Consider the following 53,702-nt stretch of genomic DNA (forward strand, 5'->3'; position numbering starts at 1 on the left):
GCCAAGAGCCTTCGCCAGACACGAATGTCAGCGGTGCGCGGTTGTAGGTCGGCAAGACGGACGGGATCATCGGGTCATCCTTAATTTTGAAGCCCGAGACCTGCCGGAGCAGTGGGCCCAAGTCAACATTTTGATGGACAGAAACAGTAAAAAGCCCGATCGGGCGGAGCTTTAACGTCGGCGTTTGAAGGTGCGCATCTGCTTCACGTAGGCATGCTTAGATCAAAGCAGACGACCTGTGAACCCCCGACCTGCAGCGACGGTTCTTACGCAAACTTTCCGAATTTGCGCCCTAATGCCGACGCAATAGAGAATTAGCTGAAAGATCGTGGAAAACGTTTACGAATACCGGATGGGCATTGGCCACCGCTTAACTTGGTTGGCGGCAATCGCAGTTGCAGCTTTGTTGGCCTTCGCCATGGACAATCAGGATCCGCTGATCCTAGGCACTGTTTGGGGCCTTTGCGCTGCGATAATCATCTGGTTTTTGTCGCGTAGTCTCGTTGCGGGCATTCGAGTTGATGACCGGTACTTCACGTTGACTGCTTGGCGTGATCCAAAGCCCGTGCCACTGGAGGACATTGACTATCTCTGTATGACGCATTGGACCGAAAACAGCGATGTCATGCTTGTCTATGCCGATGGCACGGAAGAGCATATTCCAGCAGGCGATTTGCCAGACATTCAGCTTTCGAGCGAAGTGATGGCCTAGCACGGGATCGAAGTAAAAGACCCGCTGCCCTCAGCCTAGGCTTTTAGCCGGTAGCCGGATTTTAGCCAGCACCAGCAAATTGTCAGCACAACCACACAGCAGACTGAGACAACAGCGAGCCCTGTCCAAGGGGAGCTGTCGCTGGTGCCAATCATGCCGTATCGCACCCCATCGATGATGTAGAAAAATGGGTTGGCGTGACTGATCGTTTGCAGCAAGGGCGGCAGGGCAGTGATCGAATAGAATGTGCCGGACAAGAAGGCAAGCGGCGTAATCAGGAAGTTCTGGATCGCCGATAATTGGTCAAACTTCTGTGCAAAAACCCCGCCGATGATGCCAAGACCGCTCATAAAGAACGTCCCAAGCAGGATGAAGATCGCCATCCAAAGCGGGTTCACGATGGTTACGCCCAGAAACAGCCATCCACCCAACGCAATCACAACCGCGCAAATGACGCCGCGCGTCACTGCACCCAGAAGGTATCCCACCAAGAGCTCTAACGCATTGAGCGGGGGCATCAGTGTGTCGACGATGTTTCCGCCCAATTTGGCAGATGTGATCGAGGACGAGGTATTGGCAAAAGCGTTCTGGATCACGGTCATCGTCAGAATGCCTGGCACCAGAAAGGTCATGAAGGGCACGCCCATCACATCGCCGCGTGTCGGGCCAATCGCGATTGTGAAAACCAAGACAAGCAAGCCCGCGTTGATCAACGGCGCCATGACGGTTTGCGCCCAGACATTCAGAAATCGTTTGATTTCCCGCTCCACTAGTGTGGCGACGCCAATCCAGTTCACGCGACCAAAGCGGCGGCTGCCCATTAATTGTTGTGACATTACGATACCTACTTAGAATGCTTGCAGAGTGGTTGTATCCGCTCTTGCAATGCTTAGAATAGGTGTTCGATGAATTAAGCAAGGCCCGATGTGATGACATCCCGCCTTTCGAAATGAAGGAATCCGAATGTCCTGGACAGATGACCGCGTTGAGACGCTAAAGCGGATGTGGGGCGAAGGCCAATCGGCAAGCCAAATCGCGAAAGAATTGGGTGGCGTCACACGGAATGCTGTGATCGGTAAAGTTCACCGCTTGGGTCTTTCCAACCGTGCTGGCTCTGGCGGCAATGCTGGCAAGGCGGCCGCGAAGGAAAAAGCGCCATCAAAACCCGCCACACCAAAAGCACCTCCAAAAGCCAAGGCCGAACCAGCGTCTAAGCCCAAGAAGGAGGAGCCTGAGCTGGACGAGAATGGTATCCCAATCTCTGCCGCACGCCGTGCGATCATTCCGGCAGGCCAACCCCTGCCCCCGCAGCCCTCTGCGAATGAGATCAGCCCAGAAGCGTTGGCCAAGGTGTCAGAGGTGGAGAAATCCGCCAAGCGCATTTCCCTCATGGAATTGACGGAGAAGACCTGCAAATGGCCAGTTGGTGACCCCGCGACAGATGACTTCTGGTTCTGTGGTCTGCCTGTGCAGCAAGGCAAACCCTACTGCGGAGCCCATGTCGGCGTCGCGTTCCAGCCGATGAGCACCCGCCGCGACCGTCGGCGGTAAGACCTCTTAGAACTACAAATTGACCCGCTTCGGCGGGCTTTTTTGTGCGCGCAACGCAAAAGGGCTCCCACTTGGGAGCCCTTCGTCTTGGATGTCTATATGATCAGGAACTGCGACGCCCCGCGATGCCCAATCCGCCTACGCCGGCCAGCAGCAAGAGCGCAGATGCTGGAAGCGGTACAGCAGACACCTCAAACTCGCCCAAAGCGCCCGGTGGCGAATTGGGGCAAAAACAGGTCCAAATCGCCCAATTTGTTCAAATCTTGCGACCCAAATAGGCAATCTGTGAAGGATGACATTTTGTCCACTGGCTTCGTTCGATGCAGCACCTACATGAAGCACATGACCAAAACATCACTACAAAACCCGCAGACCACCGTTCTTTACAACGCAGAGTGTCCCGTGTGTAATTTCGAGATTTCGCATTATGCAAAATACTCTGAAGCAAGGAACCTGCCGATCCGGTTTGATGATTTGAACGGCTCGAGTCTGGCGCAATGGGGACTGGATGAGGATGTGGCCGCGCGGCGGCTTTACGTGACGCATGAGGGCAAGCTCTATTCCGGCATCCCTGCGTTCCTTGTGCTCTGGCAAGAAATGCCCCGGTATCGCTGGTTGGCGAAACTCGTTGCGCTACCGGGGATCAAGCAACTGGCGAGCGCGGCTTATGACTATGTTCTGGCGCCTGCAATTTATCAGTGGCACCTGATCCGCAAGCGTCGCCGCGCGCGGGCGCTTTAGCGGCTGTCGAGGTAGACGCGCACCGCGTCTTGCACACGACGAAATCGGTCGCCACCCAGTTTCGTGCCTCCAAACCAGCGGGTCACGACCACAATTTCCCCTTTGATGCCCTCTCGCTCGAGCATCCGTAGGATCACCATGCCTGCGCCGGTTTCACCGTCGTCATTCTTGAGCGGTGTTCCATCGGGCAAGATCACGGCCCAAGTGTTGTGGGTCGCTTTCGCAAACTTCTTATTACCGCAGAGGTCTTTGAGCAACGCTTTCGCATCGTCAGCGGTACTGACGGGCCCACCAGACACCGCGTATTTCGACCCACGGTCTTTCAGGGCGTTTTCGATGATCTTCATTGCGTCAAATCAGACCAGAAATCCGATGATCACGCAGACCCAGCCGATGCCAACGCCAATACCAGATACCGCAACCGCCGCTGACCCGCAGTCTTTAGCTTGTTGCGCCAGCTCACGCTTTTCGGTCGAGATGTCATCGACCACACGCTCAACCGCTGTGTTCATACACTCCATCGCCAACACGATGATCCCACCCATCAGAAGAAAACCGCGCTCTCCCGCACTCAAGGGCAAGACAAACGCCAGAATTGCAAAAATGGCATTCAAGACAAGCCATTGAGACAGTGAACCCTCTGTGCGATAGACGTGGACAAAACCTATCCATGACCAGACCGCACGCTTCACGACCCGGCTTGCTTGTTCTTTGATAAATCCGGTCATGATCTTCCCTTCCCTTAACACCGCGTATGTTCATATCTGATCACGAGCGGGTCAAGCTGACCCAAAGTCAACCTTTGTGACTCTGCACCTCCACGCTAGCTTTGCGTCATGAGACACGGAAAAGGGCCGTATGCAAACATGGTGCGGTCGGAACGGATCGCGGATGGAGTGATGCATGGGCTGGGCGTATTAAGTGCTTTTGTCGGCGCTACTGCCAGCATCGCTTGGGCCGCTGGTCACGCGGATGCAGGGCAGATATGGGCCTTGAGCATTTACGGCGCGGCTCTGCTCGCCACTTTCAGCGCCTCGGCCTTCTACCATCTGCCACCGTGGAAAGGCATCTAGCCGAAACTGCGTCAGATCGATCATGCGGCTACCTATCTGAAGATCACAGGCACCTACACGCACCTGGTCGTGATAATCGGGTCGGCGTTCTCTTATGTCATTCTAGGCATCGTCTGTGCGCTAGCGATTTTAGGGACCACGCTGAAAATTTTCTTCTGGCGTCGGCCGGGCTGGTTCAGCACTGGGCTCTATCACGTCATGGGGTGGCTCAGCCTAGCCCTCGTTTGGGGCATGATCCCTGTCGTGCCCGGCGTAACGTTGGGCCTGATTGCGATTGGCGGCGCGCTCTATACCTCTGAAGTGATCTTCTATCAAACCGACAAACAGAAGTTCTAAACGGCGATCTGGCACGGATTCGTCGTAGCAGTGTCGGCCTGTTTTTTCGCAGCCATCTTCATTGGCGTCGCCGCTCAAGCCTGACATCAGGTCAGAAAATCCCGACCTTTCTTGACGCTGGGTAAGGTAAATCTGACCCTTGTTGATGTCCGAGGTCAGGTTTCCATGACCTGCCAATCCCAACCATCCCTTTAAGTTCAATCCCAACAGCGAGTACGGCATGAAACGCCTCGTTCATTGGGAGGAACGGCAATGACAAGCATGGTTGAAATGAACATCTACGAAGCGATCGGTGTCGCGGCTTTTGCGCTCTACGTGATGAATTACTTGTTGTTGACGATCGAAGAGGTCAGCTCGGAACAAGCGTCGTATTTTGTTCTGAACTGGTTGGCGGCGACCTTTGTGTCAATTGGTTTGATGCAATCGTTTAACTTGGCGTCTGCTCTGATCCAGATCTTCTGGATTGGCATCTCAAGTTGGGGGATCTACGTCCGGTTTTCGCGTCAGGGTCGCTCCGCCGATAGCCCGCTTGGACTAAGCGCCTAAAGCCCCGCTGCGACGCGCTGCACCGTCGCAAGGCGGTCAGCGTTCGCAGGGTGGGATCCCAAAAACCTGTTGCCAGGGTCAGGAATACGCGCAAAGAATTGCGCCCCTCGCACCGGATCAAAGCCAGCCCACTTGGCAATCACGGTGCCCAGCGCATCGGCCTCAAGCTCAAAGTTTTTCGAATAGGTCCGCGCGCCGATGGCCGCGCCCAGTTGCCCCGCCGCCTCTGCCGCGCGAGTGTCACCCCCAAAAAGCGTCGATGCGATCACCGCGCCCAAGGTCGCGTTTTGCCGCGTTTGGCTTAGATGGCCACGGATGTGATGCGCAGCCTCATGCGCCATGATGAAGGCAAGTTCATCCCTGTTTCGCGCCCCGGCAACGAGTGAAGTGGTAAACGCAATGATAGGGCGCCCCGCCTCATCCACGGTCTGAAACGCATTTGGGGGCGCATTCACCCGACGATCCACGACAATCTGAAAGTCGCAGTTCTGGCCCGGGCTGCGCTCTCCGCAAACTTGCTCTGCCACAGGTTCTACGGTCTCCACCACATTGATGAAGTTTCGCAACGCGGTTTCCGGCTCCAACACGCTGTCAAAGAGCAGGGCAGCCGGCACGGGAAGTTTGCCCAGACCCGTGTTGGGGGTTTGTTCCACCTGCACAGGGGCGCAGGCGGTGAGTGCTGCACTGAATAGAACCGCGAGAAGGACGCGCATGGGAAACTGCCTCGGATTGCTTTTCGGTGAGTGTAGCGACCTATGCCCCCGTTTCCAGTGACCCAACCCCCACAATTTCGTCAGTGGCGAGACTTCTCTTGCATGGGAGAGTGATCCCGATAGTCTGAGATCATGTTTACGATAGAACACGAATTCGACTCCACCGTCGTGACCTTGGTGGATGAAGCCGATGCACCCCTGAAAGAAGACGTCATCATCCACGCTTTTGAGGATTGCGTCACCATCACACAATACGATCTTCGCCTGAGAGAAGACAGCGTGATCACGCTGTCGATGTCCCAAATTCGCGATTTGGGCGCGGCGCTGGACCTGCCCGAAGGCGTCTACCGCTTGGTGCCGAATGAGGCAGCGTCATGAGCACAGGATTTTTCTATGATGAGCGGTGCTTTTGGCATGGCAGCGGCAATTATGCGGGACTTTTGCCCGTGGGCGGATTGGTGCAACCGTCAGAAACTGCCGGCCTGCCCGAAAGCCCGGAGACGAAGCGCCGTTTGGTGAACTTGCTGCGTGTCACAGGGCTGGCGCATGATTTGGCGATGCAAGGGGCTGAGGTGGCGACCCGCGCCGATCTGGACCGGGTGCATCCCGCGGCATATTTGGACGAATTTCAGCGTTTGTCAGACGACAAAGGCGGTGAACTGGGTCGCCGCACGCCGTTTGGCCCCGGTGGGTTTGAGATTGCGGCTCTGTCGGCAGGGTTGTCGAAGGCGGCTTTGGCGTCGGTTCTGAAGGGCGATCACAAGAACGCTTACGCGCTCGCGCGCCCGCCCGGGCATCATTGCTTGCCGGATTATCCGAACGGGTTTTGCCTGCTCAACAACATCGCCATCGCGATTGAAGCGGCGAAAGCGGCGGGGTTGGCGCAGCGCTTTGCGGTGCTCGATTGGGACGTGCATCACGGCAACGGGACAGAAGCGATTTTCTACGACCGCGACGACGTGCTGACCGTGTCGATCCATCAAGACCGGAATTATCCAATGGACACGGGTGCATTCGCGGACCGTGGTGAAGGCGCGGGGCTTGGGGGCAACCTCAACATCCCTCTGCCGCCCGGTGCGGGGCACAAGGGATATCTTGAAGCGATGGAGAAGCTCGCCCTGCCCGAGATCCGCGCGTTTCAGCCCGATGTACTCATCATCGCGTGTGGTTTTGATGCGGGGGCGAATGATCCTTTGGGGCGGATGCTCGCCACGCAAGAGACCTTCGCCGCGATGAGCGATCAGGTGATGGCTCTGGCGGATGAAGTGTGCGGCGGACGGCTGATGATGTCGCATGAGGGCGGATATTCTGAAAACTACGTGCCGTTCTGTGGGCACGCAGTTTTGCAGCGCATGTCAGGCAGCGCGATCCATGTGGCAGATCCATTCGACGGTGTGTTCGAGTTGCGCCAACCCGATACGGCCTTTGATGCCTACCTAACCACCGTGCTCGACGGATATGCCGCGGCTTTGGAAAGTGAAGACAGATGACCGACAGACATGAAGCCTCCATGATGGAGAACCTCTATTGGTGGGGCATCCCAACGATGTTCCGCTGCCCCAATGAGGGGCCGGAAGGCGCGGATATTGCTTTGGTGGGCGTGCCGCATTCAGCGGGCAACGGCACGACGGAGCGGGATCAGCATTTGGGGCCACGCGCGTTGCGCAACGTCTCAAGCGTATCGCGGCGGATGCACAGCGGGTTTGAGATTGATCCTTGGACTGCGGCGAAGATTATCGACGTGGGCGACGTCCCCTTCCCCCGTGCCAACGACAATGAAGCCTGCATCGCGGACATCACGCGCTTCTACACAGACATCGACGCGGCAGGCGCGCGGCCTGTGTCCATTGGTGGGGATCATTCGATCACCGGCGGGATCGTTCAAGCGCTGGGACGCGGCAAGATTGCAGGTGGGGAGCCTGTGTGTTTCCTCCACCTCGACGCGCATACGGACGTCTTCACCAAGGTGGATCATTTCCTTGGCGCCAAGAAATCGGCGGCGCATTGGGGCGCCTATCTGGCTGATCAAGGCCAAGTCGATCCGACCCATTCGATGCAGATCGGGCTGCGCGGCCACGCCCGCACGCTGGATTGGCTGCAACCGTCCTATGATTATGGCTACAACGTCGTTACGATGAAGGATTTCCGCGCTCGGGGTTTGGCCAACGTCGTCGCCCAAGCGCGGGAGGTGTTGAATGGAAAACCCGTCTACATCACCTTTGATCTCGATTGCCTCGACCCCACCATCGCGCCCGGTGTGTCGAACATCGAACCGGGGGAGAAGGGACTTGACATTGATGAGGCGGTGGGGCTGCTCCACGCCGTGCGCGGGCTCAACATCGTCGGGGGCGACGTGGTTTGTATGATGCCCACGAAAGACAGCCCCAACCAGATCACAGCGTTGACCGCGACGGCGATCATGTTTGAGATGATTTCGATGATGGCCGAGAACGTAAAGGGCTAAGACTTGCCCAAACGTTTGTGGACCTGTTCGGCCGTTTCCACCCGTTCAGAATAGCGATCCACAAGCTCTTCCTTGCGGGCGCGGGTCATCCAAGTGAAGCGGGCCATTTCCTCCATCACATCGACAATACGGTTGTATAGGGGGCCTGGCTTCATCCGGCCTTTCTCGAACTCAAGCCACGCTTTCGGGACGGATGACTGGTTCGGGATCGTCAGAAGACGCATCCACCGGCCCAAAATACGCAGCTCATTGACCGTGTTGAAGGATTGCGAGCCGCCGTTGACCTGCATCACAGCAAGAGTTTTGCCCTGCGTCGGGCGGATGCCGCCGATGGGTGCGAGCGGGATCCAGTCGATTTGCGCTTTCATCACGGCGGTCATGGTGCCATGGCGCTCAGGACTGGACCAAACCATGCCTTCGCACCACATGACTAGGTCGCGTAGTTCGGCAACCTTCGGATGCTTTTCGTCTGCGTCGCCCGGCAATGGCAGGCCGCTGGGATCAAAGAACTTTGTCTCACACCCAAGCGCACGCAGTACCCGCGCGCCTTCCTCCGCCGCAGCGCGGGAATAGCTTTCTTCTCGCAGCGAACCATAGAGGAGCAAAATGCGCGGCGGGTGAGCCGGATCATTGGCAGGTGCCAAAGCGAGTCCGTTGAGCGGCACAAGCTGTCCCTCTACGATGTTTGGCATGTCAGAGGTGTCTAGCGGATCAGTCGGTTGTTTCATGCTCAAGGTGCGGCTTCATTTCAATCAGCACCTGTTGTAACGCAGTTGTTTCGCGCAGCAACCGCTTCGCTTCATTGACTGAAATCACGCCGTCCTCAATGGACTGGTTGTATTTACCCATCAAAACCGCAAAACGCTGGCTCAAGGCCACAACGTCTGAGTTAATGCCAACCGTCTGGTTTGGCGTGTCCTTATCATAAGACAGCGTAATTCCATTGAGTTCTGCCAGAGCGGACGTCAAATGCGGTTAGCTTGACGCGGTTTCCAGCGCCGCGATCGCGTCCACCGGCATGAAACGGTCGCTACGTTACGGATTGTCCGAATAGTATCGTCCCAGTGTCGCTTTGGATTTACCCGTGAGTTCACAGGCCGCCTCGATCCCGACATCCTTCACAAAGGCTACAGGATGTTTTTTGAGGTATTTCCCCTGACTCGTCATACGTGTCCCTCCGCGTGCCTGCTGATTTGCCCTAGAGATACTCGATAGAGACGTCTTGTGGGATTTAGTGGTAGACTTTCCATTAAATGAGACCGGACGTTTCGTCACATGCACATTTTCGATTTCGTGAAGAAATTGTTCTTATACTCGAAGCCAAATGACGGGCTTCGAGGCCTCCACCCGGTTAAAGATCCCGTGTCAGGCGCATGTTTCACGTCATTAAGTTCGTCAAATCGCTGCATCGTCAAAGTTTCAGCACCAACCGTTTGCAGTTCCACGCGACGCCGCCTATCACCGCTATATGGCCAAGCTTTACTTCAATTATTCCACGATGAACGCCGGCAAATCGACGGTGCTCCTGCAAGCGGCGCATAACTATGCCGAACGCGGGATGAGCACGTATCTGTTGACTGCGAAGTTTGACAATCGTGCAGGCCATGCGCGGATTGCAAGCCGGATCGGCATTGGTCAAGACGCCGATACGTTTGAAGCGGGCGAAGATCTCTTCACCAAGTTGGAAGCAAGGCTGGCGAAAGGGCCATGCGCCTGTGTCTTCATCGATGAAGCACAGTTCTTGGAACCTGATCAAGTCTGGCAGCTGGCCCGCGCGGTCGATGACCTTGGCGTGCCAGTGATGTGCTACGGGCTGCGCGTGGACTTTCTCGGCAACCTCTTCCCCGGTTCTGCGACCTTACTCGCCCTCTCAGATGAAATGCGCGAGGTGCGCACGATTTGTCACTGCGGCAAGAAGGCGACAATGGTCATTCGGAAAGATGCCGACGGAAACGTCGTCACGAGCGGCGACCAAATCCAAGTTGGCGGGAATGAGACCTATGTCTCCCTCTGTCGGCGTCACTGGCGCAAGGCCGTGGGCGATTAAACCGCCTGTGGCGGGGTCTCCCCTTTGCTCCACGCGATAATATTGTCGAGCGCCATCTGCCCCATCTGTTCGCGCACTTCCATGGCGGAAGTACCAAGGTGCGGCAGCAGAACCGCGTTTTCCAAGGCACGCATACGCTCTGGCACGAACGGCTCTTTCTCGAACACATCAAGGCCCGCGCCCGCGATTTGACGGGTCTCAAGCGCATCGATCAACGCCGCTTCGTCCACCACATCGCCACGGGCAACGTTGACGAAAATACCGGTTGGTTTCATCGCGGCCAAAGCATCTTTGTCGATCAACTGTGTGTTGGCACCACCGCCCGGCACGGTGACAACGATGATGTCCGCCTCTGCCATCACATCTGCCAGCGTTTCGCGCTGAACGGCAGGGAAATCCATGGGTTTGACAGAACGATTGAAGTAGATAACAGGCATCTCAAAGCCGAAATGCGCGCGCCGCGCGACCGCTTGACCGATGCGGCCCATGCCAATGATGCCGATGGTTTTGCCCGTTACATGCGTGCCCAGCATAAAGGACGGCGTCCAACCGTCCCAGCCGCCCGTACGTACCAAACGCTCCCCTTCACCCGCACGGCGACAAGCCGCTAGGATCAGCGTCATCGCAATGTCAGCAGTGGCATCGGTGACCACATCAGGCGTGTTGGACACTGTGACCCCTGCTTTCTGAGCAGCATCCACATCAATATGGTTATAGCCGACGCCAAAATTGCCAATCATCTTGCAGCGGACGTCTCCCTCAAACGCCGCAGCGGAAAACTGATCCCCCAGGGTCGCGAGGATCGCATCATAATCGCGCAACACGGCGGCGCATTCGTCGGGCGACATGCCCTCCTCGCTCTCGCGGATCGTAGTGTCAAACGCGGCGGACGCCTGATCGGGGATGGAGCCCGGAAAGCGGCGAGTCAGTAGTATTTTTGTCAATGTAGGCGTCCTCCCTTGGGTACATTTTGATCAGGACGGCAAAGAATAACCTCCCCCTCTACATCCTGAAACCCAAGAACTAACACTTCTGACATAAATTTCCCAATTTGACGGGGTGGAAAGTTTACCACCGCCATCAACTGCTGCCCGATGAGCCCCTCCGGCGTATAATGCGCGGTGATCTGGGCGGAGCTTTTCTTTTCCCCGATCTCACCGCCAAAATCGATCCAGAGCTTGATCGCGGGCTTGCGGGCTTCGGGATAGGGTTCGGCTTTGACTACCTCCCCCACGCGAATTTCGACCTTTAGAAAATCGTCAAACGTGATCTCATCCGCCATTGGCCAATTCCTTTGATCTGTTGGTCGCCGCTGCAACGGCTTCGGGCAGGAGCATTGGGAAACCGCGCGCCTCATCCATCAAAACCTCGAGCGCGGCCTGCGTTGTGCCGTTGGGTGATGTGACGTTGACGCGCAATTGAGCTGGGTCTTCTTCGGCCTGCTCCGCCAAAGCTCCCGCGCCCGCGACTGTGGCTTTGGCGAATTGCATGGCAAGCCCTTCAGGCAAGCCTTGCGCAACACCGCCCGCAGCCAATGTCTCGATCAAATGGAAGACATAGGCGGGGCCGGAGCCGGAGACGCCAGTGACCGCGTCCATCTGGCCCTCATCATCCAGCCGCACAGTCTGTCCGACCGCTTGCAAAAGCTCTTCCGCCACTTGCATCAAATCCTCGCCCACCGCCGCATTGCCGATCAGCGCCGTAATCCCGCGACCGACCGCAGCGGGTGTGTTGGGCATGGCACGGATGATGGGCGTGCTGGCTCCAAAGGCAGTTTCAAACGCCGACAAAGGGGTGCCAGCGGCGACAGAAATAATGAGTGTGTCCCCCGCGCCCAAACCTTGAAGGGAAGGCAACGCCTCCCCCATCATTTGCGGTTTCACGGCGACGAGCACGACTTTAGGCGCATCAGGCAACGCAGCATTGATGTGAACGCCCGTGGTTTTCAACCAATCGGAAGGGTTCGGATCAAGGACATAAACGGACGTAGGCGGCACACCGCGATCCAACCAGCCTGCCAGCATCGCCGAGCCCATTTTGCCACACCCAAGCAGTACCAATCCTTTGCGGGATACTTCGTCCATCGCGCCCTCCTGCACCGTCGCGGGGACGCTATGCGATCATTTTGAGACCTGCAACCAATCGCGCGCGATCAGGCGCGGCCGTATGCCTCTGCAATAGCAACATCCAGCGCCTCTGCTGGGGAGCGATCGGACCAATTTACCAATTGCAGCGCGGGGTAGTACCGCTCACAACTCATCACCGCTACATTGATCATCGTGTCGATCTGATCGGGACCAGCGGTTTGGTCGCCTGCCAGCACAAGCCCATAGCGGTAGACCATCAGGTTCTGCTCCGGCCACCAAGTGAAGGCTCCTGCCCAGCACTGGTCGTTGATGCCGTTCAGTAATTCATAGAGCGCAGGCATCTTTTCTGCAGGTGGCTCCATCTCGAACGTGCAGATCAATCGGAGCGTTTCATCGTAGCCAGACCATGCAAGCGTGACAGAGTAGGTCTTCCACTGCCCCTCAACCGCCATCGTGATCTGATCGTCGTGGATGCGGTCGAACTCCCACGCATGGTGTTCGGCAACATGTTCCACCAGATCAATCGGGTGAAGGTCTTCCACGTCCAGAAACTGCTCGGATAATGCCATTGGGTCACCTCGCCTGTCTTGCGGTGAGGACATGGCAGTGCCCCATCGCTATGTGACTGCTCAAGGGGCAGTGTTTTTTATTCCTGCTCCCTACGACATATGGTGGGCGCAGAGGGGGTGATCTGTAAAGCTATTTCTTGGGGATAAGTGAGTTTTCCGAAATTAATATGGGGATAAGCCTGAGATTTGATCACATTTGTCTGGTTGCGCTTGGAGCGGGGCAGTCTAATGATAAGCTGATCATTTTCAGGAGCCTTCCATGAACATCGACCTGCTCAAAACCCTTTGTGAAACCCCCGGCGTGCCCGGACATGAAGAGCGCGTGCGTGAGGTTGTGATGGGGGAGATTGGTGGCCTTTTCGACGAAGTGCGCACCGATGCCATGGGATCACTGCACGCCGTGCGGCACGCCAAGACAATGGGCGCCCCGAAGATCATGATGCTCTGCCACTTGGATGAGATCGGCTTCCTGGTCAGTCACATCGACAAGAAGGGCTTTATCTATGTGCAGCCTGTCGGCGGCTTTGACCCACGCAACCTTTTTTCCCGTCGAGTGCTGGTCTGCACTGACAAGGGTGATTTCAGAGGGGTGATGAACCCCGGCGGCAAGCCGGTGCACATCTCCACCCCAGAAGAACGGAAGAAAATCCCAACAGTTGGGGAGTTTGTGATCGATCTCGGCATGGGGGACGGCACGAAGGACCACGTGAGCATCGGCGATTACGTTGTGATGGACGAGCCTTTCCTCGACCTTGGCAACAAGGTCGTGTCGAAGGCGCTGGACAACCGCATCGCCTGCTGGCTGGGGGTCGAAGTGATCCGCAAACTGGGTAAGAAGGGCAAAGGCGCGGAAATCCACGTCGTCTTCACCACGCAGGAGGAGGTTGGCCTGCGCGGGGCGCGGACGTCGGCCTTTGCGGTGAAGCCTGACATCGGGATCGGGATTGATGTGACGCTGGCCTGCGACACCCCCGGCGTGCCGGAGAAGGACACAACCACCGTGCAAGGCGATGGCGTCGGCATCCATGTGCGCGACAGCAGCTTCATCGCAGACAAGGGACTTGTCCGCGACTTCATAAGGGTCGCCGAAAAGAACGACATCCAGTATCAGCGGACTATTCTGGGTGCAGGTGGTCAGGACGGTGCCGCTGCCCAACAAGCCGCCGCTGGCGCCCGGGCGATCGGGATCGTTGTGGGCACTCGCTACATTCATACCGTCACGGAAATGATTGAAAAGTCTGACCTTGAAGCCGCCCGCGACCTGCTTGTCGCCTATCTCGCTGGCTTCAAGTAGCGGCGTCTGACGCGGAAAGAGTATACCCATGACAGCCGCGCGCCGCGTTCAGATTTACTTCTTCCTGCAATTCATGAGCATTGGCATGGTCAATGCCTATGCGGGCATCTGGTTTGACGCGCGGGGGCTCTCCTCCGTCCAGATCGGTGCGATCAGCGCGGTGCCCAACATCATCGTTCTGTTGATCGTCGTCTGGGTCGGACGCATCGCAGACCGCGCCAGCGATTGGCGGCAGGTGATCATCTTCTGCGCGGTTGTTTCGGCCCTTGCTCCTTTCGGACTGATCTTTGTGAACAGCTTTCTGAGCATCCTCCTATTTTGGAGCACAGGGAGTGTCGCCCAGCGCACCGGCCTCCCCATCTCTGACGCCGCTGCGATACGCATGGCGCGACGGGAAGGGTTAAACTTTGGGATGTTTCGCGGGTTGTCGACGCTCGGCTACCTCCTCGTCATCATCTTCGCGGGCTACGTATTGCGCGATGAGGGCGTGGAGCTGTTCCTGCCGCTCTTCATCGGATTAGGATTGCTCCGCGGACTGTCGTCCCTCTTCCTCCCCAAGTTCCGCGCTCAAACACCGGAAACTGCCCCGCAAGGATTACCGAACCTCGGATCAGTGATGAAAGCGTGGTTCCTGCTGCCGCTCCTTGGCTACGCTTTACTCGATACGCCGCACATCATTTTGAACTCATTCCAAGGATTGCTCTGGGCGCGACAAGGCATCTCGACAGAGGTGATCGGCCTGCTCATCGCGCTTGGCGCGGGGGCGGAGACGCTCATGTTCTTTGGCTTTGCAGCCGTCGCAAAACGGTTCCGCCCGCTGACGCTGATCCTGATCGGGGTGGCCGCCTCTGTCATTCGTTGGCTCGCAATGGCAACGTCGCCGGCGGTGCCGACGTTGGTGCTGCTCCAAACCCTACACGCCGTAACTTACGCTTCTTCTTTCCTCGCCATCACGAATTACATCGCGGATACAGTGCTCGAGGGTAACGCCGCACAGGCGCAAAGCCTACTGGTGAATATGGAGCTGTTGGTGTCATCCCTCGGCCTTATCGCCTTTGGCTGGCTGGTCGGGATGTACGGGGCGCAGGCGTATGTCGCCTCTGCCGGTTTGGCCGTGCTGGCGGGCCTGTGCGTTTTGGGCGCGCGCGCGCTGCGCCCTAAACGCCCTACTTTTTCTTCATAGCTTCCAAGGCTTCGATCCGCGCCATCAGCGCCTCATTCTCTTCGCGCGCCTTTTGCGCCATCGCGCGCACCGCGTCGAACTCCTCGCGGGTGACGAAGTCATGGTCGGCAAGCCAGCGGTCCATCATGGATTTCATCGCTGTGTTGGCCTCATCCTTCGCGCCTTGGGCCACGCCCATCGCGTTCGTCATCAATTGGCTGAGATCGTCAAAAATTTTTCCGCGCTGTTGCATGTGCCCTGCTCCAGATTTCTAAAGTCCTCACTTATATGGGGCGGGAACCGCGCAGGTGCAACGGCTGGTGTTGACTTCATCAGACAACGCCATGAGGAATAAGGACAATGTTAGCAGCCCTTTCCTTCCCCAACATCAGCCCCGAGATCTTCGCGATAGAGGTCTTTGGCTTCAATTTGGCACTGCGCTGGTACGCTTTGACCTACATTGCGGGCATCGCGCTGGGCTGGATGGTGATTGCCGCGATGATCCGCCGGCCGCACCTGTGGCCAAACGACACCCCCCCGCTGAAGCATCGCCATTTGGAAGATTTGCTCACTTATATCGTGGTCGGCGTCATTGTCGGCGGGCGGTTGGGGTTCGTGACGTTCTACAAACCAGCATACTACCTTCAGAACCCACTCGAGATACCGATGATCTGGACCGGCGGCATGTCGTTCCACGGTGGGTTCATTGGCGTGGTGCTGGCGGTAATCCTGTTCAGCCGGAAACACAAAATCCCACTGCCGCATTTGTCAGACGTCATTGCCTTGGCCGCCACGCCTGCGATCTTCCTTGTCCGCTGCGCCAACTTCATCAATGGGGAGCTTTGGGGCCGACCAACCGATGCTCCTTGGGGTGTCATTTTTCCATCCGAGGCCGCGCAGGATTGCCCGACGGTGGCAGAGATCCTTTGCGCGCGGCATCCATCGCAGCTGTATGAGGCGACATTGGAAGGGCTAATTCTGGGTCTTCTGCTGCACTATCTTTGCATCCGGCGCGGGGCGTTCAAACTGCCTTGGCTAACGACGGGTATGTTTCTTGCAGGCTATGGGGCATCCCGCTTCCTCGTTGAGTTTTTCCGCCAGCCTGATGCGCAATTCCGCGGGCCAGAAAACCCGCTGGGCTGGGCGCTTGATTTTGGCAATTGGGGTGTGACGATGGGCCAATTGCTGTCGACGCCGATGATCGCGTTGGGTCTCATTGTCATCATGTTGGCCAAACGCAACGCGCTATGACCACGCTCAAGCAGCATCTTTTGCAACGAATCGCGCGGACCGGACCGATGCCGGTTGCGGACTATATGATGGAGTGTCTTTGGCACCCTGAGCTTGGCTACTACGCCACCCGCGACCCGCTTGGCGCGGAGGGCGATTTCACCACCGCGCCCGAAATCAGCCAGATGTTTGGGGAGTTGATCGGCCTTTGTCTGGCGCAAAGCTGGTTCGATCAGGGGCAACCAGCACCGTTTGCCTTGGTCGAACTTGGCCCTGGTCGCGGGACGTTGATGGCCGACATCCTGCGCGCCGCCAGCAAGGTGCCAGGATTTGCGGACGTGGCGGAGGTGCATTTGGTTGAGGCGTCTGAGCCGTTGCGGGCCGAGCAGCGCACGCGCGTCCCAGATGCGCAGTTCCATGACCATATAGACACGCTGCCCGACCTGCCGTTGTTCCTGATTGCCAATGAATTCCTCGACGCCCTGCCGATCCGACAGTTTGTGCGTGATCCCAAAGGTTGGTCCGAACGGATGATTGGCGCGGAGGGTGAAGCGCTGGCCTTCGGTCAAGCCACTCCTGCCCCGCTTGAGATGTTGGACCGGTATCTGGAAAGCGCAGAACACGGCGAGATGATCGAGCACTGTGGCCCCCTGCCCGCCTTCGTTGGCGCCATAGGTCAGCAGATCGCGAGACATGGCGGCGTCGCGCTTTTCATCGACTACGGCGGCGATGGAACGCGCGGGAATACATTGCAGGCCGTCCGAGCACACCAAAAAGTCGATCCTTTAGAAGAGCCTGGTCAGGCCGACCTCACCGCGCATGTCGATTTCGCGGCCATTACATATGCAGCGGGGACAGCGGTGACGGAGACCACGCCGCAAGGTGTCTTCCTCGAACGGTTGGGCATCACGCCACGGACGCAGGCACTGGCCCGGACCCTCGACGGCCCGTCGTTGAAGAGCCATATCGCGGCACATCGGCGCTTGACCCACCCAGAGGAGATGGGCACCCTTTTCAAAGTGATCGGGCTCTACCCCGATACCGCACCACCACCACCTGGACTGACGCCATGCCACTCGAAATCCTGACCGACGACAGCCTTGCGCCGCTGCGCCACGGGTTTTTCACCCGGCAAGGTGGGGCGTCATCGGGCATCTATAAGGGGCTGAACTGTGGATCGGGTAGCGATGACCAGTCAGAGATTGTGGCCATCAACCGCGCCCGCGTCGCCAACGCGATGGAAGTTCCGGCCGGCGCGCTTTGCGGTGTGTATCAGGTGCATTCAGCGGATGTCGTGACCGTTACAGAGCCAACGACAAACAAACCTAAGGCCGACGCTTTGGTGACAGCGACCAAAGGTGTTGCCCTGTCGATCCTCACTGCGGACTGCCAGCCCGTGCTGTTTGCCGACTCAGACGCGCAAGTCATCGGCGCCGCCCATGCCGGATGGAAGGGTGCGAAAGCTGGCATTTTGGCGAACACCGTCTCAGCGATGGAGGCGTTAGGGGCAAAGCGCAACAACATCATTGCCGTCATCGGGCCGTCGATCAGCCAGCAGAACTACGAAGTTGGACCGGAATTTCGAGATAAGATTACAATAGATGATGCGGCCGCGGATCGTCACTTTCTCAAAGGACAAGACGACCGTTTATTATTTGACCTACCGGCATACGGGATTGCGCAGCTGAAAGCCGCAGGCGTCAGACAGGCACGCTGGGTCGGGCGCTGCACTTATGCGGATACCGAAAGCTTTTACAGCTACCGCCGATCAGTGCATTGGAACGAACCCGATTACGGGCGCATGATTTCAGCGATTTCTTTGTGATCTGGGCAGCAATGCGGCGACGCTCTGCCTTTTGATTGCCTAATTCTGCGAAACAATCCTGTTTGAGCGGCGTGATTGTCACGACAATGGGCGACAATCTCCTTGTTTTATAGGGCTTGGGCCGGCGGGCGAAAAAATCGTCTCTCAGCCCGCAAAAAAATTCAGAAAAAAGTTTTGCCGCCCTGCTACTGCCAAAACCAGTTTCCAAACTTACCCCAACGTCAAAGAAACAGACGAAAAAAATTTGGAGCAGTTAAATGAAACCGAACAAGCGCTGGATGCAGAATACAGTCAATGCCGCGGCAGAACGCGATGTGAAGATGCCATGGGAACGCGGCGCACGCCGCTCCGCTTTCATCGCGAGCCGCGCCGCTGATGACAAACCTGCTGCTCCGGTCTCGTTGGCACCTTTGCCAAACTGGCTGACCGAAGCGATCCGCGCATAACAGAATTCCTCTCCCTCCGCCCCCCCTGAGGGCGCTCCTTTCGCCCGGTCCCAGCGACTGGGCTTTTTTGTGTTCTAACGCCTGACAAGAATCGATTCTTGGACAAATATGGCAGGACCGAACAGAATTCATGAACAATCAAATCGCCAACAGCAGGATTGATCGCAGGAATTGAAAAAATCGGCCCATTCTTTGACAGAAAGCGCTTGGGCATTAAATTTAGCGTCAACAAGAACTCATTAGAAGTTGCTGATGGGGGCCAGCTTTTGTGACAAACCAGATGGTGAGCCACATGAAGATGACCTCGACCACTGCCGCAGGCCTCGCGACAGAAACCCATTCCCCTCCGGCCAATACGAGCCGGATTGCTAGTAAAGATGGGCGATCTGAGCGCAAAAGTCCTCTGATGCGCCGCTATGAGATCGCCCATCTGACCTCCCCACACGAAATCCACGACATCACGCGCCTCGCCCCTGCGATCGAAGCGTATGAAGATTGCTTTGCGGCCCTAGGTCGCGGCGCAATCCTACAAACCGATATGGGCCCCCGCGCGATCGACGATATCCTTCCCGGTGACAAGGTTCTGACCGCCTCCAGCGGCCTGCAAACCGTCCAATGGATTGGCTCCATGACGCTTGTTCCGGATGCCAAACCAAATGAAGCCGAACCACCAAAGATGAGACGTATTGCCGCCGACACCTTTTGTTTGGGTCGTCCATAACCTGATCTGGTGCTTGGACCTTCGGCGCGCGTCGTTCACAAATCCGAAGGCGTCAAAACGCTCACCGGATCCGACGCTGCCTTTATCCCGGTGCGCGATTTCACCGACAACAATCAGTTCATCGAATTGAACACGGTGGCGCCAGTCACTGTCTATCAGCTCGGGTTTGACCGTCATGAGCGCATATGCGTCAAAGGCGTAGAGATTGAAAGCTTGCATCCTGGTGCATTGCAAATGCCGGACTTGAAACTGGAAATGCAGCGACTTTTGATGTCGGTGTTCCCACACAAAGCATCATTTGCGGACTTCGGATCCATGCTGCACCCGCGTTTGCGCTTGAAAGACTTCGATATTTTCGAAACGGCTTAAGCCTCTTTCGCCAAACGCTCTTCCAAAACGTCGAACGGCACGCTCGGCTCATCCTTTGCGCCACGAATCACAAGTGATGTCCGAACAGAGGCGACGTTTTCTGCACTTGTCAGGTCTTCGGTCAGGAACCGCTGGAAGGTGCGCAGATCAGGTGCCACGCATTTCAGGATAAAATCCACCTCGCCGTTAAGCATGTGGCATTCACGGACCAGCGGCCATCCGATGCAGAGGTTTTCGAAAGCTGTCAAATCAGCCTCGGCCTGACTGACCAGACCCACCATCGCGAACACCTGCACTTCGAACCCAAGCTCGCGCGGATCGACGTTGGCGTGATAGCCCCGCACATAGCCCTGCTCTTCTAATGTACGCACACGACGCAGGCAGGGCGGTGCTGAAATGCCCACGCGCTTGGCCAATTCGACGTTGGTCATACGCCCATCAGCCTGCAACTCAGCCAGAATCATTCTGTCGATTTCGTCTAATTTGCTGCCCGGCATGGCATCCCCCTGGATTTTGCCGAATACTACGCCAAGAATTTCCTGTGCGCAATAATATTTCAAAGTTGCGCAATAATTCGGAAGGGTCGAACGTAATTGTGGTCATTTGTTGGGGCTTCCAACCGCCCACAGCCCGTCTTATATCAGGAGACCAAACATCAAAGAGACAAGGCTGCCCAAATGTCCGAGACCCGACACACCAAAATCCTCATCATCGGTTCAGGCCCCGCAGGGTATTCCGCTGGCGTCTACGCCTCCCGCGCAATGTTGGAGCCGATTTTGGTGCAAGGGATTGAGCCAGGCGGTCAGCTGACAACCACGACCGAAGTTGAAAACTGGCCCGGTGATACCGAAGTTCAGGGCCCTGATCTTATGGTGCGTATGGAGGCCCACGCCCGCGCGATGGGCTGTGAGATCATCGGCGACATCATCACGTCGCTTGATCTGCAAAAACGCCCATTCACCGCGCAATCTGACAGTGGCACCGTCTACACCGCCGACGCTGTGATCCTATGCACTGGTGCGCGGGCCAAATGGCTAGGCTTGCCGTCGGAAGAAAAATTCAAAGGCTTCGGGGTCTCCGCCTGCGCGACCTGCGACGGGTTCTTCTATCGCGGCCAGGAAATCGTGGTCGTCGGTGGCGGCAACACCGCCGTGGAAGAGGCGCTGTTCCTAACAAACTTCGCCTCCAAAGTGACGCTGATCCACCGTCGCGATGAGCTACGCGCTGAAAAGATCCTGCAAGATCGCCTTTACAAGAATGAAAAGATCGAACCGCTCTGGTTCCACGAGATTGATGAAGTGATCGGCGCAGACTCCCCGTTGGGCGTCGAAGGCGTGAAGGTGAAGCACAGCAAAACCGGTCAGATCACCGAAATCCCTTGCAAGGGCGTCTTCATCGCGATCGGCCACGCGCCTGCGTCAGAACTGGTGAAAGAACAGTTGGAAACGCATCACGGCGGCTATGTCGTGGTCGAGCCTGGTTCCACCCGCACAGCGATCCCAGGCGTGTTTGCCGCGGGCGACCTGACGGACCACATCTATCGGCAGGCGGTAACCTCCGCCGGCATGGGTTGTATGGCTGCGCTTGATGCTGAAAAGTTCCTTGCCGAACACGAGTAACGCCTACTCAACTACCGATGGTTGAATTTGGATGCCCTTCTGATAAGCCTAAGTGATGAAGAGTGGTGTTTGGTGAACGGACACTGTTGAGCAGAATTTAGTTTGCGATTTTGACGTTGTGAGGGCAGCCAAATGCCGACGACGATCATATATGAAATTAGCGCAGACCCACTTTCTAACTCGAATTTGGATGTACTGGCTGCTTATACTGTCGATATCCTCGATAAGGATTGCGACCTAGTGGGCAACGACGCCAGCGGCCCGCAATTGGATGTCAGCGGGGTTCCAGGTTTCGTCGGCGATTCCACCAGCTTTCAAGTCTATGAAACATAAAACGGAAATGTCGGCGGGGTGCCCGTGACCTTCACTTTGCTGCAAGGGCAAGGCACGCATTATATGGTCATGAAGGAAGGGACCGTCAGTGTAGGCGATACAATTGCCGGAACAAATAACAACATCGTTCCTACCCGCAATGATCCCTATGTCGATCTACCCCGATTACGTTTGTTTTGCGAATGGTACGAAGATCAAGACCAAGGATGTGCTGAAAGCAGTTAAAGACTTGAAATCTGGAGATTTGGCTAAGACAGCTCACGGTTCATTTAAACCAATCAAATGAATTCGGCAAAACACGCTGAACGCCGCGGACCTTGAGCGGAACAAACGCTTGAGACCAATGGTGATCGCGCGCCACGCGCTACACGCCAACACACCAAATCAAGCCATCAGGCTGTCGCCTCAACATCGCATCGCTCTGCAGTCGACCGAATGTGAGATGTTGTTTGGGGAAATGAATGTTCTGGTTCCTGCAAAATCCCTGCTCAACAACAGCACGATCCATACCGATCAAGCCTGCCAAAGCGTGACCTACTATCACCTGCTAATTGAGCAGCATGAGCTTGTGAATTGCAGCGGTCTATTGACGGAATGTCTCTTCCTCGGTGAAGCTGTCCACAGCGACTTACCAGAGGCCACGATCCGGCATTTGCAGCGGCTTTTTCCGGCAGAAGCGGCGGGCATGGATGCAGCGAACACTATTCTACCTGTCCTCTGATGTTTTGAAGTGGCTGTCGTGCAGGCCAGCATGACCCCACTGCGAAAGGTTGAACCCAAATTTCCCGCTCACATCGCCTGAAAAACACAGTTTCCAACTTGCGTCCAAAAGTTTGTTCTATTTTGAACATACTTCTGTATATGTTCATCTGTGAACAAAGAGTGAGTCGCCTGTGTCCCCCAAGGCAAAACCCATAACCGACGAGGAGGAAACGCTTTTTCGCCTCCTGCGACAAGTGAACTTTGCGCCAGAGGCGTCTCAGCGTGCGTCTGCGTTGGCAATTGGGGTGTCCCTTGGACGGTTTAATGCGCAATTGAAATCTGCCATTTCCGACGGGCTAATCAAGATTGGCGCAAGCGCCAGCACCGACAAACGCAAGCGCGACGCTTATGTTCTGACCACCAAAGGTGCGAACCTGATGACGCGCCTTACTGACCAATTTCTTGCCCGTAAATTTGAAGAGTATGACGCCCTTCATGGTGAGCTGACCGGCTCAACAAGTGGCTATGTTCCTCCCAATCAAAGGATGACCCTGATGCATAACAACCTTGCTCCTATTCCTGAGCTTTATGTCTCCTATGACAGCGCCCAGAAGATGAAGATGGACGCGGCCGAATTGACCAGCCTCGATCTGACCCCGCGCCAGATTTGCGACCTGGAACTGCTGATGAACGGTGGCTTTAATCCGCTGAAGGGCTTCTTGTCTGAAGAAGACTACAACAGCGTCGTCGACACAATGCGCCTGACGACGGGTGAGCTTTGGCCGATGCCAATCACACTAGATGTGAGCAAAGACTTCGCTGAGAGCATCGAGATTGGTCTAGACATCGCCCTGCGCGACCAAGAGGGTGTGATCCTTGGTACGATGACAGTCACGGATCGCTGGACGCCAAACAAATCCCACGAAGCGGAGAAGGTGTTTGGCGCGGACGACAGCGCACATCCGGCAGTGAATTATCTGCACAATACGGCGGGTGAAGTGTACCTCGGCGGTCCCGTCACAGGCATCCAGCAGCCCGTCCACTATGATTTCCGCGCCCGCCGCGACACGCCGAATGAACTGCGCGCTTATTTCCGCAAGCTGGGCTGGCGAAAGGTTGTGGCCTTCCAAACCCGCAACCCCCTGCACCGCGCGCACCAAGAACTCACCTTCCGCGCCGCGAAAGAAGCGCAAGCGAACCTGCTCATACACCCCGTTGTCGGCATGACGAAGCCAGGTGACATCGATCACTTTACCCGCGTACGCTGTTACGAGGCGGTGCTGGATCAATACCCTGCCTCCACCACCGCGATGTCGCTCCTGAACCTCGCCATGCGCATGGCGGGCCCGCGCGAGGCTGTGTGGCATGGCCTGATCCGCAAGAACCACGGCTGCACCCACTTCATCGTCGGCCGCGACCACGCTGGCCCCGGTAAAAACTCTGCGGGTGAGGATTTCTACGGCCCCTATGACGCGCAAGACCTCTTCCGTGAGCATCAGGAAGAAATGGGCATCGAAATGGTCGACTTTAAACACATGGTCTATGTGCAAGAGCGCGCCCAGTATGAGCCTGCCGATGAGATCAAGGACAAAGACAACGTCACGATTCTGAACATCTCTGGTACCGAACTCCGCCGTCGTCTGGCCGAAGGTCTGGAAATCCCTGAGTGGTTCAGCTTCCCAACTGTGGTTGAAGAACTCCGCAAGTCTAAGCCACCACGCGCCAAACAGGGCTTCACCGTGTTCTTCACCGGCTTCTCCGGTTCCGGCAAATCCACCATTGCCAACGCGCTGATGGTCAAACTGATGGAAATGGGCGGTCGCCCAGTGACTTTGTTGGACGGCGATATCGTGCGGAAAAACCTTAGCTCTGAACTGGGCTTCAGCAAGGAACACCGCGACCTCAACATCCGTCGCATCGGATATGTCGCGTCCGAGATCACCAAGAACGGCGGCATCGCCATCTGCGCGCCGATTGCGCCCTATGCGACGACCCGTCGTGCGGTGCGTGAAGACATCGAGCAATTCGGTGCTTTCTGTGAGGTGCATGTCGCCACCTCGATCGAAGAATGCGAACGCCGCGACCGCAAGGGCCTCTATAAGCTCGCACGCGAAGGCAAGATCAAAGAATTCACAGGTATTTCCGACCCTTATGACGTGCCAGAGAACCCCGAACTCAGTGTTGAGACCGAAAACGTCGAAGTCGACAACTGCGCTCATCAGGTGATCTTGAAGCTGGAAAGCATGGGGCTGATTAAGGCTTAAGACAATTGGTCCCGCCGGCAAGTCTGGATGCCGGCGGGACCACATCTGTAGCGGACAACCCGCAACAACACCAAGTTCCAAAATTTTGATCAGAATTTCAGCGAATCGCGAGGGCAAGAAAGCTATCAATGCGTTTGATTGCGCTGCTTCAGACAGTTGAAAAAGATTTGCGGAGTAACAGTCGCACTCATCAAATGTGACATAAATATTTGGAAAATATGCAGAAATTTCGAAAAAACTGCGGAGACTTTTTGTCTAAAGCTCCAAGTTCTCATAGCGTCACGGCAATTATTACTTAGTACTTGAGAACTTCGTTACGAAAACCACGCTTCTCGCTGCAGCGACAACCGCAGCAACTCTTTTCGCAACATCGTCATCCGCAGCAATCGTCGCCAACATAGGCGATGGTCGGTCGTTCTGTGAAAGCCAAAACCTGAGCGTTTGGACTGGCACGGACTGTGACCTCGGCGGCAATGCAGACCTGTCCAACAGCCTAGGCACTAGTGACGCCCTTACCTTTCTTGGAGCAGGATCCTTGCTCGGCTTCGTTGCAGAAGCGTCAGGAACCAACAACACAAACTATCCTGATTATGCGACGATCAAGCTCAGCCAGAACAGCATAGTTACGATGTCTTTGGTCGCGCCTGACAATGGTTTTGATGCAGCTTTCCAGTTCGGAAACGCATTCGCTGGCCCAGTAACTCTCGATGGTAGCACACTATCCTATTTCATCGTCGCAGCCGCTGGTCGGACTTCTTCGGGATCAACGCAACCAACCCGACCAACAGCAACTCCCGCGTAACAACGTCTTACCCGCTTGAAGTCCAAGCCTTACGGCTGCCTGCTGGTTTTGCTCTGATGCTCAATGGCATGGGTGGCTTTGCAGCGATGCGTCGCAAGAGGAAAGCCTAAGCTTTTCACCAAGGCAAAGAAAAACGCGCCGGATCGCTTCCGGCGCGTTTTATGTTGTGTAAGCCTAAAACCTAGTGAACCGACACGACCTGCATGTCGTTTTGTTCGGCAAAATCCGCTGCGATGGCGGCGTTGGCGACTAAGGCCACCTGCTCACCTTTGGCGTTATGGACTGCAAACACCTCATCAAGGGCACCGGCATCTTCACGCACCTCGTCAGGCAGGTCGGCTGTGGCGACCGGCTTGAGATAGATCATGTTGCCCGCAAGGGCTTTGAGTTCGTGTTTTGTCTGCATGACGTTACCCTTTCTTGATTTCAATGGTTTGAATGACTTTTTCTGGCACCTGACGGGTGAGATCAACGTGGAGCAGTCCATTCTCCATCACCGCCGCGCCGACATCAACGCCATCGGCCAGAACAAAGGAGCGTTGGAATTGACGCGCCGCGATCCCGCGGTGCAAGAACACGCGCCCTTCGCTGTCATCTTCCTGCCGACCCCGTATCATCAGGGTATTGTCCTCTACCGTGATCGACAAATCACGCATCCTAAAGCCTGCGACAGCTAAAGTGACCCGGTATGAATGGTCGGAGGTTTGTTCGATATTGTAAGGGGGATAGCCTTCGTTGCCCGTTTTGGCGGTGCGTTCCACCAAGCGTTCCAGCTGTTCAAACCCCAGAAGGAACGGATGTGTTCCCAAGGCTAGTTTTGTCATCAGACACGTCCTTCGTCAAAGCGACATCTCAATTGGCCCCGTTTCGGCGACCGTTGTTAAAATATGGGTGGCTTTGGCGCGTCCTACAAGGGGCAAGCACTAGGCGGATCGCTCAGAATCTCCTATATAGAGAGCGCTGAGGGGCATGTTTTTATGAATTCATCGTCTGAAATGGAAACCGAAGAAGTTTTGCGCGTAAAACTAGAGGTTTTGCGCCGCGAACACCGCGACCTTGATGACGCGATTGAAGCCCTGCAAGAACGCCGCTCGGCCGATATGCTGACGCTGAAACGGCTGAAAAAGCAGAAACTTGGCCTAAAAGACCGGATTGCCGTTCTAGAAGACCGGATTACCCCCGATATCATCGCCTAAAAGCGTTGCGCTGCAGCCCGGCGCGGCTATAGTGCCGCTTCCTTTGACAGGGGGTATGAATGACCCAACCAACCGTAGGTATCATTATGGGGAGCCAGTCCGACTGGTCCACCATGAAAGAAGCTGCTGATCTTCTTGATGAGCTTGGCTTGGCCTATGAGGCCAAGATCGTCTCCGCCCACCGGACCCCTGACCGCCTTTGGGACTATGGCAAAACGGCTGTGCGTCGGGGTTTGCAAGTCATCATCGCCGGTGCCGGCGGCGCGGCACACCTACCTGGCATGATGGCGTCCAAGACCCGTGTTCCGGTGATTGGCGTGCCGGTTGAGACAAAGGCACTGTCCGGCGTCGACAGTCTTTATTCCATTCTTCAAATGCCACGCGGCTATCCGGTTGCGACGATGGCGATTGGTACAGCAGGAGCCAAGAATGCAGGGCTCATGGCGGCGGGTATTTTGGCGCTGAACGACGCCGGCCTTGCGCAGCGTCTAGATGCATGGCGTGAGGCGCTTTCCGCCTCCATCCCTGACGAGCCGTCCGATGACTAAACCCCTGACGACCGGTGCAACGATTGGAATTTTGGGCGGCGGGCAATTGGGCCGGATGCTATCGGTCGCAGCCTCCCGCCTTGGGTTTAAAACCTGCATCTATGAGCCTGGCGGTGACTGTCCGGCGAGCCATGTCGCCAACTACCATTTCCAAAAAAGCTATGATGACCTTGATGGGCTCAGGCAATTCGCCGAAAGCGTCGATGTCATAACCTATGAGTTTGAGAACATCCCAACCTCCGCCTTGGATGCATTGGAAGCAATCAAACCGATCCATCCCAATCGCAAGGCATTGGCCACGAGCCAAGACCGCCTGACGGAGAAGGATTTTCTGACCAGTTTGGGTTTGAAAACTGCGCCTTACGCGGGTGTGACCGATGCGGCCTCCTTGGATGCCGCGATAGCGGCGATTGGCACACCAGCGATCCTGAAAACGCGCCGTATGGGATACGATGGTAAAGGGCAGTCACGCCTGAAATCATCGGATGATGCGGCGCAGGCTTTGGCGGATATGGAGGGGGCTCCAGCCCTCCTCGAAGGGTTCGTAAATTTCAGCCATGAGGTGTCCGTCATTGCCGCGCGCGGGCTGGATGGCGCAGTCTCCTGCTTTGATCCGGGGGAGAATGTCCATGTCGATGGTATCCTCAGCACCACGACTGTGCCAGCCAACCTAAAGCCAAACCAGCGCACAGATGCGGTGCTGCTGGCCGCGCAAATCCTGAACGCGATGGATTACGTTGGCGTGCTAGGGGTTGAGCTGTTCGTTAATCCCGAGGGCTTGATCGTCAACGAAATCGCCCCGCGCGTCCACAACTCCGGCCATTGGACGCAGAACGGCTGCACCATCTGCCAGTTCGAACAGCACATCCGCGCGATTGCGGGCTGGCCGCTTGGCGATGGATCACGGCATTCGAATGTGGTGATGGAGAACCTGATCGGCGACGATGTGGATCGGATTCCAGAGCTGGCAACGACAAACACCGCGATCCACCTTTATGGCAAAGCGGACGCAAAGCCTGGTCGCAAGATGGGGCATATCAACCGCGTGACGGGACCAACAGACTAATCGTCGTTGCCCAAGATCACATCAACGATGTTGAGGTCTTGATCAAACTTGCCTTCCTTTAAGAAGCGCAAAGTTTCCGCCATCACCAGCGGGTTGTTCATCATGAAGGTGTGTGTGACCTGAAGCACAATATGGTCTGTCATGCCTTCCAGCTTGGTGCTTTCGACCGACACCTTCCCATCATCCGCCCCGTCGATGAGCGATGAATAGACAGGGTTCAACGACCCCTTGCCTGCGATGATCCCGACCTCATAGCTGGGCAATTCCAACTGGCTGGGGACGCTGTTGTCCTTCGTTCCCAGCTGAAGTCCCGCAGGGCCGTTCACCCATTGAAACGGCTCCCAATCGCCAAAGATATCAACGAGTTCTGACCCACCGTTTGGTGGCCCCAACATCACGGCGCGGCCCATATTTTCGGGCCGGTTGTTGGTCAGCCACGCACGCGCCAGAATACCCCCCATCGAATGGGTGACAAAGTTCACCTTTCGATTTCCACAAGCCTCCACGTCGCGGCTCACGTTTTCGGAGACGAGCTTTTCAATCGTGTCTTCCGTCGACGGATAGCCGTTGTTGATGACCTCATAGCCTTCCGCTTCCAGAAAAAGCTGCATCGGGCTCAGAGAAATCTCAGACCGTGCCAGCCCGTGGAGCAGCACAACGCATTCGTTCGTTTCTTCAGTCGCAAGAGCGCAGGATGAGATGCTGATCAAAGCGGCGGCCATTATGCTGAGACGTGTCATATCTTAAAGCTAAGGACCTCTCGCCGGATTTCAAAGGTCAGGGCGTCATGAACTTGCGTTTCGGGCTAAAAATGCGAATGGTGCTCCCATGCCCCGGATTGCTGCCCGCGCTGTTATTCTTCAAGATGATCGTCTTTTGATCGTCAACGCTTGGAAAGGCCACACGCGGCTTTGGTGCGTGCCAGGTGGGGGTGCAGAAGACCATTCCAGCCTGCCGGAAAACCTTGCCCGTGAGGTGTTGGAAGAGACTGGGCTGACCATAGACGTTGGAGAGCCCTGCCTGGTGAATGAATTTCACGATCCAAAGCGCGATTTCCATCAGATCGAGGTTTTCTTCCGCTGCTCCGTCATCGCGGGCGAGATTAGCGAGACCTGGCAAGACCCAGAAGGGATCATCTCCCACCGCCGGTGGGTCACAAGGGCGGAATTGAGCGCCTTGCCCTTCAAACCCTCATCCCTCCCCTCCGTCGCCTGGGGCGGCGAAGCGGCCGCTTACGACGCGCTGGAACCCATTCAGGAATGAACGGAGCGCGGCTTGATAAGTGACAAGCCAATCCCACCCAACACCAACGCCCCCGCGATCAAAAGGCGGGATGTGAGCGGCTCAGCGAGCAGAATCACCCCTGCCACCACCGCGATCACCGGCACGCTCAACTGCGCTACAGCCGCCACAGTCGTCGAAAGCTGCGGCACCACTCGGTACCAGAGCGCATAACCAAGGCCAGAGGTGATGGCACCAGAGATGACAGCAGCGACAGCGCCGCCAAACGTCACGCCGCTCGACCCCGCCAAAACCCAGACAATTGCCACCACAGGTAAGCACAACAGGAAATTCGCGGCACTGGCGGACAGCGGGTCAGAGGCTTTCTGCCCGATCAACGTGTAGGCAGCCCATCCGAGCCCCGCAATAGCCATAACAAAAGCACTCGCCCCGTGTATCGGCGCGGACCCACCGGGCCGCAACAGGATGGTGAGACCTACCAAAGCAACCCCTGCCCCGATCCAGCGCATCATTGGGATCACGTCGCGGCGCGCGACCGCGAAAGCAAACATCGCCACTTGCATTACACCAAATAGGATCAACGCCCCCAGCCCCGCATCAAGCTGCAAATAGGCCGATGAAAATCCCACCATATAAGTAGCCAGCGCAACGGCCCCTGCCCAACTGCGCGGGCTTTTCACGGGTGGCTTCTCTTCGTGTCCTATAACCAATGCGGCCAAAATCGCTGCCCCTGCCGCGACACGCAACGCGGCAAAGGCAAAGGGATCCATGCCATAGGTGAAAACCCCGATCCGGCTCAAAACCGAATTGCTGGCAAAGGCGATCATCACCACGGTGGTCAGGAACAGCAGTCTCATACCACCGCCCTGACGGGGCCGCCGCCCAAAGGCAAGCAAAACCCGCAGGCTCACAGGTGTTTGAAGGTTAGCTCAAGTTCGGGAAGTAGTCTTCGCACTTGCCTTCGCGGTAGACGTCTGCGGTACAGCAATGCAGACCACCGCCAAAGGCGTAGGCGTCGCGCAAGTCCACTTCGACCACTTCCATGCCAAGCTTGTCCATCTGTTCGGCCTGATAAACTTCTGACTTCTCCACACAGACGGTTTTGGGGTCGAGCACCAGCACATTCATGCTGAGCCAAACGCTGGAATAGCAGAGCGGTGGCGGCGAATTGTGCGCTGGATTGGCCGCATCCACAATTTCCCATCCGTTCTTTTCGAACATCACGCGCTGATCATCGGGCAATCTGCGGTGTGGATTGTTCAAAATCAAACCTGGGCGCAAGGGCGTGAAAGTCGCGTCAATGTGAATCGGATAGGGATCGCCAGGAAAGTTGACCGTATGAACGCGATGCTCTGGGAAGTGGCGGGCCAGCCATTCGATCCCCTTCAAGTTCGTGGTGAACCCGTGCTGGACCACAAGATCGCGTCCAAACCGCAGCACATCGGCCGCATCAAAAAGCGGCTCTTCCTCGGTCGTGACAAAGAACTTCTCCGCCGCCCATTCCAGACGCTTAGCGACGCCGATTTTATCACTCAGATAATCAGGATGATAATCCGCATCCGTCAGCCGCGGCTTTGGCGCGCTTTCGTGGCGGAAATTCGGATCTTCGTTGAAATACTGCTGCATCAGCGGGCGGTAATTGAGATACTCAAACCACCGGCAACGATAAGACATCGTGGCTTCCAACATCTCCGACCCAACGGTCAAAAGCACGTCGCGCGGGGGCATACAGCCAAACTGACTTTCGGTGTTGAAATCGGGCGTGGTCGCAGGCAGCGAATGGTCGATCGGTGTCGGACGATCAACGCGGATACCGCGGGCCTCTAGCTGGCGCGCAAAGTTGTCGAGCAGCTCATTCGCGTGGTCGATCGTCTCTTGCGGACGGCGACCCCATTGGCCGCGCATGTCACTGTCTTCAGGAACCTTGGCGTCCAGCGCAGGCTCTTCCGGCGGGATGTGACAATCATCCGCACGCCCAACAATCACGTGCTTGAGCGGGTCCCATTCGTTCCACGAATTGACAACAGTTTTGGTCATTTGATCGTCTCCCGTATCCGTCGAAAGACGGCTACGTGCCCTCGCAGACCGCTGCAAGCGCAAGAACGACCTTAAACGTCGGTCAGCGGCTCAAATCGGCCTTTGCGTGCGTAGATTTTCTGGGAAAAACGCTGGGTCCGAGGGGCGGACAATGGGCGAAATGTCATCATGCTCAAAGACCATCCCTCTGATCGCGCAGCGCAAAACTTGTGCCAAAGCCGCTTTTTCGGACAAAATGACCCTATTCCAACCAGGGAGGATAAGATGCCAAAGTATCTATTTGTCTACCATGGGGGCGGAATACCCGAGTCCCCAGAAGAAGGTGAAAAAGCGATGGCGGCTTGGGGAGTCTGGTATGAAGGCGTGGAAGCAGCGGCCGTTGATCCCGGTGCACCGGTGGGACAATCCCATACCATTTCAAAGGATGGCCATGTCGAAAACAGCGGGGCCAACCCGATCTCAGGCTACACGATCATTAAAGCCGCAAATTATGAAGAGGCCTGCGGCCATGCAGCCAAAAAATCCAATGGTCTTGGATGGGTCTGGGTCCGTTGAAGTTGCTGAGATGATGGAAATGTAGGACGCTACGGCGGCATTCGACACTTTCGATTCGCCGCCGCGACATCCACGCACGATGCCTGAGAAAACTGGGCAGTGCCTTGACTGAACGTCTTTGTGAGGCGCTCCCCTCAGCCGACGCGGGCAATAGGCGAGACGCGGTTGAGCAAAAGGACTCCGCACCAGCGATGCCGGTCTGCGCACCAGCTACGTTTCAGTTATTTTGCGTCGGCGACCAGTTTGTCGGAGTAGCTTGGGATGTCCGCGCGAGTGATACCAACTTGGGCCAACTCACGATCGGACATGGCATGCAGCGCGCTCAACATACGGCCACGGATGAGTGCCGCAGAAAGGGAGGCAAAACCGTCTTTGACGAACTGGAAAAAGGAAGGGGCGAGCGGTTGAGTAGAAACAAATGATGCCATCGGTCGGGTCCTTTCTAGGACAAAATTGAACGCTTTTCTTGCTCATTCAATTATGCAGCACCCCCACCAATGACAAACATGCTGACCGAAACCCCGTTATGCGCTGAGCGCATGGAAGGTCTATTTAAATAAGGATTTCCGCTTTATAACCAAAATGCCTTGTGACAAAGGGGCCCGTGGGCCCCTTTGCACTGCCGCTTGTCGGCAGAATTCGCTTCGAGTTCTCGGCATTCCAGCGAAACGCCTGCCACCCGATAATTGCGTTTGGGCAAAGCCCAAGCCGCAATTTACATCATGCCGCCCATGCCGCCCATGTCGGGCATTGCAGGTGCTGCACCTTCTTTGGCTGGCTTGTCTGCAACCATCGCTTCGGTTGTGATCAACAGACCAGCGACGGAAGAGGCGTCTTGCAGTGCTGTGCGCACAACTTTCGCAGGGTCGATCACGCCGAACTTGAACATGTCGCCATATTCTTCTGTCTGCGCGTTGAACCCGAAGGCCGCGTCGCTGTTTTCACGGATCTTGCCCGCAACCACAGCCCCATCGACGCCGGAGTTCTCAGCGATCTGACGCAATGGTGCTTCGATCGCCCGACGTACGATATTGATGCCAACAGTCTGGTCGGAGTTTGCACCTTCCATACCGTCAAGTGCCTTTGCACCTTGAACCAGTGCAACACCACCGCCCACAACAACGCCTTCTTGCACAGCAGCGCGTGTTGCGTTCAGGGCGTCATCAACGCGGTCCTTGCGCTCCTTCACTTCGATCTCGGACATACCGCCAACGCGGATCACTGCGACACCGCCTGCGAGTTTCGCAACACGCTCTTGCAGCTTTTCGCGGTCGTAGTCGGATGTTGTCTCTTCTACCTGAGTGCGGATCTGAGCAACACGTGCTTCGATCTCTGCCTTGTCGCCAGCACCGTCAACAATTGTTGTTTCGTCTTTGGTGATGTTCACGCGCTTGGCGGAGCCCAGCATGTCGACAGTCACGGACTCAAGCTTCATGCCGAGGTCTTCGGAGATAACCTGACCACCTGTTAGGATCGCGATGTCCTGCAGCATGGCTTTACGACGGTCACCGAAGCCTGGTGCCTTCACAGCAGCGATCTTCAGACCACCGCGCAGCTTGTTGACAACCAGTGTTGCCAGCGCTTCGCCTTCAACATCTTCAGCGATGATGAGGAGCGGCTTTCCGGACTGGATCACGGACTCAAGCAGTGGAACCATTGGCTGCAGCGAAGACAGCTTCTTCTCGTGCAGCAGGATGAGGCAGTCCTCAAGCTCTGCTGTCATCTTGTCGGAGTTGGTGACAAAATATGGGGACAGGTAGCCGCGATCGAACTGCATGCCTTCTACAACGTCAGTCTCTGTCTCAAGACCCTTGTTCTCTTCAACAGTGATGACGCCTTCGTTGCCAACCTTCTGCATCGCATCTGCGATCTGGCGGCCAATTTCAGCTTCACCGTTGGCAGAAATTGTACCAACCTGCGCAACTTCGTCGCTGTCAGAAACAGGACGCGCAGCCGCTTTGATGGCTTCAACAACAGCAGCAGTTGCCATGTCGATGCCGCGCTTGAGGTCCATTGGGTTCATGCCAGCAGCAACAGACTTCATGCCTTCTATGACAATCGCCTGCGCCAGAACTGTTGCGGTTGTTGTACCGTCACCAGCTTCGTCGTTGGTGCGGGAAGCAACTTCCTTCACCATCTGTGCGCCCATGTTCTCGAACTTGTCTTCCAGTTCGATTTCCTTGGCAACAGAAACACCGTCTTTGGTGATGCGTGGTGCGCCGAAAGACTTGTCGAGCACAACATTGCGGCCTTTTGGGCCAAGGGTCACTTTGACAGCATTTGCCAGAGTGTTGACGCCTGTCATCATGCGCGCGCGCGCATCGGCATCAAATTTTACGTCTTTAGCAGCCATTGATTAGCTCCTTGAATTTCAAATTGTCGGGGGAAAGCAGGACTTAGGACAGGATGCCCAGAATGTCGCTTTCTTTCATGATCAGAAGGTCTTCGCCATCGATCTTAACCTCTGTGCCGGACCATTTGCCGAACAGAACCTTGTCGCCAGCTTTAACGTCCATCGCGATCAGCTCACCGCTGTCTTTGCGTGCGCCTGCACCGCAGGAAACGACTTCGCCCTCAGCGGGCTTTTCTTTTGCGCTGTCAGGAATGATCAGGCCGCCAGCTGTCTTCTCGTCGCCCTCAATACGGCGGACAAGAACGCGGTCATGAAGTGGTGTAAATGCCATTTCAGAACTTTCTCCAGTTCGAGTTTCTCTCGCGTTAGCACTCAACTGGGTCGAGTGATAACGGACGTGACATAGGCAAGTCGACAGAGCGAGTCAACGGATGCGACCGAGAAAAATTAATCTGTCGTTTATCCTCACGCCCCCAAATGCGACATCACAACGAATTGCACAATAGACTGCGATGCAGTTAATCCGAATTAAACAACAACGGACACCTTATGCGTTTCGCAATCACGCTTTTCTTCACCCTTCGGACCACGCAGCTTGCTGCACTCTGCACCGGCGGCAAACTAAACGTCCGCCCAGTCGGCAAGGCCCTTCTTGCCCTTCGCTGTCAGCCCGTAAATGCCCCGCTTCACCCGCTTAAACCAGCCATAGTGGTCCGCCGCCATGATACGTGTGGCATCCGGTACTTCCGCCCATTCTGCAACCGTTGATCCCTTCGATGGACCATGCACCGCCAAGAACCGCGCGCATTTCAACGCATCTTGGCGGTAACCGGTCACGATCCCGTGCCGCGTTGCGCCACCTTCGTTCGGATCACCATCAAGCCGCGCAAAGGCTTTCAACAGCCGCGCTTGCTTCTTCTTTGACTTGCGCGGGCGATAGGGTTCGGGATTGGCATGCACCTCCACATACCCATCCCTCAACCGCACGGTCATCACCCCCAACCCAACGCGCCGCGCGAGCTTCACATTGTCCTTCAACGCCCGGTCGCCCGCCTTCGACGCACCCTTGGGGACGGCGACATAGACCAGATCAGTGACGTTGAGCCGTTCAATCCCTTGATGGAAAAGCGACAACGAAAAACCCTTTTTCAACTCAACAATAACCGGCGCCTCATCCCCGCGCACCGCCATCACATCCGCAGCCCCCACCTCACCCTTCACCTCATACCCTTGGCGGGTAAGGTACGCCTTGATCGGCGGATATAGGTCAGCTTCGCGTGCCATATCGTACTTAAATCCCCCTCATATTTTCAATGTCAAACCGAAATTCAGACCCTTCAATCCTACTCGTCTTCGCAGAACACATCCTACTTAGACCGCGCCAAAGTATTACCACCCAACGGGGTGACACCGAAGTCCAGCGCCCCTATATGGGGCGCGACTTTTGAATTTGAGGATTCTTCCGCGATGACCACGCTCGTATTCGGCCATAAAGCCCCTGACACCGACAGCCTCGGCTCGGCCCTGATTTGGGGCTGGTATCTGAACCACACAGGAACCGATGCGAAAGCGGTGCTGTTGGGCACGCCCAACACAGAGGCCGCGTTCGTCGCAGAGCGGTGGGGCTTTGCACAGCCGGAGATTATCGCGGATGTGGCCGACGATCAGCCGTGCGTGATCGTTGACACCAACAACCCAGCGGAACTGCCTGCCAACATCAACGGCGCGAGCGTGCAAGCGATCATCGACCACCATAAACTGGTCGGCGGGTTGGAGACGAAAGGCCCGATCAGTATCACAGTCCGCCCCCTCGCCTGCACCGCAACCATTATGCACGACTTGATGGGCCACACAGCCGCCGAGATGCCAGATGCGGTCAAGGGCCTCACGCTGTCTTGCATCCTGTCCGACACGTTGGAATTCCGCTCCCCAACCACAACAGACACTGACAAAGCCCTTGCCGAAAAGCTGGCGGCCGACCTCGGTCTCGACCTCAGCGCCTATGCGGGTGAGATGTTCGAGGCGAAATCCGATGTCTCCGCCTTCTCCGATGCGGAGCTTTTGCGCATGGACAGCAAGGAATACGCCGTTGGCGACACGAAATTCCGTGTCTCCGTTCTGGAAACTACAGCGCCCAAAATCGTACTCGATCGCAAGGATAGCCTGATGGCGACGATGAGTGATGTTGCGTCAGAGGATGGCGTCGACCAAGTTCTGCTCTTCGTGGTCGACATCTTGAATGAAGAAGCGACGCTGCTGGTGCCAAACGATCTGGTGAAATCCGTGGCGGAGCAGAGCTTTGACGCAACCGTCAGTGGTGATACCGTGGTTCTGCCTGGCATCATGAGCCGCAAGAAACAGATCATCCCGAAACTCAAAGTCTGACCCAACGGAACGGCGGGTGGGGCGCATTGGCAGGGCCAATTGCGCCGGTTCCGCCGGACCCAGACTTGTCCAAAGCGCCGCCGCCCCATAGTCATGTGTACATACGCCCTGTGTACAGGCTGTGTACGCACGGTGTACGTGAAAAACATGGCAAAGAGGCCCGCACCCATGACCCAGATCATCGACCGTTTCATCGACATCTCAGCCAATTATGATGTCGCTTTTGTCGATCTCTGGGGCTGCATTCATGACGGGATTAAAGCCTTCCCAGTCGCAGTCAAAGCCATGCAGGACTTCCGCGCTAAAGGCGGTGTTGTAGTGCTTTTGACAAACTCCCCCCGCCCGCGCGACAGCGTGGCCGATCAGATTGCAGGCATGGGTGTGCCAAAGGATGCTTATGACACCATCGCCACCTCTGGTGACAGCGCACGGTCTGCGATGTATCAAGGGGCGGTGGGTGAAAAGATCTGGTTTATGGGGGAAAGCCCGCGGGATGATGACTTTTTTAAGCCTCTGAAAATACTCGACAATCCCGTAGACATTAAAAAGGTCCCGCTCAAAGACGCGGAAGGGATTATCTGCTGTGGCCCGTTCGATCCCATGGCTGATCCGGAGGTGAACCGCCCTGAGTTTCTACTCGCCAAACAGATGGGGCTAAAGCTCCTCTGCGCCAATCCTGACATCGTTGTCGACCGCGGGGTCACACGCGAATGGTGCGCGGGGGCTTTGGCGAAACTTTATACAGAGATGGGCGGCGAAAGCCTCTATTTCGGCAAACCGCATCCGCCGATCTACGACCTCGCACGCCGCCGTCTCGCCGCGTTAAGAAAAACCTCATCCGATCCGCGCATCATTTGCATCGGTGACGGAATCATCACCGACATTCTTGGCGCGCAGCAAGAGGACCTCGACAGTCTTTACATCACCGGCGGCTTGGCCGCGATTGAGACCAAAACCAAGCGTGACCCTGATCCAGAGGCGCTAAGTGCCTATTTGGAAAAGGAAATGATCAGCACGACCTATGCGATCGGGATGTTGAGATAAGTTCTTTCTGCAATTGCAAAGTAATTAAATTACGAATATAAGCCCAATAACGGTTCTTTGTTACCCTATGGAGCTTTCATGTTGGACAACGCACCCCGCGGCACAATTGTCATCGAAGACATCGAAATTGGCATGGTCCGATCCCTCCGCAAGGAAGTGACGGATCGCGATATTGAGCTCTTTGCGGAGGTGTCCACCGACCGCAATCCTGTGCACCTTGATGAATCCTACGCCCAAGACACGATCTTTGGCGGCCGCATCGCGCATGGCATGCTGACCGCGGGCCTGATCTCTGCCGTTATTGGTGAACAGCTTCCCGGCCACGGCACAGTCTACATGGGCCAATCGCTCAAATTCCTCGCCCCAGTGCGTCCTGGAGACGTGGTGTTGGCAGAGGTTGAGGTTATCGACATCGACTACCCCAAGCGCCGCGTGAAGATGGAAACGCGCTGCCTCGTGAACGGCAAAAAGGTGCTTTTGGGCGAAGCCACTGTGCTCGCGCCATCTGGCAAGTTCGACTAGTCTTGAACCTCGTTCGGCGGCGCGTTACGCAACCCCATGCGTATCATCCGTGACACTCAATTCATTGACCCTGCCGACCGCGGCGCTGCTGCGGCGATTGGCAATTTCGATGGTGTGCACCTTGGCCATCAGGCAGTCATCGATATTGCGCGCAAAGAGGCGGAAAAGAGCGGCGCACCCCTTGGCATCATGACGTTTGAGCCCCACCCGCGCAGCTTTTTCGGCCGCGTGGACGTGCCATTTCGTTTGATGAATGCGGAGTCGAAAGCCAGCCAGATGGAAAAGCTGGGTGTAGAAAAGCTTTATGAGGTGCCCTTCAACAAGGCCCTCGCCGCGCTGACCCCCGAAGAGTTCGCGCAAGAGATCATTCATAACCGCCTTGGCCTGAAGCATGTCGTCGTGGGTGAGGATTTCTGCTTTGGTAAAGGCCGCGCGGGGACCGTGACGGACCTGCAAGCCTTTGGTACACAAATGGGGTTTGGCTTGACCATTGCGCCAATGGTGGAGATTGGCGTGGGTGAGGTAAGTTCCACCTCCATTCGCGATGCACTGACCGACGGCCGCCCAAGGGACGCTGCGGCGATGCTGGGCCACTGGCACCGGATTGAGGGCGAAGTCATCCGCGGCGATCAACGTGGGCGCGATATGGGCTATCCGACGGCAAACATGGGCCTTGATGCACTGCATCCGCCTAAGTTCGGCGTCTATGCTGTGAAAGTTGACGTCTTGGATGGCGCCTATGCCGGCACCTATGACGGGGCGGCGTCCATTGGTACCCGTCCCATGTTTGGGGAAAACCTGCCGAATTGTGAGACGTTCCTCTTTGATTTTAAAGGCGACCTTTATGGCGCGTCGCTCTCAGTAGCGCTGGTCGAATTCCTGCGGCCAGAACTGAAATTCAACAGCCTCGACGCGCTCATCTCCCAAATGAACGCCGATTGCGACCAAGCGCGCTATATTCTGTCCAATGTCGCATAGCATCCCCCGCTCAGACCTTGCGCCGGAGTTTTGGGCAAAAACCCCGATGGAGGAATTGTCGAAGGCTGAATGGGAAGCGCTCTGCGATGGCTGCGGCAAGTGCTGCCTCAACAAGCTTGAGGATGATGACGGCACTGTCGAACTCACCCGCGTGGCTTGCCGACTGCTGAATGATGAGACCTGCCTGTGCAGCCAGTACCCAATCCGCCACCAGTTTGTGCCGGAATGTATTGTGCTGACACCAAGCTCAATCAAAAATCACATGTATTGGCTGCCCCAGACCTGCGCTTACAGGCTGATTTATGAGGGTAAGCCATTGGAGCCTTGGCATCCACTGATCTCCGGCGATCCAAACTCCGTCCATGAGGCGGGCATGTCGATGATCGGACGGACGGTGTCCGAGGCGGAGATTGATGAAGATGACTGGGAAGATCACATAATTGAGGAGCCCAACTGATGTTTTTCGCCTCTGACAACGCGGGCCCTGCACATCCGAAAGTTCTCGACGCGATGGTTGCGGCCAATGACGGCTACGCGATGGGCTATGGCGCCGATGCGATCATGGACCGTGTCCGCGACAAAATCCGGAAGGTCTTCGAAGCGCCGGAAGCAGCAGTGTATCTGGTGGCCACTGGAACAGCCGCCAACTCCATCCTACTGGCCACAATGGCGCAGCCGTGGCAGACGATCTTCTGTTCCCCCATGGCGCATATCCATGAGGATGAATGCAACGCACCAGAGTTCTATTCAGGCGCAAAGCTGACACTGGTCCCTGCGGTCAATGCCAAGATGACGCCTGACGCGTTGCGCCAAAGCATTGAGGGCGAAGAGACGCGCGGCGTTCATGGCCCGCAGCGTGGGCCGATCTCCATCACGCAGGTGACGGAGAAAGGCACCGTGCACACGCTAGACGAAATCAAGGCGCTCACCAGCGTTGCGAAAGACTACGGCCTTCAATCCCACCTAGACGGCGCGCGATTCACCAACGCGATGGTGTCACTGGGCTGCACAGCGGCGGAGATGACGTGGAAAGCCGGAATTGATGCCGTGAGTTTTGGCGGCACCAAGAACGGCCTTTTGGGGGTTGAGGCTTGCGTCATCTTTGATTCCAAGACCGCATGGGAATTCGAATTGCGCCGCAAGCGTGGCGGGCATCTGTTCTCCAAACATCGCTATTTGTCGGCGCAGATGGACGCCTATCTAACCGATGATCTTTGGACCCAGATGGCCGCGAATGCCAATGCACGCTGCGCGCAACTGGCGGATGGCTTGCGCCGGATGGACCACGTGACGCTTCAGTACGAACCAGACGCTAACATGATCTTTTTCCGGATGCCCCGCGCCCAACATGCGCGTGTCCTATCGGGCGGCGCGACCTATTATGTCATGGACGGCGACCATACTGCTGGTGATCCAGACGAACTGCTCACTGGGCGTTTGTTGACAGATTGGTCGATGAGTAAGACCGTGATCGACGACTTTTTGGCGCTCATGGTTGGCTAAGCTGCGGCCATCATGGCGGAGGCGACGGCGTCTGGATGCGTGACAGGCAGCATGTGTGCAGCCTTTTCGACCACATGGTCGGTTGCAGTTGGGAGGCATTCGCACAGCGCCTCATGTATCGCGCGGACGATGGGCGGGCTCTGACTGCCACGTATCAAGGTGACAGGGATATCGAGCTCCTCCAACGCGCCAGAGGCCAAGACGCCTGTAATATCGTCCTCAATCGACGGAGCAGCGACCGGGATCAGATGGATGAGCGATGTAAGCCCATTGCGCACCGCTTCGGGCAATTGCGACCACGGGGCGACGCCCCACATGTCGTTAAAGACTTGCGCGGCAAGCGCGCGATCCTGCGCGGCCCATGCTCTGGCAAAGGGCTCGAACGATGCCTGATGGCGGGCATAGGCCGGTGTCCCCTTTGCCGCAGCAAAGAAGACCGGTTCAATTAACGTAAGGCGGTTGACCTTTGACGGCTCTTCAAGCGCCGCGCGGAGCGCGACAGTGCCGCCGAAAGAATGCCCGATCAGATGGGTTGGCCCGTCGCAGAGCGCGAGCGCTTGGTTGGCGGCGACAAGCTGATACTCGGAACTATCATCCCATGCCTCACTGGACCCGTGACCGGGCAAATCAAAGAGTGTGGCCTGCGCCGCGCCACCCATAGCTTTGACCACTGGCAGCAGCGTCTCAAGACGCCCGAGCGAGCAGTGAATTCCAACAACAGCCTCGCTGCCGCTGCCCGTTCGCATCACACGCGCCTTTCGGCCTGCGAGTGTTTCTAATTTCATTAGATCTTGCCTGCCAGATGTGCCTCAAGGTCGTCCAAACGGTCCTGCCCCCAGAACCGCTCATCCGCATCCGTGACATAGAACGGTGCGCCAAACGCGCCACGGTTCACCGCATCTTCAAGGTTGGCCGCAAACGTATCAGCGCTGGCCATCATGCCCTTATCGGCAAGGTCTGGATCAAAGCCGGCATCGGTCAGGCAGGCGCGGATTGTGTCGTCTTGGCAGATGTCCTTTTCCTCAGCCCAGCAGCAGGCTGTGAGGCGATTGACGAGCTTGCCGACGTCGCCGCCGCCGTCGGCTTGAGCCGCGATGATCGCGTAAGACGCAGGGGCCGCGTTCGTGGGCCAGAACATCGGTTTTATGTTGATCGGCATCCCAGCAAGCGCCGCGCGACGGCGCAGTTCTTGGAGACGGTATTCCTGCCGGTTTGGGTGACGATCCTTCGGTGGCAGGCCGCCTGTCCGACCAAACAAGCCCATGATGTCAAGCGGTTTGTAGGTGATCGTTACGCCGTAATTTTTGGCCATATCTTCCAGCCGTGTCCCCGTCAGATAGGTGAACGGGCTCATCGGAGAAAAGAAGTAATCCACATGTGCCATTTTTTGTCTCCCCGACGCAGTGATTTTGTTGGTTGGACGGTAGCGGTGTGCTAGGCGAAGTCAACGCCACGAATCTGTTACATTTCCTTCTGCCAGAGGACCGAAGAATGCCGCAACTGCTCGAACCCAAGCTTATCTCTGGGAACGCAAACCGACCATTGGCTGAAGCGATTATTGGGCGCATGTCGATGCACCGCGGGATGGAAGTGGGTTTGGTCGACGCGCGGGTTGAGCGGTTCAACGACGGTGAGATTTTTGTCGAGGTGTTCGAGAACGTCAGGGGCGAGGATATGTTCATCGTCCAGCCAACATCGAACCCAGCAAACGACAACCTGATGGAGCTTTTGATCATCGCGGATGCGCTGCGCCGCTCCTCCGCCGCGCGGATCACGGCGGTGATCCCCTACTTCGGCTATGCCCGCCAAGATCGCCGCTCCAAGGCCCGCACACCGATCACGGCGAAGCTGGTCAGCAATATGATCGTTGAAGCTGGTATTGAGCGCGTTTTGACCCTGGATTTACACGCAACGCAGATTCAAGGTTTTTTCGATATTCCGGTGGACAACCTTTATGCCTCGCCCGTCTTTGCTTTGGATGTGATGCACAACTTCAAAGGTCAGATGGACGACGTGATGGTCGTATCCCCCGACGTCGGCGGCGTGGCCCGCGCACGTGATCTGGCGCAACGGATCAACGCGCCGCTGTCCATCGTCGATAAGCGCCGTGGCAAGCCTGGTGAAGTGGCAGAAATGACAGTGATTGGTGACGTTAAAGACCGCACCTGTCTGATCGTCGATGATATCGTGGACACAGCTGGCACACTCTGCAAGGCCGCTGAGGTGTTGATGGAGAATGGAGCGAAAGAAGTACATTCCTACATCACCCACGGTGTCCTGTCCGGCCCTGCCGTTGACCGCATCAGCAAGTCAGTGATGAAGAACCTCGTCATCTCCGACACGATCCAGCCAACCGAAGCGGTTGCAGCCTGCAAGAACATCCGCATCGTCAGCACCGCCCCCATGTTCGCCCAAGCGATTATGAACACATGGAACGGCACATCGGTCTCATCGCTCTTCAATCACAAAGCGCTGAAGCCGATTTACGAGGGCATGTATAGCGGCTGAGCAGCGAATGGGCGCTTGCCAGATGAACTGCAATCTTGCCTTCTAGGTCCAAGGAAGCTTTCAGCCGGAACATTAGCGCAATGGCACCTCGCACCCTAAAGCCAGGCCAAATCTGTCAAGTTTGGATCCATGACACGGAGACCCGCGAAGATAGGCTGGTGTTTGAAACCTGCGATCGTTTGTTTGAGGCACCGAACTGGACGCTCCAGAATGATGCGCTGATCCTGAATGGCGATGGTTTGTTGTGGCGGTGTGACCCTGCAACGGGCCAACTGTCATCCATTCCGCTTGAAGGATTACCGCCGGTAAACAACGATCATGTCCTCGATCCAAATGGTCGGCATATCTTCGCATCAACCAATGATGATGGGCAGATCTATCGCGTGCCACTGGCTGGGGGACACGTGGTGCAAATCACCGGCAAGGAAGGACCGAAAGATCTTTTGAACTTCCTGCATGGTGTTTCACCTAATGGCAAAGACTTGGCCTATGTCGGAGTGCTCACCGATGATAAGGAGCGGTTCGCCTCTGCGGAGATTTGCGTGATTGGATCGGATGGGCAGAACTTCAGGCAATTAACCGATGACGGCGTTCCAACAGACGGACCGGAGTACAGCCCAGACGGTGCATGGATTTACTTCAATACCGAGGCCTTTTCGGGTCATGCCCAAATCGCCCGCATGCGACCCGATGGTTCGGATGCCCAGCGTCTGACCTATTCCAAAACGGTCGACTGGTTCCCGCATATGTCCCCGGATGGACAACAAGCAGTCTACCTTGCCTATCCCGAAGGCACCGAGGGCCACCCCGCCAACAAACCGGTCAAATTGATGTTGGTGGAAGACAGGAACTGGACAGAGCCCAGAATCGCCGTAAGCCTTTTCGGCGGTCAAGGCACGATTAATGTGAACAGCTGGTCTCCGGACAGCCGAAGATTTGCATATGTCAGCTATCCAATGACGTAAAAGGGCAATCGCTCAAAGCTTGGTCAAATATCCCAAGCGTCGTCGGAACTGAAGGAACCGGTGGTTTGCCATGCGACGCGGAGGCGGGCGATTTTGGTGTCACCCCATGTGTTGAACCAGATTTTGAAACCATTCCGCGTGACCTCCTCCGTACGAAGGTCCACATGCATGTAAGCGTCATTCAACATATCGCACATCGCCAGACGAACCGTCGTGGAGGGCGGCTCATCAAATGGTTCCGAGAATGTGATCTCTTTAACGACGGACCGCTCACCGGTTTTGGCCCACATTGGACCGTTGTCTTTGTAGTCGTTGAACAGGACAACCTCGCCCTGATCTATGCCCACCAGATGTCCATGTATTTTCTGGACTCTACCATAATTCACCATTCAACTGGTCCCCCGATAATCGCGGTTTCGGGCAAAAAAAGCGCATGAAAAGAAAAAGGCCCTCAAGAAAGTTGAGGGCCTGTCTCTATTTCACAACTTTAGGATGCATTATCGCTGGGCGTTCAGCCCAATCTCACCACCAAGGTTGACCATATCGGACAAAAGCTTCGCCGCATCATCGACAGGACCCGGCTCATTCTCAAAGCCTTCCTGCGCTGTGGCGTAGGCTGATTTTGCATCCGCAATCATCTGATCCAGAACCTCTTGCGTCATCTCGCCCTTTGGCAGGGCGCTTTCGGCGAGAACGGACACGCTTGCGCCATTGATTTCTGCAAAGCCACCAGAGACAACATAGTCATCGCTGCCGCCGCTGTGCACGACGGTCAGGACACCAGGCCGCAAGGTTGTGATGACGGCTGTATGGCCATCCATCACGGTCAGGTCGCCATCAGCACCTGGGATGTGTACCTCTGACGCCTCAACCGACGCCAAACGGCGCTCAGGCGAGACAAGATCAAATTGCATTGCCATCTATGGCTCCTTACGCGGCGTCTGCCGCCATTTTCTCTGCCTTAGCTTTCACTTCGTCGATGCCGCCAACCATGTAGAAGGCACCTTCTGGCAGGTGGTCATACTCACCGTTCACAACAGCCTTGAAGGACGCGATTGTGTCTTCCAGAGCAACCTGAACACCTGGGGAGCCTGTGAAGACTTCCGCCACGTCGAATGGCTGGCTGAGGAAACGCTGGATCTTACGCGCACGGGCAACAGTCAGTTTGTCTTCTTCACTGAGTTCGTCCATGCCGAGGATCGCGATGATATCCTGCAGCGACTTATAGCGCTGCAGCGTGTTCTGGACGTCCATCGCAACGGCGTAATGCTCTTCCCCGATAACCGCTGGGTCCATCAGACGGGATGTGGAGTCCAATGGGTCCACCGCAGGGTAGATGCCAAGCTCCGAAATCGCACGGTTGAGAACAGTTGTCGCGTCCAAGTGCGCGAAGGATGTCGCTGGCGCAGGGTCAGTCAAGTCGTCCGCAGGCACGTAGATCGCCTGAACAGATGTGATGGAACCGTTCTTTGTGGATGTAATGCGTTCCTGCATCGCACCCATGTCTGTCGCCAGTGTTGGCTGGTAGCCCACCGCGGATGGGATACGACCTAAAAGCGCGGAAACCTCAGAACCCGCCTGTGTAAAGCGGAAGATGTTGTCGACGAAGAACAGAACGTCCGTGCCGGACTGGTCGCGGAACTGTTCAGCCATTGTCAGACCGGACAAAGCCACACGCATACGTGCGCCTGGAGGCTCGTTCATCTGACCGTAAACCAAGGCCACTTTGGACTTTGTCAGGTCTTCCGCGTCGATAACGCCGGATTCGATGAATTCGTAGTAAAGGTCGTTACCTTCACGAGTCCGCTCCCCCACACCCGCGAAAACGGAGTAGCCAGAGTGCACTTTCGCGATGTTGTTGATCAGTTCCTGAATAAGAACCGTCTTACCAACACCCGCACCACCGAAGAGGCCGATCTTACCACCCTTCGCGTATGGTGCGAGGAGGTCGATAACCTTGATACCGGTGACGAGGATTTCAGACGCAGTGGACTGCTGCTCGAAGGCAGGCGCGTCACCGTGGATGGAGCGCGTTTCAGTCGCTTTAACAGCGCCTTTTTCGTCCACAGGCTCACCAACCACGTTCATGATGCGACCCAATGTTGCGTCGCCCACTGGCACGCTGATTGGGCCCTTGGTGTCTGTCACAGCCTGACCGCGAACGAGACCTTCTGTTGCATCCATCGCGATGGCGCGGACAGAATTTTCACCAAGGTGCTGCGCCACTTCGAGGGTTAGCATCTTGCCGTTGTTGTCTGTTGTCAGCGCGTTGAGGATTTCTGGCAGATCGCCATCGAACTGCACGTCAACGACGGCGCCGATGATCTGGGTGATCTTGCCGGTTGCTTTTGCTTTGGCCATTGTTGGTCTCTCCGGTCTAGAGCGCTTCCGCGCCCGAAATAATTTCAATCAGCTCGTTAGTGATCACGGCCTGACGTGAGCGGTTAAACTCGATGGTCAGCTTGTCGATCATCTCACCAGCGTTGCGGGTCGCATTGTCCATCGCAGACATCCGTGCACCCTGCTCAGATGCGCCGTTTTCCAAAAGCGCAGAGAAGATCGCCGTGGCAACACCACGCGGCAGCAAGTCGGCGAGGATCGCCTCTTCGCTGGGTTCATAGTCGTAAAGCGTTGTGTCCGCGTCGCCGTCCACTTCCGGAGCGACAAACGGGATCACTTGCTGGGCTGTCGGGGTCTGGCTGACGACGTTGACGAACTTGGAGTAGAAGATCGTCGCGACATCAAACTCGCCTGCGTCGAAGCGGCTCAGGACGTCTTTTGCGATGTTCTGAGCGTCGATGTAGCCAACCTTCTTCACCTCGGTCAGGTCCACGTGGCCGATGAAGGTATCGCCAAGGTCACGCTTGATCGCGTCGCGGCCTTTTTTGCCGACAGTCAGAATTTGGACTGTTTTGCCAGCAGCTTGCAGCTCTTGCGCGTGTGTCCGGGCGAGTTTTGCAATGTTGCCGTTAAAGCCACCGCAAAGGCCACGCTCCGCCGTCATGACGACCAGCAGATGTACGTCATCCTTGCCAGTGCCGCTCAGCAGCTTGGGCGCGGAGTCTGAACCACCAACCGATGCCGCCAGCCCTGCCATCACGGCGTTGAACCGTTCTGTGTAGGGACGTGACGCCTCGGCTGCGTCTTGGGCACGACGGAGTTTTGCCGCCGCGACCATCTGCATCGCCTTTGTGATCTTCCGCGTGGATTTCACGCTTTCGATCCTGTTTTTTAGGTCCTTAAGACTGGGCATAAGGGTCTCCTATGTCCGAAACTTAAGCGAAGTCTTTTGCGAAGGCTTCAATGGCTGCTTTGATCTTGTCAGATGCTTCGCCTTTGATCTTTGGATCTTCTTTGGTGATCCAATCCAGCAGTCCAGCTTCGTTTGTCCGCAGATGCTTCAGAAGACCCGCCTCAAACCGGCCCACGTCCTTCACTGCAATCTTGTCGAGGTAGCCGTTTGTGCCCGCAAAGATCACGCAGACGATTTCTGCGTTGGTCAGTGGGGAGTATTGCGGCTGCTTCATCAGTTCTGTCAGGCGCGCACCACGGTTCAACAACTGCTGTGTGGAGGCATCAAGGTCAGAGCCGAACTGCGCAAAGGCCGCCATTTCGCGGTACTGAGCGAGTTCCAGCTTCACTGGACCAGCCACAGATTTCATCGCGTTCGTCTGAGCGGAAGAACCCACACGAGAAACAGACAGACCTGTGTTCACCGCAGGACGGATACCTTGGTAGAAGAGTTCTGTTTCCAAGAAGATCTGACCATCGGTGATGGAGATCACGTTGGTCGGAATAAACGCAGACACGTCCCCACCTTGGGTTTCGATGATCGGTAGAGCGGTCAAGGAACCAGCGCCGTTGTCCTCGTTCAGCTTCGCGGAACGCTCCAGCAGGCGGGAGTGAAGGTAGAAAACGTCACCTGGGTACGCTTCACGTCCTGGTGGACGACGCAGAAGCAGGGACATCTGACGATAGGACACAGCCTGCTTGGACAAGTCATCATAAATGATCAGGGCGTGCTTACCGCTGTCGCGGAAGTACTCTGCCATCGCAGTCGCAGCATAAGGTGCAAGGTACTGCATCGGTGCAGGCTCGGACGCTGTCGCAGCCACAACGATGGAGTATTCGAATGCGCCGGATTCTTCGAGGCGCTTCACTAGCTGTGCCACTGTGGAGCGTTTCTGACCAACAGCGACATAAACACAGTAAAGCTTCTGGCTGTCGTCTGTTGCTGCGTCGTTGTAGGACTTCTGGTTCAGGATCGTGTCGAGCGCGACAGCTGTTTTACCAGTCTGGCGGTCGCCAATGATCAATTCCCGCTGACCACGGCCAATTGGGATCATCGCGTCAACGGACTTCAGACCAGTTGCCATTGGCTCGTGCACGGATTTACGTGGGATGATGCCAGGGGCTTTTACGTCAGCGACTAAACGCTTCTTCGATTTGATCGGGCCTTTGCCGTCCAGCGGGTTGCCCAGCGCGTCCACAACGCGGCCAAGAAGCTCAGGACCAGCAGGCACGTCCACAATGGACTTGGTGCGCTTGACCGTGTCGCCTTCTTTAATGTCGCGGTCAGAACCGAAGATAACGACACCGACGTTGTCCGCTTCGAGGTTCAGGGCCATCCCGCGAATACCACCGGGGAATTCGACCATTTCACCAGCCTGAACATTGTCGAGACCGTATACACGCGCGATACCGTCACCAACTGACAGCACGCGGCCTACTTCAGCAACTTCGGCTTCCTGACCGAAGTTCTTGATCTGGTCCTTCAGGATCGCAGAGATTTCAGACGCTTGGATCGCCATTTATCCGACCTCTTTCATTGTGTTCTGGAGTGCATCGAGCTTCGACTTGATCGAGGTGTCGATCATTTTCGAGCCCACTTTAATAATAAGACCGCCAATGATGCTTTCATCGACGGTCGCGTTGATTGTAACGTTCTTGCCCACTTGTGCTTTCAAAGTCTTGGCCAGTTTGTCTGACTGCGCTTTGGTGAGTGCTTTTGCGGACACCACGTCAGCAGTGACTTCACCACGCTCTTCAGCCAGCTGCGCACGAAGCGCTTGCACAAGCTGCGGCAGGACAAACAGGCGGCGCTTATAAGACAGCAGCGCGAGTGTGTTTGTCATGGTGGGCGACAATTTCATTTTCTTAGCAATAGCGGCGATTGCACCGGCTTGCTCGTCCCGGCTGTAAAGCGGGGAGGTTAGCAAAGTGCGAAGGTCTTCGCTCTCTGCCAGGGCGCCTTCGAGCGCGCCAATATCTGTTTCAAGTGCCTTGAGCTTTTTGCCTTCGTTGGCAAGCTCGAAAACGGCTGTGGCATACCGCTCTGCGATGCCGGAGGAAATCGAAGTTGGTTCGGACACGTCCACCCTTTCGATGCGTTAGGCCCATCCCGTATCCCAAGGGAGTGGGCGTCGAAAACGCCCTCGCAAACCGCGCGGGCATCAAAATCGACTGCGATGTAGCAGACGACATTGCAGCGGGCAAGCGCCCACCGAAATTAATCAGGGGCCTCTTTTCCAATGTTTACAAAGGTTTTCGGGGCATTTGTGAAATCGCTGCAAATTTCAGCTGCGACACCGACGCGCACATTGCCCGAATCTGGGGAATTTCAGTCAAAAACTTCGGAAGTTGAGCCCTGCGCGCCCGCAGTTCCAGGAATTGGGGCGGTCATACCCTCTAAAGCCTTCAACGGTCGCTTGACCTTTTCCCGCAATCCTGGCCCGACGGGGGCGATAGTCTGCTTGGAAACCTCGGCGATAATGACGCCCCCCGCTTTGATGAGCGGGATATTATGGCCGGTCTGTTCGATAAGGTTGGTGAACTTGCGCCAGACCTTTTTGTGCGACGGCGGTTGGTAAAGCGTTGAGAAGCTGGTCTCAGTTATGAATTGATGCCGCCGGAATTGAACATCAAGCTGCGACATGGAATAGGGACGACCATAGCCGAAAGGGGTCTTATCCGATCTCGACCACAACCCAGCACGGTTCGGTACGATGAACACTGCACGCCCCCCAGGCCCCAATACCCGCCAACATTCATCGATGAGCGCGGACGGATTTTCCGACGTCTCAAGCCCGTGCATGACGACAAGCTTGTCAACCTGCCCAGTGGGAATTGGCCATTGTGTGTCTTCACACAACAGGCTGACGTTCAGACCTTGATGCGGCCAGCGCATCACTCCCTGCGGCCCCGGCATCAGCCCGATCACCCGTCGCGCGTCTTTGAGATAGGGCCGAAGTAGCGGTACCGCAAAGCCGAAGCCTGCGACTGTCTGGCCCTTCGCCTCAGGCCAAAGCACTTTCAACTCATCGCGGATCACCGTCTGCGCCCGACGGCCCAGCGCGCTGCGGTAGTAGAAGTTTTTGAGATCCTGAACATCAAGATGCATTGCGGCGGCGGACCCTTTAAGCAAAACTTGGCGTGACCATACCAATTGAAAGCGCGTTTGCCATGCCTCTTGAACTTGTGACCGTTCCCTGCCTGTCGGACAACTATGCCTATCTGCTACACAACGCGGAAACTGGTGGGACGGCCTTGGTAGATGCGCCAGAGGCAGAACCTATTGAGGCGGCTTTGGAAAACCGTGGCTGGACCCTGACCGACATTCTGATCACGCATCATCATTATGACCATACGGATGCCGTAAACTCGCTACGAGGCAAGTCGCGAGTTATTGGCGCGAAGGCTGACACTCATCGCCTGCCGAACTTGGACGTTGCGGTCGCGGAAGGGGACGTTTTGCAGGTACTGGGGGAAGATGTGCACATCTTCGATGTGTCCGGCCACACCATCGGTCACATCGCATTCTATTTCTCCGAAAGCGGCATCGCTTTCACGGCAGACAGCCTGATGGCACTGGGATGCGGACGATTGTTCGAAGGGACCGCCCCTCAGATGTGGCAAAGCCTTCTTAAACTGCGCGCCCTGCCCGCCGATACGGTCATCGCGTCAGGTCATGAATACACCGCCAGCAATGCGAAGTTTGCGGCGTCTTTGAGTGAAGACAATCCCGCGCTGTCACAGCGCATCACCGAGATCACCAAAGCCCGTACGGCGGGTGAGGCAACGGTGCCATCGCTCCTTTCGCTTGAATGTGCGACGAATCCGTTCCTACGCGCAGACGATCCGGCATTGAAATCTGCGGTCGGGCTTCCACATGCGACAGACGCCGAGGTTTTTGCGGAAATCCGGCGCAGGAAAGACAATTTCTGATCGTATATTCATGAAAGGTTGCGACATTTCGTGCGATTTAGCGGATATCACGGCTTTTCGTGCTATTTGTCGTAAAAGAAGTGAAAAAAGGTCTTGAAGGTTTGGGAATAAAACCAAACTTTAATACAAAAAAGGGCATGGTCTAATCGGGTATCCTCCCAACCAGGCCCCCTGAAAGTGAAGGAGCGCACGCGTGCCATCATTCTCAACAACACTTGAGCAGTCTATTCACGGTGCTTTGGCGCTTGCCAATGCGCGCAAGCATGAGCTTGCCACATTGGAGCATTTGCTGCTCGCGCTGATCGATGAACCGGACGCGGCACGCGTGATGCAGGCGTGTTCCGTCGATCTGGACACGCTGCGCAAAGATTTGGAAGAGTTTATCGAGGATGACCTGTCGACGCTGGAAACAGATGTTGAAGGGTCAGAAGCTGTGCCAACGGCGGCATTCCAGCGTGTGATCCAGCGGGCGGCAATCCATGTGCAATCATCTGGTCGGACCGAAGTGACGGGTGCAAACGTTCTTGTTGCGATCTTTGCGGAACGTGAATCCAACGCGGCCTACTTTCTGCAAGAACAGGACATGACCCGCTACGACGCGGTGAACTTCATCGCGCATGGCGTGGCGAAAGACCCAGCTTATGGGGAATCCCGCCCTGTCCAAGGTTCGACAGACGAAAACACCGAAACCATCCAAGACGACAGCGTTGAGGAAAAGGAAAGCGCACTTGCGAAGTATTGCGTCGATCTGAACGCAAAGGCGAGTGAGGGCGATGTTGATCCACTGATCGGACGCGCCCATGAGGTTGAGCGCTGCATTCAAGTACTCTGCCGCCGTCGTAAGAACAATCCGCTGTTGGTAGGTGATCCGGGCGTGGGCAAGACAGCCATTGCAGAAGGCCTGGCTTTTAAGATCGTCAACGGTGAAACACCTGAGGTGTTGGCCGGCACCACAATCTATTCGCTAGATATGGGCGCATTGCTGGCCGGCACGCGTTACCGCGGTGATTTTGAGGAACGCCTGAAGGCGGTGATGACGGAGATGGAAGATCACGACGATGCCGTGCTCTTCATCGATGAGATTCACACGGTGATCGGCGCTGGTGCCACATCAGGCGGGGCAATGGATGCCTCCAACCTGCTGAAACCTGCGCTTCAGGGTGGCAAGCTTCGCTGCATGGGATCAACCACATATAAGGAATTCCGTCAGCACTTCGAAAAAGACCGCGCGTTGAGTCGTCGATTCCAGAAGATCGACGTCAATGAGCCGTCTGTAGAAGACGCGGTGAAAATCCTGCGTGGGTTGAAGCCTTATTTTGAGGAGCATCACTCCATCAAATATACCGCGGACGCGATCAAAACGGCGGTGGATCTTTCCGCGCGCTACATAAATGACCGCAAATTGCCCGACAAAGCCATCGACGTGATTGATGAAGCTGGTGCAGCACAGCATCTAGTCGCTGAGTCCAAGCGTCGGAAGACCATCGGCACGAAAGAGATTGAGGCCGTTGTCGCCAAGATCGCCCGTATCCCACCGAAGAACGTCAGCAAAGACGATGCCGAGGTGCTGAAAGACCTTGAAGGGTCGTTGAAGCGCGTTGTCTTCGGTCAAGACGCGGCGATCGAGGCCCTATCTTCCGCGATTAAGCTCGCGCGCGCGGGTTTGCGGGAGCCTGAAAAGCCCATCGGCAACTACCTTTTCGCTGGCCCAACCGGTGTGGGTAAAACCGAAGTGGCCAAGCAATTGGCAGACACACTGGGTGTCGAGCTGATGCGCTTTGACATGTCGGAGTACATGGAAAAGCACGCGGTGTCGCGTTTGATCGGTGCGCCTCCCGGCTATGTCGGGTTTGACCAAGGCGGCATGTTGACCGATGGCGTGGATCAGAACCCGCATTGTGTTCTGCTTCTCGATGAGATCGAGAAGGCACACCCAGACGTCTACAATATCCTGTTGCAGGTAATGGACC

The 53,702-nt window shown here is 56.2% G+C and carries 64 protein-coding genes and 3 pseudogenes (1 of these 67 running past the window's edge); 36 read left to right on the top strand and 31 right to left on the bottom strand.

Translation table 11 applies throughout. From position 1 onward, the window contains the following. Window positions 1–328 precede the first annotated feature (328 nt). Window positions 329–712, top strand: coding sequence for a hypothetical protein (locus tag ACTF5F_RS02735; protein WP_438955351.1), 384 nt, complete (start codon window positions 329–331; stop codon window positions 710–712). A 35-nt stretch (window positions 713–747) separates the two neighbouring features. Here ACTF5F_RS02735 and ACTF5F_RS02740 read toward each other — a convergent pair whose 3' ends face one another. Next, a complete protein-coding gene (locus ACTF5F_RS02740) occupies window positions 748–1,548 on the bottom strand; it encodes an ABC transporter permease (protein WP_438955352.1) in 801 nt (266 codons plus the stop codon). 127 nt (window positions 1,549–1,675) lie between these two features. Between ACTF5F_RS02740 and ACTF5F_RS02745 the strand changes: the two genes are divergently transcribed. Beyond that, window positions 1,676–2,263, top strand: a complete 588-nt coding sequence (locus ACTF5F_RS02745) for a GcrA family cell cycle regulator (protein ID WP_438955353.1) — start codon at window positions 1,676–1,678, stop codon at window positions 2,261–2,263. A gap of 103 nt (window positions 2,264–2,366) precedes the next feature. On the opposite strand, the gene ACTF5F_RS02750 is transcribed toward ACTF5F_RS02745, so the two are convergent. Continuing rightward, complete coding sequence (locus tag ACTF5F_RS02750) at window positions 2,367–2,453, bottom strand: VPLPA-CTERM sorting domain-containing protein (protein ID WP_438955456.1); 87 nt, start codon at window positions 2,451–2,453, stop codon at window positions 2,367–2,369. A gap of 152 nt (window positions 2,454–2,605) precedes the next feature. Between ACTF5F_RS02750 and ACTF5F_RS02755 the strand changes: the two genes are divergently transcribed. Further along, window positions 2,606–3,004 (top strand): thiol-disulfide oxidoreductase DCC family protein, encoded by a 399-nt coding sequence (locus ACTF5F_RS02755; protein ID WP_438955354.1) that lies wholly within the window; start codon window positions 2,606–2,608, stop codon window positions 3,002–3,004. On the opposite strand, the gene ACTF5F_RS02760 is transcribed toward ACTF5F_RS02755, so the two are convergent. Further along, a complete protein-coding gene (locus ACTF5F_RS02760; protein WP_438955355.1) occupies window positions 3,001–3,351 on the bottom strand; it encodes a YigZ family protein in 351 nt (116 codons plus the stop codon). The two genes, ACTF5F_RS02755 and ACTF5F_RS02760, sit on opposite strands and share 4 nt — an antisense overlap. 9 nt (window positions 3,352–3,360) lie before the next feature. Continuing rightward, a complete protein-coding gene (locus tag ACTF5F_RS02765) occupies window positions 3,361–3,732 on the bottom strand; it encodes a diacylglycerol kinase (RefSeq protein ID WP_438955356.1) in 372 nt (123 codons plus the stop codon). Window positions 3,733–3,903: 171 nt separating this feature from the next. Here ACTF5F_RS02765 and trhA point away from each other — a divergent pair. Next, window positions 3,904–4,413 (top strand): annotated as a pseudogene (gene trhA / locus ACTF5F_RS02770) (PAQR family membrane homeostasis protein TrhA). Between the two features lie 252 nt (window positions 4,414–4,665). Next, entirely contained in the window at window positions 4,666–4,959 is a 294-nt protein-coding gene (locus ACTF5F_RS02775) for a CBU_0592 family membrane protein (RefSeq protein ID WP_438955357.1), read from the top strand. Here ACTF5F_RS02775 and ACTF5F_RS02780 read toward each other — a convergent pair. Further along, the gene (locus ACTF5F_RS02780; protein WP_438955358.1) at window positions 4,956–5,672 is read right to left on the bottom strand and encodes a M48 family metallopeptidase; all 717 of its coding nucleotides are present in this window, start codon (window positions 5,670–5,672) and stop codon (window positions 4,956–4,958) included. The genes ACTF5F_RS02775 and ACTF5F_RS02780 overlap by 4 nt on opposite strands. A 132-nt stretch (window positions 5,673–5,804) precedes the next feature. On the opposite strand from ACTF5F_RS02780, the gene ACTF5F_RS02785 reads away from it, so the two are divergent. Genes ACTF5F_RS02785 through ACTF5F_RS02795 form a run of 3 tightly spaced genes read left to right on the top strand, consistent with a single transcriptional unit; the run spans window position 5,805 to window position 8,136 of the window. After that, window positions 5,805–6,050: a hypothetical protein gene (locus tag ACTF5F_RS02785; protein ID WP_438955359.1), complete on the top strand. Its 246-nt coding sequence runs from the start codon at window positions 5,805–5,807 to the stop codon at window positions 6,048–6,050. Further along, on the top strand, window positions 6,047–7,162 hold the full coding sequence (locus ACTF5F_RS02790) for a class II histone deacetylase (RefSeq protein WP_438955360.1): 1,116 nt from the start codon (window positions 6,047–6,049) through the stop codon (window positions 7,160–7,162). Before ACTF5F_RS02785 ends, ACTF5F_RS02790 begins: the two co-directional genes overlap by 4 nt. Further along, window positions 7,159–8,136 (top strand): arginase family protein, encoded by a 978-nt coding sequence (locus ACTF5F_RS02795; RefSeq protein ID WP_438955361.1) that lies wholly within the window; start codon window positions 7,159–7,161, stop codon window positions 8,134–8,136. Before ACTF5F_RS02790 ends, ACTF5F_RS02795 begins: the two co-directional genes overlap by 4 nt. Here ACTF5F_RS02795 and arsH read toward each other — a convergent pair. After that, window positions 8,133–8,864 carry an arsenical resistance protein ArsH gene (arsH, locus tag ACTF5F_RS02800; protein WP_438955362.1) on the bottom strand — a complete coding sequence of 244 codons (732 nt, stop codon included), beginning with the start codon at window positions 8,862–8,864 and terminating at the stop codon, window positions 8,133–8,135. The two genes, ACTF5F_RS02795 and arsH, sit on opposite strands and share 4 nt — an antisense overlap. Beyond that, window positions 8,848–9,303, bottom strand: a pseudogene (locus tag ACTF5F_RS02805) (hypothetical protein). The gene arsH and the pseudogene ACTF5F_RS02805 overlap by 17 nt, the downstream one beginning before the upstream one ends. Window positions 9,304–9,604: 301 nt before the next feature. Here ACTF5F_RS02805 and ACTF5F_RS02810 point away from each other — a divergent pair. Next, the gene (locus ACTF5F_RS02810) at window positions 9,605–10,183 is read left to right on the top strand and encodes a thymidine kinase (protein WP_438955363.1); all 579 of its coding nucleotides are present in this window, start codon (window positions 9,605–9,607) and stop codon (window positions 10,181–10,183) included. On the opposite strand, the gene ACTF5F_RS02815 is transcribed toward ACTF5F_RS02810, so the two are convergent. The 4 genes from ACTF5F_RS02815 to ACTF5F_RS02830 all read right to left on the bottom strand — a co-directional run bounded on the left by ACTF5F_RS02815 (window position 10,180) and on the right by ACTF5F_RS02830 (window position 12,839). Continuing rightward, window positions 10,180–11,127 (bottom strand): 2-hydroxyacid dehydrogenase, encoded by a 948-nt coding sequence (locus tag ACTF5F_RS02815; protein WP_438955364.1) that lies wholly within the window; start codon window positions 11,125–11,127, stop codon window positions 10,180–10,182. The genes ACTF5F_RS02810 and ACTF5F_RS02815 overlap by 4 nt on opposite strands. Beyond that, a complete protein-coding gene (locus ACTF5F_RS02820; protein ID WP_438955365.1) occupies window positions 11,124–11,465 on the bottom strand; it encodes a tRNA-binding protein in 342 nt (113 codons plus the stop codon). The genes ACTF5F_RS02815 and ACTF5F_RS02820 overlap by 4 nt, the downstream gene beginning before the upstream one ends. Further along, window positions 11,455–12,267, bottom strand: coding sequence for a pyrroline-5-carboxylate reductase (proC, locus tag ACTF5F_RS02825; RefSeq protein WP_438955366.1), 813 nt, complete (start codon window positions 12,265–12,267; stop codon window positions 11,455–11,457). Before proC ends, ACTF5F_RS02820 begins: the two co-directional genes overlap by 11 nt. 68 nt (window positions 12,268–12,335) lie before the next feature. Next, window positions 12,336–12,839 carry a YbjN domain-containing protein gene (locus ACTF5F_RS02830; RefSeq protein WP_438955367.1) on the bottom strand — a complete coding sequence of 168 codons (504 nt, stop codon included), beginning with the start codon at window positions 12,837–12,839 and terminating at the stop codon, window positions 12,336–12,338. Between the two features lie 259 nt (window positions 12,840–13,098). On the opposite strand from ACTF5F_RS02830, the gene ACTF5F_RS02835 reads away from it, so the two are divergent. Together ACTF5F_RS02835 and ACTF5F_RS02840 are read left to right on the top strand one after the other, a co-directional pair. Continuing rightward, window positions 13,099–14,133 carry a M42 family metallopeptidase gene (locus tag ACTF5F_RS02835; RefSeq protein ID WP_438955368.1) on the top strand — a complete coding sequence of 345 codons (1,035 nt, stop codon included), beginning with the start codon at window positions 13,099–13,101 and terminating at the stop codon, window positions 14,131–14,133. A gap of 28 nt (window positions 14,134–14,161) precedes the next feature. After that, entirely contained in the window at window positions 14,162–15,316 is a 1,155-nt protein-coding gene (locus ACTF5F_RS02840) for an MFS transporter (protein ID WP_438955369.1), read from the top strand. Here ACTF5F_RS02840 and ACTF5F_RS02845 read toward each other — a convergent pair. Beyond that, window positions 15,300–15,548, bottom strand: a complete 249-nt coding sequence (locus ACTF5F_RS02845) for an accessory factor UbiK family protein (protein ID WP_438955370.1) — start codon at window positions 15,546–15,548, stop codon at window positions 15,300–15,302. The two genes, ACTF5F_RS02840 and ACTF5F_RS02845, sit on opposite strands and share 17 nt — an antisense overlap. A gap of 107 nt (window positions 15,549–15,655) precedes the next feature. Here ACTF5F_RS02845 and lgt point away from each other — a divergent pair, with 107 nt between their 5' ends. The 5 genes and pseudogenes from lgt to ACTF5F_RS02870 all read left to right on the top strand — a co-directional run bounded on the left by lgt (window position 15,656) and on the right by ACTF5F_RS02870 (window position 19,886). Then, window positions 15,656–16,546 (top strand): prolipoprotein diacylglyceryl transferase, encoded by an 891-nt coding sequence (lgt, locus tag ACTF5F_RS02850; protein ID WP_438955371.1) that lies wholly within the window; start codon window positions 15,656–15,658, stop codon window positions 16,544–16,546. Continuing rightward, window positions 16,543–17,613 (top strand): class I SAM-dependent methyltransferase, encoded by a 1,071-nt coding sequence (locus ACTF5F_RS02855; RefSeq protein WP_438955372.1) that lies wholly within the window; start codon window positions 16,543–16,545, stop codon window positions 17,611–17,613. Before lgt ends, ACTF5F_RS02855 begins: the two co-directional genes overlap by 4 nt. After that, the gene (gene pgeF / locus ACTF5F_RS02860; RefSeq protein WP_438955373.1) at window positions 17,595–18,350 is read left to right on the top strand and encodes a peptidoglycan editing factor PgeF; all 756 of its coding nucleotides are present in this window, start codon (window positions 17,595–17,597) and stop codon (window positions 18,348–18,350) included. The genes ACTF5F_RS02855 and pgeF overlap by 19 nt, the downstream gene beginning before the upstream one ends. A 257-nt stretch (window positions 18,351–18,607) precedes the next feature. Next, window positions 18,608–18,796: a hypothetical protein gene (locus tag ACTF5F_RS02865; RefSeq protein ID WP_438955374.1), complete on the top strand. Its 189-nt coding sequence runs from the start codon at window positions 18,608–18,610 to the stop codon at window positions 18,794–18,796. Window positions 18,797–19,202: 406 nt separating this feature from the next. Beyond that, window positions 19,203–19,886: pseudogene (locus ACTF5F_RS02870) on the top strand (Hint domain-containing protein). On the opposite strand, the gene ACTF5F_RS02875 reads toward ACTF5F_RS02870, so the two are convergent. After that, window positions 19,883–20,383: an Lrp/AsnC family transcriptional regulator gene (locus ACTF5F_RS02875; protein ID WP_438955375.1), complete on the bottom strand. Its 501-nt coding sequence runs from the start codon at window positions 20,381–20,383 to the stop codon at window positions 19,883–19,885. The pseudogene ACTF5F_RS02870 and the gene ACTF5F_RS02875 sit on opposite strands and share 4 nt — an antisense overlap. A 180-nt stretch (window positions 20,384–20,563) precedes the next feature. Here ACTF5F_RS02875 and trxB point away from each other — a divergent pair, with 180 nt between their 5' ends. From trxB to ACTF5F_RS02900, 5 genes are all read left to right on the top strand, one after another. Beyond that, window positions 20,564–21,505: a thioredoxin-disulfide reductase gene (gene trxB / locus ACTF5F_RS02880; protein ID WP_438955376.1), complete on the top strand. Its 942-nt coding sequence runs from the start codon at window positions 20,564–20,566 to the stop codon at window positions 21,503–21,505. 132 nt (window positions 21,506–21,637) lie between these two features. Further along, a complete protein-coding gene (locus tag ACTF5F_RS02885) occupies window positions 21,638–21,838 on the top strand; it encodes a hypothetical protein (RefSeq protein WP_438955377.1) in 201 nt (66 codons plus the stop codon). 301 nt (window positions 21,839–22,139) lie between these two features. Continuing rightward, window positions 22,140–22,559 (top strand): Hint domain-containing protein, encoded by a 420-nt coding sequence (locus tag ACTF5F_RS02890; protein WP_438955457.1) that lies wholly within the window; start codon window positions 22,140–22,142, stop codon window positions 22,557–22,559. 172 nt (window positions 22,560–22,731) lie between these two features. Continuing rightward, window positions 22,732–24,804: a bifunctional sulfate adenylyltransferase/adenylylsulfate kinase gene (locus tag ACTF5F_RS02895; RefSeq protein ID WP_438955378.1), complete on the top strand. Its 2,073-nt coding sequence runs from the start codon at window positions 22,732–22,734 to the stop codon at window positions 24,802–24,804. A gap of 837 nt (window positions 24,805–25,641) precedes the next feature. After that, on the top strand, window positions 25,642–25,716 hold the full coding sequence (locus ACTF5F_RS02900) for a VPLPA-CTERM sorting domain-containing protein (protein WP_438955458.1): 75 nt from the start codon (window positions 25,642–25,644) through the stop codon (window positions 25,714–25,716). A gap of 71 nt (window positions 25,717–25,787) precedes the next feature. Here the strand turns inward: ACTF5F_RS02900 and ACTF5F_RS02905 are convergent, their stop codons facing one another. Together ACTF5F_RS02905 and ACTF5F_RS02910 are read right to left on the bottom strand one after the other, a co-directional pair. After that, entirely contained in the window at window positions 25,788–26,012 is a 225-nt protein-coding gene (locus tag ACTF5F_RS02905; RefSeq protein ID WP_438955379.1) for a DUF1150 family protein, read from the bottom strand. Between the two features lie 4 nt (window positions 26,013–26,016). After that, window positions 26,017–26,430 (bottom strand): Hsp20 family protein, encoded by a 414-nt coding sequence (locus ACTF5F_RS02910; RefSeq protein ID WP_438955380.1) that lies wholly within the window; start codon window positions 26,428–26,430, stop codon window positions 26,017–26,019. Between the two features lie 153 nt (window positions 26,431–26,583). Here ACTF5F_RS02910 and ACTF5F_RS02915 point away from each other — a divergent pair, with 153 nt between their 5' ends. Genes ACTF5F_RS02915 through ACTF5F_RS02925 form a run of 3 tightly spaced genes read left to right on the top strand, consistent with a single transcriptional unit; the run spans window position 26,584 to window position 28,416 of the window. Further along, the gene (locus ACTF5F_RS02915; RefSeq protein ID WP_438955381.1) at window positions 26,584–26,802 is read left to right on the top strand and encodes a YdcH family protein; all 219 of its coding nucleotides are present in this window, start codon (window positions 26,584–26,586) and stop codon (window positions 26,800–26,802) included. 59 nt (window positions 26,803–26,861) lie between these two features. After that, on the top strand, window positions 26,862–27,350 hold the full coding sequence (gene purE / locus ACTF5F_RS02920) for a 5-(carboxyamino)imidazole ribonucleotide mutase (RefSeq protein WP_438955382.1): 489 nt from the start codon (window positions 26,862–26,864) through the stop codon (window positions 27,348–27,350). Then, window positions 27,343–28,416, top strand: a complete 1,074-nt coding sequence (locus ACTF5F_RS02925) for a 5-(carboxyamino)imidazole ribonucleotide synthase (protein ID WP_438955383.1) — start codon at window positions 27,343–27,345, stop codon at window positions 28,414–28,416. Before purE ends, ACTF5F_RS02925 begins: the two co-directional genes overlap by 8 nt. On the opposite strand, the gene ACTF5F_RS02930 is transcribed toward ACTF5F_RS02925, so the two are convergent. Continuing rightward, window positions 28,413–29,156, bottom strand: coding sequence for an esterase/lipase family protein (locus tag ACTF5F_RS02930; RefSeq protein ID WP_438955384.1), 744 nt, complete (start codon window positions 29,154–29,156; stop codon window positions 28,413–28,415). The genes ACTF5F_RS02925 and ACTF5F_RS02930 overlap by 4 nt on opposite strands. An 88-nt stretch (window positions 29,157–29,244) precedes the next feature. Between ACTF5F_RS02930 and ACTF5F_RS02935 the strand changes: the two genes are divergently transcribed. Continuing rightward, a complete protein-coding gene (locus ACTF5F_RS02935) occupies window positions 29,245–29,679 on the top strand; it encodes an NUDIX domain-containing protein (protein WP_438955385.1) in 435 nt (144 codons plus the stop codon). Here the strand turns inward: ACTF5F_RS02935 and ACTF5F_RS02940 are convergent. Further along, window positions 29,670–30,515: a DMT family transporter gene (locus ACTF5F_RS02940; protein ID WP_438955386.1), complete on the bottom strand. Its 846-nt coding sequence runs from the start codon at window positions 30,513–30,515 to the stop codon at window positions 29,670–29,672. The genes ACTF5F_RS02935 and ACTF5F_RS02940 overlap by 10 nt on opposite strands. A gap of 67 nt (window positions 30,516–30,582) precedes the next feature. After that, on the bottom strand, window positions 30,583–31,695 hold the full coding sequence (locus ACTF5F_RS02945) for a serine/threonine protein kinase (protein WP_438955387.1): 1,113 nt from the start codon (window positions 31,693–31,695) through the stop codon (window positions 30,583–30,585). Between the two features lie 168 nt (window positions 31,696–31,863). Between ACTF5F_RS02945 and ACTF5F_RS02950 the strand changes: the two genes are divergently transcribed. Then, a complete protein-coding gene (locus ACTF5F_RS02950; RefSeq protein WP_438955388.1) occupies window positions 31,864–32,250 on the top strand; it encodes a hypothetical protein in 387 nt (128 codons plus the stop codon). A 221-nt stretch (window positions 32,251–32,471) separates the two neighbouring features. On the opposite strand, the gene ACTF5F_RS02955 is transcribed toward ACTF5F_RS02950, so the two are convergent. The 4 genes from ACTF5F_RS02955 to ACTF5F_RS02970 form a co-directional block, all read right to left on the bottom strand. After that, on the bottom strand, window positions 32,472–32,678 hold the full coding sequence (locus ACTF5F_RS02955; protein WP_438955389.1) for a DUF1127 domain-containing protein: 207 nt from the start codon (window positions 32,676–32,678) through the stop codon (window positions 32,472–32,474). Between the two features lie 287 nt (window positions 32,679–32,965). Further along, window positions 32,966–34,603: a chaperonin GroEL gene (gene groL / locus ACTF5F_RS02960; protein ID WP_438955390.1), complete on the bottom strand. Its 1,638-nt coding sequence runs from the start codon at window positions 34,601–34,603 to the stop codon at window positions 32,966–32,968. Window positions 34,604–34,646: 43 nt separating this feature from the next. Next, entirely contained in the window at window positions 34,647–34,934 is a 288-nt protein-coding gene (locus ACTF5F_RS02965; RefSeq protein WP_438955391.1) for a co-chaperone GroES, read from the bottom strand. A 290-nt stretch (window positions 34,935–35,224) separates the two neighbouring features. Beyond that, window positions 35,225–35,887, bottom strand: a complete 663-nt coding sequence (locus ACTF5F_RS02970) for a DUF2161 domain-containing phosphodiesterase (protein WP_438955392.1) — start codon at window positions 35,885–35,887, stop codon at window positions 35,225–35,227. A gap of 183 nt (window positions 35,888–36,070) precedes the next feature. Between ACTF5F_RS02970 and ACTF5F_RS02975 the strand changes: the two genes are divergently transcribed. The 6 genes from ACTF5F_RS02975 (at window position 36,071) to ACTF5F_RS03000 (ending at window position 41,035) form a co-directional block, all read left to right on the top strand. Next, the gene (locus ACTF5F_RS02975) at window positions 36,071–36,988 is read left to right on the top strand and encodes a manganese-dependent inorganic pyrophosphatase (protein WP_438955393.1); all 918 of its coding nucleotides are present in this window, start codon (window positions 36,071–36,073) and stop codon (window positions 36,986–36,988) included. Window positions 36,989–37,156: 168 nt separating this feature from the next. After that, a complete protein-coding gene (locus tag ACTF5F_RS02980) occupies window positions 37,157–38,032 on the top strand; it encodes a TIGR01459 family HAD-type hydrolase (RefSeq protein WP_438955394.1) in 876 nt (291 codons plus the stop codon). Window positions 38,033–38,110: 78 nt separating this feature from the next. Next, a complete protein-coding gene (locus ACTF5F_RS02985; protein ID WP_438955395.1) occupies window positions 38,111–38,554 on the top strand; it encodes a MaoC family dehydratase in 444 nt (147 codons plus the stop codon). Window positions 38,555–38,590: 36 nt separating this feature from the next. Then, the gene (locus ACTF5F_RS02990; RefSeq protein WP_438955396.1) at window positions 38,591–39,532 is read left to right on the top strand and encodes a bifunctional riboflavin kinase/FAD synthetase; all 942 of its coding nucleotides are present in this window, start codon (window positions 38,591–38,593) and stop codon (window positions 39,530–39,532) included. Next, window positions 39,522–39,989 (top strand): YcgN family cysteine cluster protein, encoded by a 468-nt coding sequence (locus ACTF5F_RS02995; protein ID WP_438955397.1) that lies wholly within the window; start codon window positions 39,522–39,524, stop codon window positions 39,987–39,989. Before ACTF5F_RS02990 ends, ACTF5F_RS02995 begins: the two co-directional genes overlap by 11 nt. Continuing rightward, the gene (locus ACTF5F_RS03000) at window positions 39,989–41,035 is read left to right on the top strand and encodes a threonine aldolase family protein (protein WP_438955398.1); all 1,047 of its coding nucleotides are present in this window, start codon (window positions 39,989–39,991) and stop codon (window positions 41,033–41,035) included. The genes ACTF5F_RS02995 and ACTF5F_RS03000 overlap by 1 nt, the downstream gene beginning before the upstream one ends. Here the strand turns inward: ACTF5F_RS03000 and ACTF5F_RS03005 are convergent. Then, a complete protein-coding gene (locus ACTF5F_RS03005; RefSeq protein WP_438955399.1) occupies window positions 41,032–41,820 on the bottom strand; it encodes an alpha/beta fold hydrolase in 789 nt (262 codons plus the stop codon). The two genes, ACTF5F_RS03000 and ACTF5F_RS03005, sit on opposite strands and share 4 nt — an antisense overlap. Next, the gene (locus tag ACTF5F_RS03010; protein WP_438955400.1) at window positions 41,820–42,419 is read right to left on the bottom strand and encodes a 2-hydroxychromene-2-carboxylate isomerase; all 600 of its coding nucleotides are present in this window, start codon (window positions 42,417–42,419) and stop codon (window positions 41,820–41,822) included. The genes ACTF5F_RS03005 and ACTF5F_RS03010 overlap by 1 nt, the downstream gene beginning before the upstream one ends. Before the next feature lie 107 nt (window positions 42,420–42,526). Between ACTF5F_RS03010 and ACTF5F_RS03015 the strand changes: the two genes are divergently transcribed. Both ACTF5F_RS03015 and ACTF5F_RS03020 read left to right on the top strand, forming a co-directional pair. Then, window positions 42,527–43,543, top strand: a complete 1,017-nt coding sequence (locus tag ACTF5F_RS03015; RefSeq protein WP_438955401.1) for a ribose-phosphate pyrophosphokinase — start codon at window positions 42,527–42,529, stop codon at window positions 43,541–43,543. A gap of 80 nt (window positions 43,544–43,623) precedes the next feature. Next, the gene (locus ACTF5F_RS03020) at window positions 43,624–44,508 is read left to right on the top strand and encodes a TolB family protein (RefSeq protein WP_438955402.1); all 885 of its coding nucleotides are present in this window, start codon (window positions 43,624–43,626) and stop codon (window positions 44,506–44,508) included. Window positions 44,509–44,531: 23 nt separating this feature from the next. Here the strand turns inward: ACTF5F_RS03020 and ACTF5F_RS03025 are convergent, their stop codons facing one another. The 7 genes from ACTF5F_RS03025 to ACTF5F_RS03055 form a co-directional block, all read right to left on the bottom strand. Further along, window positions 44,532–44,855 (bottom strand): H-type lectin domain-containing protein, encoded by a 324-nt coding sequence (locus ACTF5F_RS03025; protein WP_438955403.1) that lies wholly within the window; start codon window positions 44,853–44,855, stop codon window positions 44,532–44,534. A 150-nt stretch (window positions 44,856–45,005) separates the two neighbouring features. Beyond that, window positions 45,006–45,428, bottom strand: coding sequence for a F0F1 ATP synthase subunit epsilon (locus tag ACTF5F_RS03030; protein ID WP_438955404.1), 423 nt, complete (start codon window positions 45,426–45,428; stop codon window positions 45,006–45,008). A 10-nt stretch (window positions 45,429–45,438) separates the two neighbouring features. Continuing rightward, window positions 45,439–46,869, bottom strand: a complete 1,431-nt coding sequence (atpD, locus tag ACTF5F_RS03035) for a F0F1 ATP synthase subunit beta (RefSeq protein ID WP_438955405.1) — start codon at window positions 46,867–46,869, stop codon at window positions 45,439–45,441. Between the two features lie 16 nt (window positions 46,870–46,885). After that, window positions 46,886–47,761 (bottom strand): F0F1 ATP synthase subunit gamma, encoded by an 876-nt coding sequence (locus ACTF5F_RS03040; protein WP_438955406.1) that lies wholly within the window; start codon window positions 47,759–47,761, stop codon window positions 46,886–46,888. A gap of 22 nt (window positions 47,762–47,783) precedes the next feature. Then, the gene (atpA, locus tag ACTF5F_RS03045) at window positions 47,784–49,319 is read right to left on the bottom strand and encodes a F0F1 ATP synthase subunit alpha (protein ID WP_438955407.1); all 1,536 of its coding nucleotides are present in this window, start codon (window positions 49,317–49,319) and stop codon (window positions 47,784–47,786) included. Beyond that, complete coding sequence (locus ACTF5F_RS03050; RefSeq protein ID WP_438955408.1) at window positions 49,320–49,886, bottom strand: F0F1 ATP synthase subunit delta; 567 nt, start codon at window positions 49,884–49,886, stop codon at window positions 49,320–49,322. Between the two features lie 242 nt (window positions 49,887–50,128). After that, the gene (locus ACTF5F_RS03055; protein WP_438955409.1) at window positions 50,129–50,908 is read right to left on the bottom strand and encodes a class I SAM-dependent methyltransferase; all 780 of its coding nucleotides are present in this window, start codon (window positions 50,906–50,908) and stop codon (window positions 50,129–50,131) included. A 62-nt stretch (window positions 50,909–50,970) separates the two neighbouring features. Here ACTF5F_RS03055 and gloB point away from each other — a divergent pair, with 62 nt between their 5' ends. Both gloB and clpA read left to right on the top strand, forming a co-directional pair. Then, complete coding sequence (gloB, locus tag ACTF5F_RS03060; RefSeq protein WP_438955410.1) at window positions 50,971–51,732, top strand: hydroxyacylglutathione hydrolase; 762 nt, start codon at window positions 50,971–50,973, stop codon at window positions 51,730–51,732. A 193-nt stretch (window positions 51,733–51,925) separates the two neighbouring features. Further along, window positions 51,926–53,702: the 5' portion of an ATP-dependent Clp protease ATP-binding subunit ClpA gene (gene clpA, locus ACTF5F_RS03065; protein WP_438955411.1), read on the top strand. The gene runs 551 nt beyond the window's last position; 1,777 of the gene's 2,328 nt are visible here — the first part of the coding sequence; its start codon is at window positions 51,926–51,928; its stop codon lies off the right edge, out of view.

The organism is Cognatiyoonia sp. (genome assembly GCF_965661665.1).
Taxonomy (GTDB): domain Bacteria; phylum Pseudomonadota; class Alphaproteobacteria; order Rhodobacterales; family Rhodobacteraceae; genus Cognatiyoonia.

Bases quoted from the DNA above. Each gene is read 5' to 3' on its own strand.
- ACTF5F_RS02740 (WP_438955352.1), bottom strand. From the start codon at position 1,548: ATGTCACAACAATTAATGGGCAGCCGCCGCTTTGGTCGCGTGAACTGG.
- ACTF5F_RS02745 (WP_438955353.1), top strand. From the start codon at position 1,676: ATGTCCTGGACAGATGACCGCGTTGAGACGCTAAAGCGGATGTGGGGC.
- ACTF5F_RS02755 (WP_438955354.1), top strand. From the start codon at position 2,606: ATGACCAAAACATCACTACAAAACCCGCAGACCACCGTTCTTTACAAC.
- ACTF5F_RS02760 (WP_438955355.1), bottom strand. From the start codon at position 3,351: ATGAAGATCATCGAAAACGCCCTGAAAGACCGTGGGTCGAAATACGCG.
- ACTF5F_RS02765 (WP_438955356.1), bottom strand. From the start codon at position 3,732: ATGACCGGATTTATCAAAGAACAAGCAAGCCGGGTCGTGAAGCGTGCG.
- ACTF5F_RS02775 (WP_438955357.1), top strand. From the start codon at position 4,666: ATGACAAGCATGGTTGAAATGAACATCTACGAAGCGATCGGTGTCGCG.
- ACTF5F_RS02780 (WP_438955358.1), bottom strand. From the start codon at position 5,672: ATGCGCGTCCTTCTCGCGGTTCTATTCAGTGCAGCACTCACCGCCTGC.
- ACTF5F_RS02785 (WP_438955359.1), top strand. From the start codon at position 5,805: ATGTTTACGATAGAACACGAATTCGACTCCACCGTCGTGACCTTGGTG.
- ACTF5F_RS02790 (WP_438955360.1), top strand. From the start codon at position 6,047: ATGAGCACAGGATTTTTCTATGATGAGCGGTGCTTTTGGCATGGCAGC.
- ACTF5F_RS02795 (WP_438955361.1), top strand. From the start codon at position 7,159: ATGACCGACAGACATGAAGCCTCCATGATGGAGAACCTCTATTGGTGG.
- arsH (WP_438955362.1), bottom strand. From the start codon at position 8,864: ATGAAACAACCGACTGATCCGCTAGACACCTCTGACATGCCAAACATC.
- ACTF5F_RS02810 (WP_438955363.1), top strand. From the start codon at position 9,605: ATGGCCAAGCTTTACTTCAATTATTCCACGATGAACGCCGGCAAATCG.
- ACTF5F_RS02820 (WP_438955365.1), bottom strand. From the start codon at position 11,465: ATGGCGGATGAGATCACGTTTGACGATTTTCTAAAGGTCGAAATTCGC.
- proC (WP_438955366.1), bottom strand. From the start codon at position 12,267: ATGGACGAAGTATCCCGCAAAGGATTGGTACTGCTTGGGTGTGGCAAA.
- ACTF5F_RS02830 (WP_438955367.1), bottom strand. From the start codon at position 12,839: ATGGCATTATCCGAGCAGTTTCTGGACGTGGAAGACCTTCACCCGATT.
- ACTF5F_RS02835 (WP_438955368.1), top strand. From the start codon at position 13,099: ATGAACATCGACCTGCTCAAAACCCTTTGTGAAACCCCCGGCGTGCCC.
- ACTF5F_RS02840 (WP_438955369.1), top strand. From the start codon at position 14,162: ATGACAGCCGCGCGCCGCGTTCAGATTTACTTCTTCCTGCAATTCATG.
- ACTF5F_RS02845 (WP_438955370.1), bottom strand. From the start codon at position 15,548: ATGCAACAGCGCGGAAAAATTTTTGACGATCTCAGCCAATTGATGACG.
- lgt (WP_438955371.1), top strand. From the start codon at position 15,656: ATGTTAGCAGCCCTTTCCTTCCCCAACATCAGCCCCGAGATCTTCGCG.
- ACTF5F_RS02855 (WP_438955372.1), top strand. From the start codon at position 16,543: ATGACCACGCTCAAGCAGCATCTTTTGCAACGAATCGCGCGGACCGGA.
- pgeF (WP_438955373.1), top strand. From the start codon at position 17,595: ATGCCACTCGAAATCCTGACCGACGACAGCCTTGCGCCGCTGCGCCAC.
- ACTF5F_RS02865 (WP_438955374.1), top strand. From the start codon at position 18,608: ATGAAACCGAACAAGCGCTGGATGCAGAATACAGTCAATGCCGCGGCA.
- ACTF5F_RS02875 (WP_438955375.1), bottom strand. From the start codon at position 20,383: ATGCCGGGCAGCAAATTAGACGAAATCGACAGAATGATTCTGGCTGAG.
- trxB (WP_438955376.1), top strand. From the start codon at position 20,564: ATGTCCGAGACCCGACACACCAAAATCCTCATCATCGGTTCAGGCCCC.
- ACTF5F_RS02885 (WP_438955377.1), top strand. From the start codon at position 21,638: ATGCCGACGACGATCATATATGAAATTAGCGCAGACCCACTTTCTAAC.
- ACTF5F_RS02905 (WP_438955379.1), bottom strand. From the start codon at position 26,012: ATGCAGACAAAACACGAACTCAAAGCCCTTGCGGGCAACATGATCTAT.
- ACTF5F_RS02910 (WP_438955380.1), bottom strand. From the start codon at position 26,430: ATGACAAAACTAGCCTTGGGAACACATCCGTTCCTTCTGGGGTTTGAA.
- ACTF5F_RS02915 (WP_438955381.1), top strand. From the start codon at position 26,584: ATGAATTCATCGTCTGAAATGGAAACCGAAGAAGTTTTGCGCGTAAAA.
- purE (WP_438955382.1), top strand. From the start codon at position 26,862: ATGACCCAACCAACCGTAGGTATCATTATGGGGAGCCAGTCCGACTGG.
- ACTF5F_RS02925 (WP_438955383.1), top strand. From the start codon at position 27,343: ATGACTAAACCCCTGACGACCGGTGCAACGATTGGAATTTTGGGCGGC.
- ACTF5F_RS02930 (WP_438955384.1), bottom strand. From the start codon at position 29,156: ATGACACGTCTCAGCATAATGGCCGCCGCTTTGATCAGCATCTCATCC.
- ACTF5F_RS02935 (WP_438955385.1), top strand. From the start codon at position 29,245: ATGCCCCGGATTGCTGCCCGCGCTGTTATTCTTCAAGATGATCGTCTT.
- ACTF5F_RS02940 (WP_438955386.1), bottom strand. From the start codon at position 30,515: ATGAGACTGCTGTTCCTGACCACCGTGGTGATGATCGCCTTTGCCAGC.
- ACTF5F_RS02945 (WP_438955387.1), bottom strand. From the start codon at position 31,695: ATGACCAAAACTGTTGTCAATTCGTGGAACGAATGGGACCCGCTCAAG.
- ACTF5F_RS02950 (WP_438955388.1), top strand. From the start codon at position 31,864: ATGCTCAAAGACCATCCCTCTGATCGCGCAGCGCAAAACTTGTGCCAA.
- ACTF5F_RS02955 (WP_438955389.1), bottom strand. From the start codon at position 32,678: ATGGCATCATTTGTTTCTACTCAACCGCTCGCCCCTTCCTTTTTCCAG.
- groL (WP_438955390.1), bottom strand. From the start codon at position 34,603: ATGGCTGCTAAAGACGTAAAATTTGATGCCGATGCGCGCGCGCGCATG.
- ACTF5F_RS02965 (WP_438955391.1), bottom strand. From the start codon at position 34,934: ATGGCATTTACACCACTTCATGACCGCGTTCTTGTCCGCCGTATTGAG.
- ACTF5F_RS02970 (WP_438955392.1), bottom strand. From the start codon at position 35,887: ATGGCACGCGAAGCTGACCTATATCCGCCGATCAAGGCGTACCTTACC.
- ACTF5F_RS02975 (WP_438955393.1), top strand. From the start codon at position 36,071: ATGACCACGCTCGTATTCGGCCATAAAGCCCCTGACACCGACAGCCTC.
- ACTF5F_RS02980 (WP_438955394.1), top strand. From the start codon at position 37,157: ATGACCCAGATCATCGACCGTTTCATCGACATCTCAGCCAATTATGAT.
- ACTF5F_RS02985 (WP_438955395.1), top strand. From the start codon at position 38,111: ATGTTGGACAACGCACCCCGCGGCACAATTGTCATCGAAGACATCGAA.
- ACTF5F_RS02990 (WP_438955396.1), top strand. From the start codon at position 38,591: ATGCGTATCATCCGTGACACTCAATTCATTGACCCTGCCGACCGCGGC.
- ACTF5F_RS02995 (WP_438955397.1), top strand. From the start codon at position 39,522: ATGTCGCATAGCATCCCCCGCTCAGACCTTGCGCCGGAGTTTTGGGCA.
- ACTF5F_RS03000 (WP_438955398.1), top strand. From the start codon at position 39,989: ATGTTTTTCGCCTCTGACAACGCGGGCCCTGCACATCCGAAAGTTCTC.
- ACTF5F_RS03005 (WP_438955399.1), bottom strand. From the start codon at position 41,820: ATGAAATTAGAAACACTCGCAGGCCGAAAGGCGCGTGTGATGCGAACG.
- ACTF5F_RS03010 (WP_438955400.1), bottom strand. From the start codon at position 42,419: ATGGCACATGTGGATTACTTCTTTTCTCCGATGAGCCCGTTCACCTAT.
- ACTF5F_RS03015 (WP_438955401.1), top strand. From the start codon at position 42,527: ATGCCGCAACTGCTCGAACCCAAGCTTATCTCTGGGAACGCAAACCGA.
- ACTF5F_RS03020 (WP_438955402.1), top strand. From the start codon at position 43,624: ATGGCACCTCGCACCCTAAAGCCAGGCCAAATCTGTCAAGTTTGGATC.
- ACTF5F_RS03030 (WP_438955404.1), bottom strand. From the start codon at position 45,428: ATGGCAATGCAATTTGATCTTGTCTCGCCTGAGCGCCGTTTGGCGTCG.
- atpD (WP_438955405.1), bottom strand. From the start codon at position 46,869: ATGGCCAAAGCAAAAGCAACCGGCAAGATCACCCAGATCATCGGCGCC.
- ACTF5F_RS03040 (WP_438955406.1), bottom strand. From the start codon at position 47,761: ATGCCCAGTCTTAAGGACCTAAAAAACAGGATCGAAAGCGTGAAATCC.
- atpA (WP_438955407.1), bottom strand. From the start codon at position 49,319: ATGGCGATCCAAGCGTCTGAAATCTCTGCGATCCTGAAGGACCAGATC.
- ACTF5F_RS03055 (WP_438955409.1), bottom strand. From the start codon at position 50,908: ATGCATCTTGATGTTCAGGATCTCAAAAACTTCTACTACCGCAGCGCG.
- gloB (WP_438955410.1), top strand. From the start codon at position 50,971: ATGCCTCTTGAACTTGTGACCGTTCCCTGCCTGTCGGACAACTATGCC.